Source organism: Paenibacillus sp. S150 (assembly GCF_019352175.1).
Classification (GTDB): domain Bacteria; phylum Bacillota; class Bacilli; order Paenibacillales; family Paenibacillaceae; genus Paenibacillus_AQ.
Genome location: NZ_JACBYI010000018.1, coordinates 1 through 57,671, shown reverse-complemented (window position 1 = coordinate 57,671; position 57,671 = coordinate 1). Strand labels below are relative to the sequence as shown.

44 protein-coding genes and 2 pseudogenes are annotated in these 57,671 nt (G+C 53.1%); 31 read left to right on the top strand and 15 right to left on the bottom strand.

Going from position 1 to position 57,671, the window contains the following annotated elements; all coding sequences use genetic code 11:
* Positions 1-694 precede the first annotated feature (694 nt).
* The 10 genes from HYD27_RS17110 to HYD27_RS17065 all read left to right on the top strand — a co-directional run bounded on the left by HYD27_RS17110 (position 695) and on the right by HYD27_RS17065 (position 12,283).
* A complete protein-coding gene (locus HYD27_RS17110; RefSeq protein WP_219217138.1) occupies positions 695-1,576 on the top strand; it encodes an HAD family hydrolase in 882 nt (293 codons plus the stop codon).
* A 461-nt stretch (positions 1,577-2,037) separates the two neighbouring features.
* A complete protein-coding gene (locus HYD27_RS17105; protein WP_219217137.1) occupies positions 2,038-5,880 on the top strand; it encodes a galactose-binding domain-containing protein in 3,843 nt (1,280 codons plus the stop codon).
* A 331-nt stretch (positions 5,881-6,211) separates the two neighbouring features.
* Positions 6,212-6,796, top strand: a complete 585-nt coding sequence (locus HYD27_RS17100; protein WP_219217136.1) for a TetR/AcrR family transcriptional regulator — start codon at positions 6,212-6,214, stop codon at positions 6,794-6,796.
* Positions 6,797-6,939: 143 nt separating this feature from the next.
* Positions 6,940-7,383, top strand: a complete 444-nt coding sequence (locus tag HYD27_RS17095) for a flavodoxin domain-containing protein (protein WP_219217135.1) — start codon at positions 6,940-6,942, stop codon at positions 7,381-7,383.
* A 51-nt stretch (positions 7,384-7,434) separates the two neighbouring features.
* On the top strand, positions 7,435-7,698 hold the full coding sequence (locus HYD27_RS17090; RefSeq protein WP_219217134.1) for a hypothetical protein: 264 nt from the start codon (positions 7,435-7,437) through the stop codon (positions 7,696-7,698).
* Positions 7,699-7,950: 252 nt separating this feature from the next.
* Positions 7,951-8,871, top strand: a complete 921-nt coding sequence (gene cysK, locus HYD27_RS17085; protein WP_219217133.1) for a cysteine synthase A — start codon at positions 7,951-7,953, stop codon at positions 8,869-8,871.
* A 189-nt stretch (positions 8,872-9,060) separates the two neighbouring features.
* Positions 9,061-9,918 carry a sensor histidine kinase gene (locus HYD27_RS17080; RefSeq protein WP_228745186.1) on the top strand — a complete coding sequence of 286 codons (858 nt, stop codon included), beginning with the start codon at positions 9,061-9,063 and terminating at the stop codon, positions 9,916-9,918.
* On the top strand, positions 9,915-10,580 hold the full coding sequence (locus HYD27_RS17075) for a response regulator (RefSeq protein ID WP_219217131.1): 666 nt from the start codon (positions 9,915-9,917) through the stop codon (positions 10,578-10,580). The genes HYD27_RS17080 and HYD27_RS17075 overlap by 4 nt, the downstream gene beginning before the upstream one ends.
* 40 nt (positions 10,581-10,620) lie before the next feature.
* Positions 10,621-11,292, top strand: coding sequence for a YcnI family copper-binding membrane protein (locus HYD27_RS17070; RefSeq protein WP_219217129.1), 672 nt, complete (start codon positions 10,621-10,623; stop codon positions 11,290-11,292).
* 406 nt (positions 11,293-11,698) lie between these two features.
* Positions 11,699-12,283, top strand: coding sequence for a hypothetical protein (locus HYD27_RS17065; protein WP_219217127.1), 585 nt, complete (start codon positions 11,699-11,701; stop codon positions 12,281-12,283).
* Positions 12,284-13,852: 1,569 nt separating this feature from the next.
* Here HYD27_RS17065 and HYD27_RS17060 read toward each other — a convergent pair.
* The 3 genes from HYD27_RS17060 to HYD27_RS17050 are packed head-to-tail and all read right to left on the bottom strand — an operon-like array spanning position 13,853 to position 17,267.
* The gene (locus HYD27_RS17060; RefSeq protein WP_219217125.1) at positions 13,853-15,787 is read right to left on the bottom strand and encodes a CotH kinase family protein; all 1,935 of its coding nucleotides are present in this window, start codon (positions 15,785-15,787) and stop codon (positions 13,853-13,855) included.
* A gap of 18 nt (positions 15,788-15,805) precedes the next feature.
* A complete protein-coding gene (locus HYD27_RS17055; RefSeq protein ID WP_220101656.1) occupies positions 15,806-16,552 on the bottom strand; it encodes a DUF4956 domain-containing protein in 747 nt (248 codons plus the stop codon).
* A 1-nt stretch (position 16,553) separates the two neighbouring features.
* The gene (locus HYD27_RS17050; protein ID WP_219217123.1) at positions 16,554-17,267 is read right to left on the bottom strand and encodes a polyphosphate polymerase domain-containing protein; all 714 of its coding nucleotides are present in this window, start codon (positions 17,265-17,267) and stop codon (positions 16,554-16,556) included.
* Positions 17,268-17,540: 273 nt separating this feature from the next.
* Here HYD27_RS17050 and HYD27_RS17045 point away from each other — a divergent pair, with 273 nt between their 5' ends.
* A complete protein-coding gene (locus tag HYD27_RS17045; protein ID WP_219217121.1) occupies positions 17,541-18,791 on the top strand; it encodes a purple acid phosphatase family protein in 1,251 nt (416 codons plus the stop codon).
* A 505-nt stretch (positions 18,792-19,296) separates the two neighbouring features.
* On the opposite strand, the gene HYD27_RS17040 is transcribed toward HYD27_RS17045, so the two are convergent.
* The gene (locus HYD27_RS17040; protein ID WP_219217119.1) at positions 19,297-20,052 is read right to left on the bottom strand and encodes a tetratricopeptide repeat protein; all 756 of its coding nucleotides are present in this window, start codon (positions 20,050-20,052) and stop codon (positions 19,297-19,299) included.
* A 1,002-nt stretch (positions 20,053-21,054) separates the two neighbouring features.
* Here HYD27_RS17040 and HYD27_RS17035 point away from each other — a divergent pair.
* Both HYD27_RS17035 and HYD27_RS17030 read left to right on the top strand, forming a co-directional pair.
* On the top strand, positions 21,055-21,678 hold the full coding sequence (locus HYD27_RS17035) for a hypothetical protein (protein WP_219217117.1): 624 nt from the start codon (positions 21,055-21,057) through the stop codon (positions 21,676-21,678).
* A gap of 204 nt (positions 21,679-21,882) precedes the next feature.
* Positions 21,883-24,072 carry an alpha-galactosidase gene (locus tag HYD27_RS17030; protein ID WP_219217116.1) on the top strand — a complete coding sequence of 730 codons (2,190 nt, stop codon included), beginning with the start codon at positions 21,883-21,885 and terminating at the stop codon, positions 24,070-24,072.
* A gap of 82 nt (positions 24,073-24,154) precedes the next feature.
* On the opposite strand, the gene HYD27_RS17025 is transcribed toward HYD27_RS17030, so the two are convergent.
* Entirely contained in the window at positions 24,155-24,772 is a 618-nt protein-coding gene (locus HYD27_RS17025; protein WP_219217115.1) for a nitroreductase family protein, read from the bottom strand.
* A gap of 242 nt (positions 24,773-25,014) precedes the next feature.
* Here HYD27_RS17025 and HYD27_RS17020 point away from each other — a divergent pair.
* The 12 genes and pseudogenes from HYD27_RS17020 (at position 25,015) to HYD27_RS16965 (ending at position 39,395) form a co-directional block, all read left to right on the top strand.
* Positions 25,015-25,379: pseudogene (locus HYD27_RS17020) on the top strand (helical membrane plugin domain-containing protein).
* Between the two features lie 15 nt (positions 25,380-25,394).
* Positions 25,395-26,572: pseudogene (locus tag HYD27_RS17015) on the top strand (NAD(P)/FAD-dependent oxidoreductase).
* Positions 26,573-27,740: 1,168 nt separating this feature from the next.
* On the top strand, positions 27,741-28,370 hold the full coding sequence (locus tag HYD27_RS17010) for an SGNH/GDSL hydrolase family protein (protein WP_219217113.1): 630 nt from the start codon (positions 27,741-27,743) through the stop codon (positions 28,368-28,370).
* 183 nt (positions 28,371-28,553) lie between these two features.
* Positions 28,554-29,546, top strand: coding sequence for a YhfM domain-containing protein (locus HYD27_RS17005; RefSeq protein ID WP_219217110.1), 993 nt, complete (start codon positions 28,554-28,556; stop codon positions 29,544-29,546).
* 171 nt (positions 29,547-29,717) lie between these two features.
* Positions 29,718-30,464, top strand: coding sequence for a type I methionyl aminopeptidase (gene map, locus HYD27_RS17000; protein WP_219217109.1), 747 nt, complete (start codon positions 29,718-29,720; stop codon positions 30,462-30,464).
* A gap of 34 nt (positions 30,465-30,498) precedes the next feature.
* On the top strand, positions 30,499-31,245 hold the full coding sequence (locus HYD27_RS16995) for a DJ-1/PfpI family protein (RefSeq protein ID WP_309242081.1): 747 nt from the start codon (positions 30,499-30,501) through the stop codon (positions 31,243-31,245).
* A gap of 306 nt (positions 31,246-31,551) precedes the next feature.
* Positions 31,552-31,974, top strand: coding sequence for an Rrf2 family transcriptional regulator (locus tag HYD27_RS16990; RefSeq protein WP_219217107.1), 423 nt, complete (start codon positions 31,552-31,554; stop codon positions 31,972-31,974).
* Between the two features lie 939 nt (positions 31,975-32,913).
* Positions 32,914-33,651 (top strand): metallophosphoesterase family protein, encoded by a 738-nt coding sequence (locus HYD27_RS16985; RefSeq protein ID WP_219217105.1) that lies wholly within the window; start codon positions 32,914-32,916, stop codon positions 33,649-33,651.
* A 1,419-nt stretch (positions 33,652-35,070) separates the two neighbouring features.
* Positions 35,071-35,937: a VOC family protein gene (locus tag HYD27_RS16980; protein ID WP_219217104.1), complete on the top strand. Its 867-nt coding sequence runs from the start codon at positions 35,071-35,073 to the stop codon at positions 35,935-35,937.
* A 76-nt stretch (positions 35,938-36,013) separates the two neighbouring features.
* Positions 36,014-36,889 carry a beta-1,6-N-acetylglucosaminyltransferase gene (locus HYD27_RS16975; RefSeq protein WP_219217102.1) on the top strand — a complete coding sequence of 292 codons (876 nt, stop codon included), beginning with the start codon at positions 36,014-36,016 and terminating at the stop codon, positions 36,887-36,889.
* 231 nt (positions 36,890-37,120) lie between these two features.
* Entirely contained in the window at positions 37,121-37,321 is a 201-nt protein-coding gene (locus HYD27_RS16970; RefSeq protein WP_219217100.1) for a helix-turn-helix transcriptional regulator, read from the top strand.
* Positions 37,322-37,373: 52 nt separating this feature from the next.
* The gene (locus HYD27_RS16965; RefSeq protein ID WP_219217099.1) at positions 37,374-39,395 is read left to right on the top strand and encodes a Na+/H+ antiporter; all 2,022 of its coding nucleotides are present in this window, start codon (positions 37,374-37,376) and stop codon (positions 39,393-39,395) included.
* Position 39,396: 1 nt separating this feature from the next.
* Here HYD27_RS16965 and HYD27_RS16960 read toward each other — a convergent pair whose 3' ends face one another.
* The 7 genes from HYD27_RS16960 to HYD27_RS16930 all read right to left on the bottom strand — a co-directional run bounded on the left by HYD27_RS16960 (position 39,397) and on the right by HYD27_RS16930 (position 44,349).
* On the bottom strand, positions 39,397-39,615 hold the full coding sequence (locus tag HYD27_RS16960) for a hypothetical protein (RefSeq protein WP_219217097.1): 219 nt from the start codon (positions 39,613-39,615) through the stop codon (positions 39,397-39,399).
* A 70-nt stretch (positions 39,616-39,685) separates the two neighbouring features.
* A complete protein-coding gene (locus tag HYD27_RS16955) occupies positions 39,686-40,117 on the bottom strand; it encodes a threonine/serine exporter family protein (protein ID WP_219217094.1) in 432 nt (143 codons plus the stop codon).
* A 28-nt stretch (positions 40,118-40,145) separates the two neighbouring features.
* Positions 40,146-40,913, bottom strand: a complete 768-nt coding sequence (locus HYD27_RS16950) for a threonine/serine exporter family protein (RefSeq protein ID WP_219217092.1) — start codon at positions 40,911-40,913, stop codon at positions 40,146-40,148.
* A gap of 173 nt (positions 40,914-41,086) precedes the next feature.
* Positions 41,087-41,587 carry a YhjD family protein gene (locus HYD27_RS16945; RefSeq protein WP_219217090.1) on the bottom strand — a complete coding sequence of 167 codons (501 nt, stop codon included), beginning with the start codon at positions 41,585-41,587 and terminating at the stop codon, positions 41,087-41,089.
* A complete protein-coding gene (locus HYD27_RS16940) occupies positions 41,584-42,837 on the bottom strand; it encodes a DNA polymerase IV (protein WP_219217088.1) in 1,254 nt (417 codons plus the stop codon). Before HYD27_RS16940 ends, HYD27_RS16945 begins: the two co-directional genes overlap by 4 nt.
* Before the next feature lie 298 nt (positions 42,838-43,135).
* On the bottom strand, positions 43,136-43,720 hold the full coding sequence (locus tag HYD27_RS16935; RefSeq protein ID WP_228745185.1) for a YitT family protein: 585 nt from the start codon (positions 43,718-43,720) through the stop codon (positions 43,136-43,138).
* 110 nt (positions 43,721-43,830) lie between these two features.
* Complete coding sequence (locus tag HYD27_RS16930) at positions 43,831-44,349, bottom strand: DUF3231 family protein (protein WP_219217086.1); 519 nt, start codon at positions 44,347-44,349, stop codon at positions 43,831-43,833.
* A gap of 130 nt (positions 44,350-44,479) precedes the next feature.
* Between HYD27_RS16930 and HYD27_RS16925 the strand changes: the two genes are divergently transcribed.
* Positions 44,480-44,692, top strand: a complete 213-nt coding sequence (locus HYD27_RS16925; RefSeq protein WP_219217084.1) for a hypothetical protein — start codon at positions 44,480-44,482, stop codon at positions 44,690-44,692.
* Positions 44,693-44,752: 60 nt separating this feature from the next.
* Here HYD27_RS16925 and HYD27_RS16920 read toward each other — a convergent pair whose 3' ends face one another.
* On the bottom strand, positions 44,753-45,625 hold the full coding sequence (locus HYD27_RS16920) for a helix-turn-helix transcriptional regulator (RefSeq protein WP_219217082.1): 873 nt from the start codon (positions 45,623-45,625) through the stop codon (positions 44,753-44,755).
* Positions 45,626-45,786: 161 nt separating this feature from the next.
* On the opposite strand from HYD27_RS16920, the gene HYD27_RS16915 reads away from it, so the two are divergent.
* Positions 45,787-47,754: a glycoside hydrolase family 127 protein gene (locus HYD27_RS16915; protein WP_219217080.1), complete on the top strand. Its 1,968-nt coding sequence runs from the start codon at positions 45,787-45,789 to the stop codon at positions 47,752-47,754.
* 145 nt (positions 47,755-47,899) lie between these two features.
* Here HYD27_RS16915 and HYD27_RS16910 read toward each other — a convergent pair whose 3' ends face one another.
* Together HYD27_RS16910 and HYD27_RS16905 are read right to left on the bottom strand one after the other, a co-directional pair.
* A complete protein-coding gene (locus tag HYD27_RS16910) occupies positions 47,900-50,335 on the bottom strand; it encodes a glycoside hydrolase family 94 protein (protein WP_219217079.1) in 2,436 nt (811 codons plus the stop codon).
* A 96-nt stretch (positions 50,336-50,431) separates the two neighbouring features.
* A complete protein-coding gene (locus tag HYD27_RS16905; RefSeq protein WP_219217078.1) occupies positions 50,432-51,493 on the bottom strand; it encodes a LacI family DNA-binding transcriptional regulator in 1,062 nt (353 codons plus the stop codon).
* A gap of 374 nt (positions 51,494-51,867) precedes the next feature.
* On the opposite strand from HYD27_RS16905, the gene HYD27_RS16900 reads away from it, so the two are divergent.
* The 4 genes from HYD27_RS16900 (at position 51,868) to HYD27_RS16885 (ending at position 56,995) form a co-directional block, all read left to right on the top strand.
* The gene (locus tag HYD27_RS16900) at positions 51,868-53,214 is read left to right on the top strand and encodes a citrate transporter (protein WP_219217077.1); all 1,347 of its coding nucleotides are present in this window, start codon (positions 51,868-51,870) and stop codon (positions 53,212-53,214) included.
* A gap of 220 nt (positions 53,215-53,434) precedes the next feature.
* Entirely contained in the window at positions 53,435-55,567 is a 2,133-nt protein-coding gene (locus HYD27_RS16895) for a hydantoinase/oxoprolinase family protein (RefSeq protein WP_219217076.1), read from the top strand.
* 68 nt (positions 55,568-55,635) lie between these two features.
* The gene (locus HYD27_RS16890; RefSeq protein ID WP_219217075.1) at positions 55,636-56,340 is read left to right on the top strand and encodes a hypothetical protein; all 705 of its coding nucleotides are present in this window, start codon (positions 55,636-55,638) and stop codon (positions 56,338-56,340) included.
* Complete coding sequence (locus HYD27_RS16885; RefSeq protein ID WP_228745184.1) at positions 56,327-56,995, top strand: GntR family transcriptional regulator; 669 nt, start codon at positions 56,327-56,329, stop codon at positions 56,993-56,995. The genes HYD27_RS16890 and HYD27_RS16885 overlap by 14 nt, the downstream gene beginning before the upstream one ends.
* Positions 56,996-57,671: the final 676 nt, after the last annotated feature.

Sequence of the window (57,671 nt, the reverse complement as noted above, 5' to 3'; positions counted from 1 at the left end):
TTGTACACTTAATAGAGGCACGCTCCCTCCAAATAGCTGATTTCAGCCGGATTAGTTGTACTTTTTCCCACTAGGGATGATCCGGAATCCGAATGCGTTACCTTAGTTATCCTTTTTACCACTAAACTGGCTGCCCTTTGGATTAAAGGTTCAAATTCATCTTAATGCAGGCGTTTTCCTCTGTAAGGGAGAGGATCAATTAGGTCTCCTTTTTCCCGCTAACGCAAGCGAGAAAGGGAATGTGGGGATTAAGTTTCCTTTTTCCACTTGGGCGTAGCCGCCGGGTCTCAGCAGGAAGGTCTGGAGGGATCGGGGAGGAAGAGCTTCAGCCGGCCAGGGGAACCGGAGAGCCAGGGAACCGCGGCCAGCCTTACACCTGAAATGCAAACAGCTGCGCTGCCCGGTCAAGGACGGCGTAGCCGTTTCCACTTGAAATATAATTTATATGCTCTGCACACTAAATTATCCTTCTATTTCTCGCTGAAACGCCCCGTCCCTTATATAAGGACGGCGGCCGTTTCTGCTTGTTGAAGTATAAGGATTATGCTTCACTTGATGAAGCATCCTATTGTTTCTGTCTGGGGCCCAAGGATTGCAGACTGGCGTGTTTCCGTGAAATAATGATTCATGAACTGCCGGAATAGATTAAGAGATGGGCGGGTCCATCATAGAGAGGACACAGGAGGAATGAAGCATGGAAGCGTGGAGATTGCAGACGGCAAAGGGGGATTATCCCCGCAAGCCCGGCTTTGGCTTGAACACACATCATCAAATGCCGCTGGATGCGGCCGGAGCTGATCCTGCGGTTGCGGGAAATCTGCTGGATCGCGAGGGCATCCGCAGTATTTTTTTCGATGTGGATGACACCCTGTACAGCCAGTTTGACTTAACCTGCAATGCGCTGCGGGCGGTGCTGGCATTTCCTGAGGGGTTTGCATTCCGCGACGCCTACCGCCGGATCGGTTACTACAGCGAGAAATTGTCGGCAGAGGGAAATCTGCTGCAGGCTTCACCGCAAGGGGAACGGGCGGCGCAGATGAGGGAAGAGCGCTTCATACGGGGCTTGGCCGACTTTGGCGTGCAGGCAAGCTGTGAGCAGGGAGCGCAAATTCAGAAGGAATATACCCGCCTTCAGGGTGAGATGCGTATTAATGAAGGGGCCGGTGAACTGCTGGCAAGCCTTATCGGATGCGGAATAATTGTCGGCATTATTACGAACGGCAATGAGGAGCATCAACGGAGCAAGCTGCAGACCCTCGGACTGAGCCGCTATGTCCCGGAGGAACGGACGGTTATTTCGGGTAAGGCGGGCTTCATGAAGCCGGACCCGCGTATTTTCCGTTTAGCAAATGAATGTACAGGAACGAAGGCTGAGGAATCTCTTTACATTGGAGACTCATGGTCCAAGGATATAGCCGGAGCAAGCGCGGCAGGCTGGCAGGCGATTTGGTTCAACCCTTTGCAGGATAAGCCGGGGACAGGAGATAAGCCTGCGGCTGTCGCCAGTACCTTTGCCGAACTCCGTGAGCTGCTGGGATTGCAGGAGGGTAATGGATGGCCCGGCACCCACGGTTGAATTCCCACCCCGAATGGCCCTGAATCCGGTGATCCGCCATCGGCAGGGCCTGTTTTTGCTGTATCGCGCCATAGGAAACACCTGTATAAACCCTGTGCTGCCGGACGCTGCAAAAGCACTGCAAAAAAAACCGCAAAGCGTAATATTGCACATACAATTCATAGAATCGGCCCTCGATCAAAACCTAGCGATATCTTATATTATTACCATAATTAGTTAGTTCACAGGGAAGTCCCCGGGTTCGGTCCGTGCATCTTGCGATTGCGGCCTGTTGTTCTGCAGGATTACGCAAGGGGATCGTTCTTTTTTTGCGCATTTTAGAGACGGGAGAACAGGCTAATTAGCAGAAAAGCCACAGCAGAGGAGGGAAGAACAAAATTCCGGAGGAGGGTGTGCCGAAGGGATTATTTTGAAAGCGCATACTTAAAGCGGCTCCAAACAATTATAGGAGGTGGTTGTCCATGTTCACAGGAAATAGAGCATCTGCTGCAAAAACATTTCTCACCTGCTGCCTGATCGCTGTGCTGTTCGCAGGCCAGCTCACGCTGTTCCCGGCGGTCAGCTCGGCGGCGGGAAATCTGGCGGCAGGCAAGGCAATTACGGCAAGCTCGGTCGGAGATGTGTACGTCGCGTCCAATGCGAATGACAGCAGCCAGGCAACGTACTGGGAGAGCTCCGGCAATGCTTTTCCCCAGTGGATCAGGGTGGATCTGGGGGCAAGCAGCAGTGTTAATCAAGTTGTGCTGAAGCTGCCGGCCTCCTGGGAGGCAAGAACACAAACGCTGTCGGTTCAAGGCAGCACCAATGATGCCTCTTACAGCAATCTGGCGGCCTCCGCCGGCTACACCTTTAGTCCTTCCGGCTCTAACACGGTAACTATCAATTTCACGGCTGCCACAGCCCGCTACATCAGAGTGAATTTCACGGCGAATACAGGCTGGCCGGCGGCACAGCTGTCAGAATTGGAGGTTTACGGCTCAACAACAGCTCCCGGCGGGATTTATGAAGCGGAGTCAGCCGCATTATCGGGCGGAGCCAAAACCAACACCGACCACAGCGGCTACACCGGCTCGGCTTTTGTCGACGGATATCTCGCACAGGGAGCAGCCACAACCTTTACGGTGACCGCCGCTTCTGCAGGCAGCTACGATGCCGCGCTGAGATACGCCAATGCCTCGGGCAGCACCAAGACGCTAAGTGTGTACGTCAACGGCACGAAGATCAAGCAAACCTCGTTCGCCAATCTGGCCAACTGGGACAACTGGTCAACCAAAACCGAAACACTCAGCTTGCTGTCCGGCTCCAACACAATTGCCTACAAGTATGATGCCACAGATTCCGGCAATGTAAATCTGGACAATCTGACCCTTACGCCGGGTGCTGCGCCGACAGCAACGCCAACGGCAGCACCAACCTCTACACCGGCACCTACGGCAACGCCAACAGCTGCTCCTACTGCTACACCTGCGCCCTCCGCCTCTCCTACAGCCACACCAAGCACAGGACCCGGGTCCAATCTGGCAATCGGCAAAAGCATTAACGCTTCTTCCTCCATCTACACGTTCGTGCCGGCCAACGCCAACGACGGCGATGTGACCACCTACTGGGAAGGGGCGGGCGGCAGCTATCCGAATACGCTGAGCGTCAATCTCGGCGCCAATGCCAGCGTGACCTCGGTCGTAGTGAAGCTGAACCCGGCTTCCGCCTGGGCTACCCGTACCCAAACAATCGAAGTGCTGGGACATAATCAGGCAACCTCGGCATTCACCAGTCTGGTTCCGGCAGCCAGCTATACTTTTAATCCGGCCAGCGGCAATTCCGTGACCATTCCGGTCACAGCCACTGTAAGCGAGCTTCAGCTGAAAATCACCGCCAATTCGGGTTCAAGCGCCGGACAGGTGGCTGAATTCCAGATTATCGGCACACCGGCAGCCAATCCGGATCTGACAATAACAGCAATGTCCTGGTCACCGGCGGCTCCGGTCGAGACAGATGCCATAACCTTAACCGCAGCAGTTAAAAACGCAGGAACCTCCGCCTCCGCCGCGACGAATGTGGGCTTCTACCTGGGCACAACCCTGGCGGGAACAGCGCCTGTCGGCGCTCTGGCTGCAGGAGCCGCAAGCAATGTGTCACTGAACATCGGGGCCAGGGATGCAGGGGCCTATGCGCTGAGCGCCAAGGTTGATGAGAGCAACCTGGTCATCGAGCTGAATGAGGGGAATAACAGCTATACGAATCCGTCTTCCCTTACAGTAAATCCGGTATCCAGCTCCGATCTGATCGCTTCCCCGGTAAGCTGGACGCCGGGCAATCCGGCGGGAGGCAATACCGTAACCTTCTCCATAGCCATTAAAAACCAGGGAACGGCCGCTTCAGCCGGCGGGGCGCATAACCTTACACTGACGGTAATTGATGCCGCAACAAATGCCGTGGTCAAAACGCTGACCGGCGTTTACAGCGGCGTCATTGCCAGCGGTGCCACGACCGCACCGGTTACACTCGGCACCTGGAATGCAGTGAACGGCAAATACACGGTGAAGAGTGAAATTGCCGCAGATGCCAATGAGCTTGAGGTAAAACGGGCCAACAACATCCAGACCCAGCCGCTGCATATCGGGCGGGGGGCCAACATGCCTTACGACATGTACGAAGCAGAGGATGGAGTGGTCGGCGGCGGAGCCGTCAAGCTTGCGCCGAACCGCAATATCGGCGATCTGGCCGGCGAAGCCTCGGGCAGAAGAGCCGTCACGCTGAACTCGACGGGCAGCTATGTGGAATTCACCACCAAAGCCAGCACCAATACGCTCGTTACGCGCTTTTCCATCCCGGATTCGGCCAGCGGAGGCGGAACCAATGCCACGCTGAACGTGTATGTCAACGGAGTGTTCACGAAGGCCATCAGCCTGACCTCCAAATACGCCTGGCTGTATGGCTCGGAAACCAGTCCGGGCAATTCGCCAAGCGCCGGCTCGCCGCGCCACATCTATGATGAAGCCAACATGATGTTCGACAGCACCATTCCGGCCGGAAGCACGATCCGCCTGCAAAAGGATGCCGCGAATACCTCGCAGTACGCAATTGACTTCATCAGCCTGGAGCAGGTGTCGCCGATCGCCAACCCGGACCCGGCCAAATACACCGTTCCGTCCGGATTTACGCATCAGGATGTGCAAAATGCGCTCGATAAAGTCCGTATGGATACCACCGGCAGCCTTGTAGGGGTATATCTTCCTGCCGGAACCTATCAGACTGCGAGCAAATTCCAGGTATACGGCAAGCCGGTAAAGGTAATCGGCGCCGGACCCTGGTATACCCGGTTTGTGGCTCCTGAAAGCCAGGACAACACCGATATCGGCTTCCGCGCCGAAGCTTCCGCGAACGGATCAACCTTTGCGAACTTTGCCTATTTCGGCAACTATACCTCACGGATTGACGGTCCCGGCAAGGTGTTCGACTTCTCCAATGTGGCGAACATCACCATTGACAACATCTGGACCGAACATCAGGTGTGCATGTACTGGGGCGCGAATACCGACTACATGGTGATCAAAAACTCGCGCATCCGCAACACCTTCGCCGACGGCATCAACATGACCAACGGCAGCACGAACAACCTGGTTTCCAACAACGAAGCCCGGGCCACCGGCGACGACAGCTTTGCACTGTTCTCGGCAATCGATTCCGGCGGCTCGGATATGAAGGACAATGTGTATGAGAACCTGACTTCGATCCTGACCTGGCGCGCAGCCGGAGTGGCGGTCTATGGCGGCTATGCCAACACCTTCCGCAACATTTACATTGCCGACACGCTCTGCTATTCCGGGATTACGATCAGCTCGCTGGATTTCGGGTATCCGATGAACGGCTTTGGCGCTTCGCCGACAACGAACCTCCAGAATATTTCGATTGTCCGGGCAGGCGGCCATTTCTGGGGCTCCCAGACCTTTCCGGCCATCTGGGTGTTCTCGGCTTCGAAGGTCTTCCAGGGCATCCGCGTCAGCGATGTGGACATTGTTGATCCGACTTACCACGGCATCATGTTCCAGACCAACTATGTCGGCTCTTCACCGCAGTTCCCGGTTGCCGATACCATCTTCACGAACATTACGATTTCCGGCGCGCAAAAGAGCGGAGACGCTTTTGACGCCAAGTCCGGTGTCGGCATCTGGGCCAACGAATCGGCTGAAGCCGGCCAGGGCCCGGCTGTAGGCTCGGTGGTCTTCAACAATCTGAAGATTACGGACACAGTGACGCCGATTAAAAATACCACGTCCACGTTCACAATCACCGTTAATCCGTAATCCGGTTTTCAGGCGGCGGCCTTTGGCTTGCTTGGATGCGACGCCCCCTGATTTGCAGCCCCGTCTTTACCGGACGGAACCGTCTCTTCAATTTATGAAGAGGCGGTTTTTGCTGATTGAACAGGAAGTGATGCATGGAATCTGGGTGCCGAGTGTCGGAATCAAGGATAAAAGTGCCTCTGATTTCGCCCGGAGCGTGCTGACTGCCGAAATGAAAGTACAAGTATCTTCATTTCGGCACGAGCGGTGCTCAGCTTGATAGCAGGAAAGTGCTGTGCTACAATTAGAATGAATATATTTATATTCATTCATGAATTCGGAGGTTTAGTCGATGGAAGACAAGAAAACGGAAATTTTCAACCGCGGAAAAGAGCTGTTCAGCTCCAAGGGCTTCAAGGACACCAATGTTTCCGGCATTACGAAGCTGGCCGGGGTCGCCGTGGGCACCTTTTACAATTATTACGCCTCGAAAGAGCAGCTTTTCATAGAGATTTATTTGAAGGAGAACGAGAAGCTGAAGCAGAGCATCATGGAGACAGTGAATCCGGACGATGAGCCTGTGAAGTTGCTTAAGGAAGTTATGGCGCTGAATTACAGCGGGATGATTTCAAATCCGATATTGAAGGAATGGTACAACCGCGAGCTGTTCACCAAGCTGGAGAAGGATTTTTATGAAAAGGGCGGCATCCAGAGCATTGATGAATTCATGAACAGCGGAACCACCCAGCTGATTCAGAAATGGAAGGCTGAAGGCAAGGTGAGGGCAGATCTGGATGATGATTTGATACTCGCGCTGCTCAGCTCCATTCCTTATATCGATATCCATAAAGAGGAGATTGGTATTCGGCATTTTCCGCATATATTAGATTATATGGCGGAGTTTGTGATGAAGGGCCTGACGGATGTGCCGAAATAAACGGAACGGAATGATGGTGCCAAACCGGAGAATGCGTATGGGATAGCCCAAAGCTTCATGCGTATTATTTTTTTCTAAAAATGAATGAATTTTTAAATGTTCATTCATATTATATAGTATAACTTGAAGAGAGAGGTGCACTTATGAAAACATTGATTATCTACAAATCGGTTCACAGAAAGAACACGGAAAAGCTGGCCAAGGTGATGGCACAGGCCATGAATGCAGATTTGGCGAAGGTGGAGGACATCCGGCCGGAGGTACTGGAAAGCTATGATCTAATCGGTTTTGGTTCAGGTATTTATGCCTCCAAGCTTCATAACAAGCTCTTTAAATTTATCCGGAAAATGCCTGACAGCGATAAGAAAGTTTTTATTTTTTGTACCTCCGGGTCGGGAGAATTCAAAAAGAAGCAGCTGATCATCGAACAGCTTGAGCGGAAGGGCTGCACTATCGTGGCAGAGTTCAACTGCTCGGGTGAGTTCAGTCCGTTTGGATTCAATATGGATAAAAAAGGCCATCCTGACGAAAACGATTTTGAAAAGGCCAGGCTGTTTGCCGCAGGGCTTGCGGGACTGCTGCCATGACGGACAGCTTTAGGGAGCGGGAGGAGCGGAATATGCATAAGGATATTAATGATGTACGGCACTTTTCTCTGGAAGGCGCCGCCGGACTGCATGATTGCGGACACGCAAAATATTCATTTCATAGTAGCTGCAGAGGGCAGCGAGGTGAAAATGGTTCTGCATGGGAAAGCGATGCAGGAGGTGAAGCCCGCACACGAGCTTGACCAGACCACACTTCTTGTGCGGACAGTGCGTAAATCCAAATTTAATCTCGGTAATGATGTTGTGCTGAGCATCCATCTTCCCGGGAGCTGCGCGGCCTATCTCTCAATATAATGCATCTACAGGCTCCGGCGGAATGAAGGCGGACCGCCCTGGAGTGTGCCGTCCTGCCGCTTCGGCGCTCTTCCGGGGAACTGGAAGCTGCCCATGTAAATGCAGGAAACATATTACCGGCACCTTCTCCGGAGCCATTGACATACAAAACCTTCAGGCGCCTTATAACGCTTTTCTCCAGGCAATCGACAAGGGCTGCTCCATAGCGCTACAATGGGTGATAAACAGCACAAGAAATGAGGAGGCCCGTTGATGTCATCTCGCGTAGTCAATAATATTACGGAACTGATCGGCCATACGCCGGTGGTACGCTTGAACCGTCTGACCGGGCCGCAGGATGCCGAGCTGTATGTGAAGCTGGAAATGTTCAACCCCAGCGGCAGCGTCAAGGACCGTGCAGCCTATAATCTGATTCTCCAGGCCGAAATTGCCGGACAGCTTAAGCCCGGCGGAACCATTATCGAGCCGACGAGCGGAAATACAGGCATCGGGCTGGCAATGAATGCGGCAGCCAAAGGCTATAAGGCCATTCTGGTTATGCCGGATAATATGACGAAGGAACGGATTAATATTTTGAAGGCATACGGCGCTGAGGTTGTGCTGACGCCGGCAGCGTCAAGGATGCCGGGTGCCATCGCCAAGGCGCTGGAGCTGGGCAGGGAAATCGCGGACAGCTTCATTCCGCAGCAGTTCGAGAACAAGGCCAATCCCGATATCCACCGGATTACAACGGCGCCCGAAATTCTGGAGCAAATGGACGGCAGGCTGGATGTGTTCGTAGCTACCTCGGGAACCGGCGGCACCATTACGGGAACCGGAGAGGTGCTGCGCCGGCGGCTGCCGGAGATCCGCATTGTAGTCGTGGAGCCGCAGGGCTCCCCGGTGCTGTCGGGCGGCCAGCCTGGTCCGCATAAGCTGGTGGGAACCAGCCCGGGGTTTGTGCCCGCCATTCTGAATACGGAGGTCTATGATGAAATTATCCAGGTCTCCGATGACAATGCGCTGGAGATGGTCAGAATCCTGGCCGGCACGGAGGGAATCCTGATCGGGCCTTCCGGCGGTGCGGCAGTATGGACGGCGCTGCAGGAAGCGCGGCGGCTGGGCAGCGGCAAGCGGGTGCTCTGCATCGCTCCCGATACGGGTGAACGTTACTTGAGCATGGGGATATTCTAATGGATTGTTCCTGTCAGGAAGGACAGAGTACAGGCTTTTAAGGAAATGTAAATCCGGTATGGCGTGCCGGAAGCCCGCACAATTGCACAGCGAATTTTAAATACTTATTTTTGTAACATTTACAGCTTCCTTATAGCCCGAAAGAGTCATGCCGGGGTTCAAAAGGAATGTTATTGTAATCCTTAAGATTTGGAGGGGACCGCAACGTATACGAGAATTAAACTGCTTATTCTGCTGCTGCCAACCGTCATGGTCGGCCTATGGGAGATTGTGCGCCATCAGCTCTTGATGCCTTATCTTTCCATGGATATGGGCAATTATCTAACGCCTGTGCTCGTATTCCTGTTCAGCATTGTGCTGCTGGTGCCGCTGTTCTCCCTTATGGAAAGGAACGCCCGGGAGCTGGAGAGGGAACGGATGCTTAAGACGGCCATGGAGGCAAGGGAGGCGCTGGCGAAAGAGCTGCATGACGGGATGGCGCAGTCTTTATTTTTGCTGTCGGTACGGATTGACCGTCTGGAGCAGAAGCGGGAGCGGAGGGAGATTGACAGCGAAGATATCGACCAGCTGAAGAAAACCGTGCACGAGGTCAACCGCTATGTCCGTCAGTCCATCTCCAATCTGAAGGTTCCGGTTACCGGTCCGCAGACCTCCCTGCTTGAGCTGTCGGTCCAGGAGCAGCTTGCGCAAATTGCCCGCGAGGTCTCGGTGGAAGCGCAGCTTGATTGGAGGCTGGAAGCACGGGTCTTAAGTCCCGCTGAACAAGCAGAGCTGCTCTCCTGCATACGCGAAGCGGTCATTAACGTGCGCAAGCATACCCGGGCGGCCAGGGTCACGATTTCCGGTGAAGGCAATGAGCAGCGCTGGCGGGTTGCGGTCTCCGACGACGGGGGCGGGATCGGGCATGAGGACCCTTTTGCGGTGAGCGGCAGCTATGGGCTGCGGATCATGAGGGAACGTGCAGCAGGCATGGGCTGGACACTTATGCTCAGGTCCGGCTCTGACGGAACAATGGTCGAGATTGTGAAAGGGGGACCTCCGGCATGAACACCTGCAGGGTGCTTGTTGTGGATGATCATGCCCATGCCCGTGAGGCGATGTGCGAGATCCTGTCGCTGGCTGAACGCTTTGAGGTGATCGGTGCGGTGGGGAGCGGAGCGGAGGCCATAGCGTGGACCGGGCAGTGGATGCCGGATCTGATTCTGATCGACATTCAGATGCCGGAAATGGACGGACTGGAAACCACGCGGCGGATCAAACAGGAATATCCCTATGTCAAAATCGTCATCGTAACCGTTTCCGACGAAATCTCCTATCTATTCGAAGCGCTGAAGCAGGGAGCCCAGGGTTATCTGCTGAAAAATCTGGCCCCCTCCACCTGGATCAAATATCTGCTGGCGATTGTCAGTGAGGAGGTTCCGCTCAGCCGGGAGCTGGCTTTTCAGATTCTGAAGGAGTTTGCGGTCACCGCTGTCAAGGAAGAACGGGAAGCATTAACGGTACGGGAGAAGGAAATACTGGGCTGTGTATCCTCCGGCTCCACCAATAAGGAAATTGCGGCAACACTGGGAATCTCGGAGCATACCGTCAAAAACCATCTCAAAAACATCCTCCAGAAGCTGCAGCTTCAGAACCGCACACAGCTTACAAGGTATGCGCTGGAGCAGGGGCTCGTTTCGCGGGAGCGGGATTTTCCGGGGAGAAAATAAAAATAGACAACACTATCCGGTTAGTGGAAAGAGGGGTAACATGAACAATCTGCTTCGTAAAATAATGGCCTTGGCCGCTCCGGCGGCTGCGCTTCTGCTGGCGTTCGCCGCAGCAGCAAGCGCGCATGTGTCGGTCAGTCCGGCACAGTCAGCTGCCGGCGCATGGGAGACCTATACCCTCCAAGTGCCTTCAGAGAAAGACGCTGCCACCGTGCAGGTCGATCTGCGCATCCCGGAAGGGGCGGCATTCAAGCAATACGAGGCTGCGCCGGGCTGGGAGGTTACCGTAGAGGGCAATAAGGTGAGCTGGAAAACAACCGGGGCAGGAATCCAGGCGGGACAATTCCAGCGGTTTTATTTCACAGCACAGAACCCGGGTACGGCAGGCGAGATTGCCTGGAATGCCTATCAGCATTATGCCGACGGCAGCGCAGTGGAATGGTCCGGTGAAGCGGGCTCGGAAACACCGCATTCCATCACAGAGATTGTGCAGGCGGCAGCCGGCGGCGACAGCCATTCCGGCATGGCGATGGAAGATCACGGTTCGATGAATATGGGAGGCCAGGATTCCATGAGCATGGACGAGCACAATGCAATCATGGAGGACCTCGATCAATCGTCCGGCGTTTCCCCGCTGCTGTATATTACGCTGGGCATTTCCCTGCTGTCTTTTTTGCTGGCGGCGATAGCGCTGCTGCGGGGGCGCCAGTAGAACATTCTTTCAGAGATTAAAACAAGTAGAAACGGCTTCGCCGTCCTTATAAAGACGGTATCCGTTTCAGCGAGAAAGATAAGGCTAATTTTTAGCGTGAAACATATAAATTCTTATCTTTCAAAAAAGCCGGCATCGGCAGTCTCATCATTGAGAACAATTTGGGCGGGCAGACGGTATGAATTCGAAATATAAAAGTCAGGATAGCGGGACCTTGGAAAATGGACAAGCTGATCAATCCGTCCATGAGGACCTTTTGACAAATGCGGCAAAAGAGCTTTTTCCATTGATTCCGGTGCGTTCGCTAGATTAAATTGGATTATTATGGAGGATTATGGTGATCCTTCGCGAATATAACTCCTTATGAAGTCAGGTGCGTATTACAAGCTCTTAAGGGGGATGAACCATGGCGCTTCAAGCGGAAACACTGGTGGAAGAATGGTTGAACAAGAAGGGGTACTTTACCATCCGGGGCATAAAAGAGAAGCTGAATGAGATTGACTTCCTTGCCGTCCGCAATAACGGAGATGAGGGCTGGGAGTACATTCATTGCGAGGTGCAGGTCAGTGTCCGGCCTGTGGCGTACATCAGCAAGCTGACAAAATCGCAGATGGAGAAGCTGGGAGTAAAGTCGAAGACAAGCACCAAAGCCCGCAACCAGGAGAGCATCAAGGACAGTGTGAAGGCCTGGGCAGAGCTCAAATATACCTCGGACAAAAAGAAGAAATTGAGAGATGCAGTAGTGGGCGGCGCGAATTGGCAGTATTGGTTCGTTCATGGCAAAGTGAAGGATACGAATGAGTTGGACTGCATCCGCGCAGAAGGTGTGAAGCTGATAGCGATCAAGGAGGTTCTTCAGGAGCTCACGGAAAACCATACCGAGCACAGCTTCTCTTCAGCTTCGGCCGGCAGCCTGGTTGAGCTGCTTAATCTTCTGAATACGGAGGAGCCGCTTGCAGAGCAGCAGGCACTTGCAGAGCAGCAGGCATGATCTCAATCGCATCATAACCATTGCCGGCTGCCGAAAAGCCATTATTCCTTCAGACCAGCCTCAGGCGAGATGACGGTTGCGAACACATCTGCTGATACGGACTGCAGATACGCTATTTTGCTCCAAACCTCTGTATTGTAGAAATTGCGGGCTCAGTTGACGTTATTTGAGCTGAATTCGTGCGTAGGGGATAGACGGCAATAACGGCTTCTCTGTCCGAAACGAATGGGAAATATTCAGTGAATCTTCCGGAAAAGCAACAAGGGACTGCCCCAAGCGCCATTTTTCATGGCCTGGAGCAGTCCCGTTTTTTTGAAAGATAAGAATTTATCCTGAATTTCGAAAGTAAGTATCCACAAATCATCTAAAAAGCTCTACACGAAGGGATGTCTTGCTACAAACAGCTTGCACCCAATGGGCGAAGGAAAAAGAGGGTTTATCCCTTGTCCGATCTGGATGGGTTCAATTCACTTTCGAAATTCAGGTTTATATGTTTTACGCTATACATTAGCCTTATCTTTCTCGCTGAAACGGATACCGTCCTTATCAGGACGGCGCAGCCGTTTCCACTTGAAAGATAAGAATTTATATGTTTCACGCAATCAATTATCCTTCTATTTTTGGAGAAACGGATACCGCCTCTTTCAGAGGACGGCGAAGCCGTTTCTTCTTAAAAGATCAGAATTTATATGTTTTGGGGTCCCCGCAAAGTACCTGAGTCATCATCGAAGCCAAGGCCCCACTTTGTGGGGTTATTTTGCGTAGGAGATACGCAGGCTTTTGGAGTGGACGCTCCGCGAACGGAGCGTTGTCCGGGTCGCTGCGCTCTCCAGATTTATTTCATTCCCCTTAGGAGCTGCGAGGAAATGAGTACCCGCTTTTGTTGACAAAAGCTCCACGGTTTTGGGAGTTTTGTCAACAATGCAGCGGTACTTTATTTCGTCGCAGTCTCTTAGCGGAGAAAATCCGGAGACCCAGGCGGCCGCTGCCGCTGTTCCGCGGGTCCGCTGTTTAAGCGGGAGGCGGTTCTGTAATCTTTAAAAAACACAATAAAGAAACTTAATGTATAGGAATGGAACCGGAGAACCTGAACAAGCTGATGGAAGGCAAGGAAGAGATTCATAGAGAACGGAAGCGAAGTGGAAAAAGTAACACTAATGGGCTGGAATTCTGGCTTGAACGGGCTTTAGTGGGATTTTGTACACTTAATAGAGGCCTGCTCCCCCCATACGGGTGATTTCAGCCGGATTAGTTGTACTTTTTCCCACTAGGGATGATCCAGGATCAGAATGCGGTGGATTAGTGATCCTTTTTACCACTAAAATGGCTGACCTTTGGATAAATGGTTCAAGTTCATCTTAATGTAAGCGTATTCCTCTGTAAGGGGGCGAAACGGATCGATTAGGGTTCCTATTTCCCGCTAACGCTTGCGAAAAAGCGGCTGGGGGAATATGAAGTGACCGTTTCCACTTGGCTTCCCGCCTGGCTTCAGCAGCCAGCCTTACACCTGAAATGCAAACAGCTGCGCTGCCCGGTCAAGGACGGCGCAGCCGTTTCCACTCAGAGGTGTCAGAGACGTCTGCGTTTATAGAAGGTGATGAATGCTGCGGTAAGCATGAGGACAACAACCGCCACGCCGGTGGCAATGGCTTCGCTGGTGCTGCCTTGCTGCTGCGTACCTCCGGCTCCGCCGAAGTCGCCGCCCGGCATACCGCCGCCGAACCCGCCGCCCGCCATGCCGCCGCCCGGGCCATTCCCGCCTTCGGGAATGGCTGGCCCGCCCATGGCGCCCGGCTCACCCGCGGGGGCGTCTGCCTGCGCGCCGCCCTGCGCCTGCGCGCCGTCAGCGCCTTGCCCCGCGCCGCCCTGCGCCTGCGCGCCGGTTGCGCCTTGCCCCGCGCCGCCCTGCGCCTGCGCGCCGTCAGCGCCTTGCCCCGCGCCGCCCTGCGCCTGCGCGCCGGTTGCGCCTTGCCCCGCGCCGCCTTGCGCCTGCGCGCCGTCAGCGCCTTGCCCCGCGCCGCCTTGCGCCTGCGCGCCGGTTGCGCCTTGGTCCGCGCCGCCCTGCGCCTGCGCGCCGGTTGCGCCTTGGTCCGCGCCGCCCTGCGCGGCAACGCCATTGTTGCCCGGCGCCGCCTGACCATAGCCGGCGGCGCCGTTTGCACCCCTGCCGCCGCCTTGACCGCCCGGCATGCCGCCGCCCATACCGCCGCCGCTTCCACTGCCATCGCCCGAAGAGGCGATGGTGCCATCAAGCTGCAGGGAGACGCTCGATGCCATGGCTGACATGAAGGTCTTCACGGACGTAATTCCGCTCTCGTACTGTTCAAAGGTATAGAAGGCAGACGGATCGGCCTTCACATAGCCGGATATCATCGTATCCAGCTCGTCCATCCGGGCCTGGAACGTTTCATCCTTGAGATAGCCGTCGATCATTTGGCGGATGATCTCGTGGTACTTCGCTTTGTATTCCCCGTTCGCCAGCAGCTTGGCGATCAGCGGCCGCTCGGCAACTGCGCCTTGAGTAGGCTCGTCAATCAGCACATCCGAGCTGCCCATACCGCCAAAAGCCATATTGTAATCCCACGGCAGGATCGAGAACACGCCGTCATCCTCATACAGATAATAATTCTGTTTGTTGCTGCCGAGATAGCTGTCCATATTGCCGGTTACGGCATTCAGCGCGATATAGCCCAGGGCTTCATCGACGTTGATGTATTTTTCATAATCGGTACCGTTGTTCAGCTCATTCAGCATATCGACAACAATATCATCGCTCGACTTGTCCGACTTCATCTCAAGCCCTGTATAGAGCGAGGCATCATCCCCGAGCCAGGTCAAATCGCTGCCTTGGCCTGTCATCACACCTTTATACAGCGCGCCGTAGGCATTGCCGAAGTTGCGCTCCAGATAAGCGTCTCCGATCTGCTCTACTGCGAGGTAGAAGCCCTTCAGCTCATCGTTCACATAGATGTTGACGAACGAGTATTTGGGCGTGGGAAGCCCCATGCTCTCCGCCAGCTCGTAGGTCAGAAATTCCCGCATATAGGATGCGTCGCTATAGTTGTTGTTGAGATTGATTTTGGTGATGCCGAATAAATTTTGGTTCACATACTCATCAAAAGAAATTTTGAAGCTGTAGCGGTCGGAATCGCTCATCTGCACGACACTGCGCAGGCTCAGGTTGCCTTTGGTCCGCACCGCCACATTGTCCATTTTGATCCCGCCATACTCCACAGAGGCTGTTTTGTATTCCTCGGCGCTGGCATTGTCCAGCATGTCCTGAAAGTCATCCGGGTCGATGGTGATTTTCACATCCACAACCTTATCCTTTGGAAAAACCTTTGTATCAAGATTTTGCTCATCACTCGAAACCGCTTTTTCCTGCGTATCCGTAGCCGTGCTGTTGTTATCAGCGGCAGGGCTTGCAATCTGACAGCCGGCTATGAATATAACCAGCAGCAGGCAGCCAAGAAGCGGCAGGAACGGCTTACCTCGTGCTTTCATCCTCAGCACCGCCCTTCATCAGGATACATAGTCGCCGCTATAGCTGATCAGCAGAGCGTTCTTCACGCCGGCAATATCGGATACGGTATTGACGAAGCCGCCTTCCCTGTCATCCAGACGCAGCTCCAGCGTAAGCTCGATGTTGCCTGAAGTTACGGTTTTTTGCTTCACATTGTAGCGTTTGACCGATTTGTTCAGATGGCTGTGCACCGCCCGTTCGCTGTCGTCGCCCTCACAGTTGATAACCAGCAGGTAGGGGGTTTCCACCGAGGAATTTTTGATGAACAGGAACAGGATCAGTCCGATAATGATGGAGCCGACGATAGCGAGCGTGAAGAAGCCCGCACCGGTAACGATACCGGCAACGGCTGCCCAGAACAGGAAGATCAGATCGGTTGGATCTTTGATCGGAGTTCTGAAACGGACGATGGAGAGCGCGCCGACCATACCGAGCGACAGCACCAGGTTGGAGTTGATCGCAATGATTACCGTTGCGGTGATCATGGTCATGCCCATCAGGGAGACGTTGAAGCTTTTGGAGTAAAGTACACCGCTGAAGACCCGTTTGTAGAGCAAATAGATGAAGAAGCCGATCAGAAAAGCGACCGCAAGTGTGATAAGCATCTTCGGGATGCTGATGTCAGAGACGAAATTGTCGATTACGGAATTTTTGATAATGTCGGAAAAAGTGTTCGTCGTCTCTGTGGTCCCGGCCGCCGCAGTGTTTCCCGCCGCGGCTGCGGCCTGTGCTAATAAACTGCTCATTTCAATAATCCTCCCAAATGTTCGTTTTTAGAAATTTCCGGCAAATCACGTATTTTGAAGCGGACTGCCTGTTCAGCCCGTTCAGCTGGAGCGCAATCTTGATGTACTCCGGAATGTATTCGTCGAATTTGACCTCGAAAATAATGAAATTCTCGTCCAGCGCCCGCACCGGCTGCAGCTCCCTGCTGAAAATATCCGTGGAATGCAGCCCGGTGCGCAGCTCCTTGTCAAACGTAATCCGCACATTGCCGTTATGGCAGACATAAGGCTCACGGACATAATCGACTATAACCTTCGGACGCAGCAGATTGTGGCGCATCTGGTTGTAAAGCTCCATGAACAGCGGGCTGCCGGGGATATTCAGCACCTCGTGGTTGCCGGCCATAATTTGGTCGTACATTTCCCTTGTCAGCGGTTCTTTAATTTTGGCGATATAATCATCCATTTTGATTTTTTTCTCGAAGTGGATCACATTGTCCTGGACGTTATAGATCCGTATCCGGTATTTGGCGCGTTCCCGCAGGCCGCCGAGCTTATCCGACAATGCCGTATTGCTGATATCGTCAAAATACAGGCTCCGGATATGATATTCCCCGCTGTCGTCAGCATTCTGGTCGGTATCAATCAGGCCTTTCAGGCGCTGGCGCAGGATAAGGTATTGATGATGGTTAATGAAAAATTTCAGTTCATGGCGGAATTGCAGCTTCTTGTTCATCTCACACCTCATTTCTCTTTGATTGCTGTCTTTAATTTCTATTTCTGTCACGTGCCAGAACCAATGTTAAGCGAAGGACCTTATTATTTTCTTAAAATCACCTGAACGTTAACTGAAAGTTTTTTACATTGCGTTAACAAATAACGCCTAATGTCAGATTGTTGCAGGTGTGATTTGACTTCTGAGTTCATAAGAGATTATCTTAATAAAACGCAGACGGAACACAGGCGGTCCTGCATTAGAGAATCTGCATCAGCCTGGGAAAGGAGCAGCATGAAGGATTTCAAGACACTGGTCATCGCAGGAATTATAGTTATCGTATTAATCCTGCTGGCGCTGGGCGTGGAATGGCTCAAGTCGGATAAGGCTGCGGTCGCCGTGGCTTCCGGTTCGCCTTATGACCTGGTCACGACCCTTAAGGGGGATGCGGCAACCAGCCGCGCGTTCACATGGTACACCGAGGCACCCGGCGTTGACGGATGGCTTGAGGTCGTCCAGGGCGATGCGGCAGCTTTTTCGGCGGGGACTCCGATCAAGGTGCAGGCGGCCAGTACCGTGATCCAAACGGACCTCGGCAAGCGAGGCGTACACAAAGCGGAGATTAGCGGCCTTCTACCGGGAACCTTGTATGCCTACAGGGTGGGGAGCGGCAGCGAAGGGGAATGGAGCACAGTGGCCGAGTTCAGCACGGCGGCAGATGACGGCGGCAGCGTAACTTTTATTAATGTCACCGATTCACAGGGAGTCACTGCGGCTGATTTCAAGCTGTGGGGCAAGACCGTGGACAAGGCGTTTCAGACCTTCCCGGCTGCGCAGTTTATCGTGCATAACGGTGATTTTACGGAGGAACCGGAGGATTCTGCAGCTTGGGACAGCTTTTTTGCGAATGTGCAGAGCTGGGTTGCGGCTGTGCCGCTGATGCCGGTGACGGGGAATCATGATGAGGTGGAGGGGGAGGCAGCCAGCTTTACCTCGCATTTCAATCTGCCGGACAACGGCGCCAAAGGGTCTATAGCCGGAACCTCTTATTCTTTTGACTATGGTCCGGTTCATGTGACCGTGCTGAATACGGAGAGCAATCTGAAGAAGCAGGCGGACTGGCTGGAGAAGGATCTCGCAGGCACGGACAAGCCGTGGACAATCGTGGCGATGCACCGGCCGGCCTTTGGCGGCAACACCTACAAGAAGGTGGAGGAATGGACGGAGATTTTTGACAAATATCAGGTTGATCTTGTGCTTCAGGGCCATAATCATGAATACTCCAGATCTTATCCGCTGTATGGCGGTTCAATCGTGCCCGAAGGGGAGAATTCAGTCAGTGACCCTAGGGGGACCGTCTATGTGGTGACTAACGCCTCCGGCGCAAAGTTCAATGAGAAGAAGGAGGACCAGTTCTACCACAAGGTTCATTTTCAGAATGGCAAGCAGATGTTCGCGGGCATTACAGTGAGCGGGAACACGCTGATGTATCAGGCTTACGATATAGACGGCAGCAAGCTGGATGAATTCGTGCTTCAGCATTAATTCGTGGCAAGACGCTTCTGATAAAAAATTCAGCGGAGTCTTTTTTTTATATAAGACCCCCAGCCGCTGCGCGGCACCACTGAGGAATGAAATATCGCTGCGGCCGCGTGATTAGAGGGCAGAATTTATATGCTTGGCACACTAAGAGCCTATCCCGGAATAAATAAGTAAGAAATATGGGTAAGAAAAAAAGTAAGAGGTGATGAGAGTTGGCCAGCTTGGCCTCAACAACGGCAATTCTGCCGTTATTCCGAGGCACGCGGGCCAGCTTGGCCTCAACAACGGCAATTCTGCCGTTATTTCGAGGCACCCGGGCCAGCTTGGCCTCAACAACGGCAATTCTGCCGTTATTTCGAGGCACGCGGGCCAGCTCGTCCTCAACAACGGCAATTCTGCCGTTATTTCAAGGCACCCGGGCCAGCTCGTCCTCAACAACGGCAATTCTGCCGTTATTTCGAGGCACCCGGGCCAGCTCGTCCTCAACAACGGCAATTCTGCCGTTATTTCAAGGCACCCGGGCCAGCTCGTCCTCAACAACGGCAATTCTGCCGTTATTTCGGTGCACGCGGGCCAGCTCTGCCTCAACAACGGCAATTCTGCCGTTATTCCGAGGCACGCGGGCCAGCTCTGCCTCAACAACGGCAATTCTGCCGTTATTTCGAGGCACGCGGGCCAGCTTGGCCTCAACAACGGCAATTCTGCCGTTATTCCGAGGCACGCGGGCCAGCTTGGCCTCAACAACGGCAATTCTGCCGTTATTTCGGTGCACGCGGGCCAGCTCTGCCTCAACAACGGCAATTCTGCCGTTATTTCGGTGCACGCGGGCCAGCTTGGCCTCAACAACGGCAATTCTGCCGTTATTCCGAGGCACGCGGGCCAGCTCTGCCTCAACAACGGCAATTCTGCCGTTATTTCGAGGCACCCGGGCCAGCTCTGCCTCAACAACGGCAATTCTGCCGTTATTTCGGTGCATCCGGGCCAGCTCTGCCTCAACAACGGCAATTCTGCCGTTATTCCGAGGCACCCGGGCCAGCTTGGCCTCAACAACGGCAATTCTGCCGTTATTTCGGTGCATCCGGGCCAGCTCTGCCTCAACAACGGCAATTCTGCCGTTATTTCGGTGCACGCGGGCCAGCTCTGCCTCAACAACGGCAATTCTGCCGTTATTTCGGTGCACGCGGGCCAGCTCTGCCTCAACAACGGCAATTCTGCCGTTATTTCGGTGCATCCGGGCCAGTAATCTTGCGAATAAGCTCGCCACTTCACCTTTCGGCTTATAGGTCCGCTCTCTGCGGAAAAAAATTCTCGTGCGGGGAGGTCTCCCTAGTTCCAAGCACAACTTTCACAGCATGCCGATCCCCTTGCGCCGGAGAGTTCTTCCGCGCTGCACCTCCAAGGACTTCACGCGTTCATGGTCTTCTCCCAAAAGCACAAGGCCCGAATGAGTGTGGAAGTAAGCGTTGGGGAGGGAGCTGCCGGCACGGGACTATGAAGCCTTGCTTCATTTCGCCTGCGTATGGATCGTTTGGAAAAGCGTACGATCCGTTCATTCCGGCAACTTATTTTGGGACAGGTTCTAAATGATCCTTCTATTTCTTGATGAAACACCCCGTCCCTTAGAAGGACGGCGCAGCCGTTTCCGCTTACCCTTTTTTCGGGTGAAGATCAAGCCGGGACTCGTCCGCTGGGCTGAAGGAGCCACGGGAACAAACGCACATAAGCCTCTATTATTGATTTTCATCAACAATAAAGGCTTATGCTGTAAATACTATACCCATGTTCTTCTCAGACTCCTTATCCTATCCTTGTACTCAGCCGGGTAGAAATCGTCCGAGGCGGCAGTGAATTTGCCTATCCTGCTTGTGAGTCTTCTCTAATTCATCCGCTGGTTAACGATTGGCTTCGTGGTTCAATGTTTGAGCTTTAAGAAGCTCATACCCTTTCGCTCCGGGATGGACTGAAAGCTTCAGCAACAGGATCAAAGATATAGTCTCAAGCTCAGGGAGTACATCCGCCAAAGATTCCTTACGGGGAGTTTTTACCTGCCCGCCGATTTCCTTTCAGCAGTGTAGGGTTCCTTGAGTTGATACCTGAATTATACCGCCTTTCTGCAGCCCGGTAAAAAGGCGAATGCTTTAAATTGGGGGAGGTTTTCAAATCCATTCTTTTGTAAGCGCTATTATTCGCCTGTATCCTTAGTTTTTTAGTGTATACTTTATTTACATTTATGCTCAAGGCAGTCCAAATGGAGGGATGACAGGACATGAAGCTGTTTCAGATCCGGACACAGCCGCTCGGCGTGGAACGGATTAAGGAGTTTGTAGAGGACAATTACATATGTATCGGATATACAGGTGTAGGCGATCTGGAAAATGCGGGCAGGGAGGACATCCGGGAGCGGCTGGCACTTGCCCGTGCTGCCGGGGGGCCGGAGCTTGAAGCTGTGCTGGACAATCTGGATATCTTTATCCATGGCATGCATGACGGTGACTACGTGCTGATAGCCGATGAGGAATGGGCCTATCTGGGGGATCTGGGCGATTATTTCTATGTTGAGGCCTTCGACTCGCCAGAGGACGGACGCTGCCATAGGAGGGGGGTAACCTGGCTGAGGAGCGTACCTCTTTCGGAGCTTAATCCCCTGCTTGCCAGCTGGATGTCTGCGGGGGCTGTTATCTCGCAATATACAGGTGCGCTGCCCGGAGCAAGGCTGGAGTTGTGGCTAACCGGCTCTGCTGCGGAAGGCCGCAGTACCGGGCATAGGGCTGCACAAGTGGATGAACAGACACTGGCTGAAGCGCTCGCTGTGCTAAAAGCCGCTCTGTACAGCGGCGACGCCGAACGGCGGGAGCGTGCGGCGATAGCGATTCTGCAATATGCCAAATAGCACTCTTGCCCTGGTGAAATTGAAACGATTTCATTGTATACTAAGCATGCGCTAACAAAATTTAAGCATAGGCTGTCAAACCAAGCGTTATGCGAAGCTGTTCAATGACGCAATGCTAACAAAAAACTAAGCAGACGCTTCAGAATTCAATTTTGTCCGAAAAATTGCAAAGAAGGCTCACTTACAACATTTTAGGAGGATCACATGGGAATTCAATTTCATCCAGAGGAACGCATATTTCATATCCGGAGCCGAGCAACCAGTTATGTTCTCCAGCTGCTGCCCACCGGCGTTCCGGCTCATGTCTATTGGGGCAGAGCTATCCGTCCAACCGCCTTGCCGTCTATTCTGCAGCGGACGGAGCGCTGTTCTTTCTCGCCCAGCCCCTATCCTGAGGATATGTCGATATCCTACGATACGATTTCACTGGAATATCCCTCCTATGGTGCGGGGGATTTCCGGCATCCGGCCTATCAGATCCAGGCGGCTGACGGAACGACAGCCTCTGAGGCGGTGTACAGCACCCATCGTATCCATAAAGGCAAGCCTGTGCTTGCAGGCCTTCCGGCTACCTATGCCGAGCATGGGGATGAAGCGGAGACACTGGAGCTGGAGCTGCTTGATGCGGTTGCGGGTCTTCGGATTATCCTCAGCTACACGGTCTTTGACGGATTGAATGCGATTGCGCGCTCTGTGCGCTTTGTGAACGAAGGTACGGGTCCGCTGAAGCTGCTGCGCGGACTCAGCATGAGTGTGGACCTGCGCGATTCCGGCTATGACCTGCTGCACCTGTCAGGCTCGTGGGCGCGGGAGCGCTATGTGGAGCGCAGACCGCTTGCGTCCGGCATGCAGGGAGTGGAGAGCCGCCGGGGCGCAAGCAGCCATGCCCATAATCCGTTCATTGCCCTGCTCTCCCGGGGAGCGGATGAGGATCATGGCGAGGTGTACGGCGTCAGCCTGGTCTACAGCGGCAGCTTTACCGCTCAGGCTGAGGTTGAGCCGTATCGAACGACCCGCTTGTCCATCGGGATGAATCCTTTTGATTTCACCTGGCTGCTTGAGCCGGGCGAGTCTTTCCAGACCCCGGAAGCGGTGCTGGTCTTCTCGGCGGAGGGCCTTGGCGCAATGTCCAGAGCCTATCACAAGCTGTACCGGACGCGTCTGGCCCGCGGAACCTTCCGTGACCGCACGCGACCCGTGCTTGTGAACAATTGGGAAGCTACGTATTTTGATTTCACTGCCGACAAGATTGAAGCTATCGCCCGCGCGGGCAGCGAGCTGGGCATGGAGCTGTTCGTCCTGGATGACGGCTGGTTCGGCCACCGCGACGATGACCGCAGCTCTCTTGGAGACTGGGTGGTAGATCCGGACAAGCTGCCCGAGGGACTGGAGAATCTGGCCCGGCGGGTGAATAAGCTGGATATGCAGTTCGGCCTGTGGTTCGAGCCGGAGATGATTTCGCCGGACAGCGAGCTGTACCGCCAGCATCCGGACTGGTGTCTGCATGTGCAAGGCCGCCGCAGAACGCTGGCCCGCACGCAGCTGGTGCTGGACTTCTCACGCGAGGATGTCTGCCAGGCGATCGGCGACCGGATTGCTGCAGTGCTGCGGTCAGCGCCGATCACCTATGTCAAATGGGATATGAACCGCAACATGACCGAGATCGGGTCTGCACAGCTGCCGCCGGAGAGACAACGGGAAACGGCGCACCGTTACATGCTTGGTCTCTACAGTGTGCTTGAGCGGATCACCTCGGAATTCCCGGAGGTGCTGTTCGAGAGCTGTTCTGGCGGCGGCGGCCGCTTTGATCCCGGCATGCTGTATTACATGCCGCAGACCTGGACGAGCGACAACACCGATGCGGTCAGCCGGCTCAAAATCCAGTATGGCACAAGCATCGTTTATCCGCTAAGCGCCATGGGCAGCCATGTGTCGGCGGTGCCGAACCATCAGGTTCAGCGCAATACTTCGCTTGAGCTGCGCGGACATGTGGCCATGTCGGGCAATTTCGGCTACGAGCTGGATTTGACGAAGTTCACGGAGGAAGAGAAGGCAGCGGTGCAAGCTCAGGTCGCGCTGTACAAAGAGCTGCGCCCGCTTGTGCAGTTCGGGGAGCAGTACCGGCTCCTGAGCCCCTTTGAGGGGAACGAAACCGCGTGGCTGATTGCCGCCGAGGATAAATCCGAGGCGGTGGCCGTATATGTGCGCACTCTGGCTGAGCCTAATGATGCATTGCACCATTTGCGGCTTAAAGGTCTTGATCCGCAAGCGGATTATGAATGGCTTGAAGGCGGCGGCGTATACGGGGGAGATCATCTGATGTATGCGGGATTGCCGCTGCCTGCGCTGCACGGTGATTTTCAAAGCATCCTTTGGCGTTTCCGCAGAGTGTAGCGCTTGCATCCAATTGTTCTGTATAGCGCAAAGAGCCTTTTCGGCATTATGGCCGGAAGGCTTTTTGCGCTGCATGCATTACTCACAAAAACTCGACAAATTCATTCACCGGCTTGCGGTAGCCGCGGGGTCTGATCTTGTGCTTGTTGTCTTTGCCGATGGTAATCAGCATGACCGGCACCATATTGTCCGGCAGATTCAGCACGGTCTTGACCGCTTCAGGATCAAAACCGATCATCGGGCAGGTATCCCAGCCCTTGTCCTTGGCAATGAGCATGAACTGCATGGCTGACAGAGAGGCGTTGCGGATCGCATCATCGCGCTGGAAAGCGTCATTTCCGATGTAGGAGCTGTTGATGGATTCAATCATTTGGTCAAAATCATCCTCGCTCATCGCTCCCAGCATTTTCAGACCGCTATAGATTTCAGGTGCCTGGAGATAGGCTTCCTTGTCTCCGAGTACGGCGATGACCGCTGAAGCAGTATGGATTTTGTATTGGCCATAGGCGGCTTCGCGGATTTTTTCCTTCAGGCCTTCATCAGCGATGACCTTGTAGCGGGCATGCTGCAAATTAAATGCCGAGGGGGCAAGGCGGGCCAGCGAGAACATCTCCTCCAGCTCACTCTGTGAAATCTTGATGCCCTCTACAAAGTTATTTGCCGATCTCCGTGCCTGAACCAATTCTGCAATAGTACTCATGTTCATTCCTCCATTGAATATGTAGTGGCTAATTATTAATAGCTATTTTTAATAAATAAACTTACTATTAGTTACTTGCTGAATATATCACGGCAGTTGTCCTCCGTCAATAACCAAATACACTGCAAAGCAAAATTTTCTTTTGAAAACGAGGGATGCAAAGGATTGCTGAAAAAAGAAGTGATTTTAATCACAAAATAAGGATATTCAGGCAAAAGGATTGTGACATTTAAGAGAGGCTTCTGGACCAGCTTTTAAAGCCCGAGGTCCGGGAATCATTAACGACGCTGGTGGAGCAGCTCCCCCAAATTACACAGCTTGTTGGCGCATTAACGAAATCCCTTGATTTCGTGCAGTCCGTTGCCTCTGACGAGGTGCTGAAGAATGACACCGTGGGAGCGATCAAAGAACTTGCCGAACCTGTGGTGGATTCCGTCAAAACGGTGGCCGCTACAGTGATCGAAGCCAGGGACCTTGCGAATGAAAGCAGTGAAACCATCAGCCTGTTCGGCATGATGCGCATGATCAAGGACCCGCAGGTACAGAAAATGCTCCGCTCATGAACGCATACCTGCAAATCAGCGGCGAACGAAATTTACAGAAATAGGACGGAGGAAATATCATGTCAAAGCATATCGTTATTCTGGGCGCAGGCTACGGCGGCCTTCTCAGTGCCATTAACGTGCGCAAATATATGAGTAAATCCGAAGCCGAAATCACAGTCGTCAATCAGTTTCCGACACACCAGATTATTACCGAGCTGCACCGTCTGGCCGCAGGCAGTGTTGCGGAACAAGCTGTAGCCATGCCTCTGTCCAAGCTGTTTGCCGGGAAAGACATTAATTTAAAAGTTGCCAGGGTGAGCTCATTCTCCGTAGAGAGCAAGCAGGTGCAGCTGTCGGACGGCACCTCGCTTTCGTATGATGCGCTTGTTGTTGCGCTAGGTTCTACTACCGCTTATTTCGGCATTCCGGGTCTGGAAGAGCACAGTATGGTGCTTAAATCCGCTGCTGACGCCAAGAAAATCCATGCACACATTGAAGGCCGTATCCGTGAATACTCCAAAACACATCATCCTGCCGATGCTGCAATTCTGATTGGCGGGGGCGGTCTGACCGGCGTGGAGCTGGTGGGCGAAATTGCCGATGTGCTGCCGAAGCTGACCAGACGCTATGGCGTGAATCCTCATGAGATCGAGCTGGTGCTCGTGGAAGCCGGCCCCTAAATCCTGCCGGTGCTGCCGGATCACCTGATCGAGCGTGCGGTGACCAGCCTGACTGCCCGCGGTGTAACTTTTCTTACAGGCCTTCCTGTTACAAATGTTGCCGGCAATGTGATCGAGCTGAAGGATGGCCGGCAGATTGCAGCCAATACCTTCGTGTGGACCGGCGGGTCCAGGGGAATCCGCTGGTCGGAGAATCCGGTCTGGAAGAAAACCGCGGCCGCGCCACCGTCAATGACTTCCTGCAATCCACCTCGCACCCGGAGGTTTTCGTGGCGGGAGACAGTGCGGTTGTGTTCGCCGCGGATGGACGTCCATATCCGCCGACAGCGCAAATAGCCTGGCAGATGGGCGAGCTGATCGGCTACAATCTGTATGCTTATTTGAATCACACCGCCTCCGAGGCCTTCAGTCCGATCAACTCGGGTACGCTTGCCAGCCTGGGACGCAAGGACGGGGTGGCCATTATCGGCGCGAGCAATACCCCGCTGAAGGGCTTGCCCGCAACCCTCATGAAGGAAGCGAGCAATATCCGTTATCTGTCCCACATCAAAGGCCTGTTCAGCTTGGCGTACTAATCCGTATTTATAAATTCTACAGCCTTCAAGCCGATACCCGGTTCCTTATGCCGTATAAGGAGCGGGACTGCTTGAAGGTTTTTTGGAAAATATAAGAACTTATATGCTCAGCACCCTAAATGATCCTTCTGTTTCCCGCTGAAACACGCCGTCCTTTACAAGGACGGCGCAGCCGTTTCTGCTTGCGCAGGATATACGCAGGCTTTTGGAGTGGACGCTCCGCGAACGGAGCGTTGTCTAGGTCGCTGTGCTCTCCAGATTAATTTCATTCCCCTTAGGTGCTGCGAGGAAATGAGTACCCGCTTTGTTGACAAAATCTCCACGGTTTTGGGAGTTTTGTCAGCAATGTAGCGGCACTTTATTTCGTCGCAGTCTCTTAGCGGTGAAAATCCGGAGACCCGGGCGGCCGCTGCCGCTGTTCTGCGGGTCCGTCCGACCGCTCCGCTGTTTAAGCGGGGGGCGGTTCTGTCATCTTTAAAAAACACAATAAAGAAACTTAATGTATAGGAATGGTACCGGCTTATATGAAATGAACCGGAGAACCTGAACAAGCGGATGGAACGCAAGGGAGAGATTCGTAGGGGGCTGAAGCGAAGTGTAAAAAGTAACACTAATGGGCTGAAATTCTGGCTTGAACGGGCTTTAGTGGGATTTTGTACACTTCATGGAGGCCCGCTCCCCCCATACGGCTGATTTCAGCCGGATTAGTTGTACTTTTTCCCACTAGGGACGATCCAGTATCCGAATGCGGTGGATTAGTTACCCTTTTTACCACTAAAACGGCTGCCCTTTGGATGAATGGTTCAAGTTCATCATAATGTAGGCGTATTCCTCTGCAAGGGAGAGAAACGGATCGATAGGGACCCTTTTTCCCGCTAACCCTTGCGGAAAAGCTGCTGGGGGAATATGAAGTGACCTTATCCGCTTGGCTCCCCGCCTGGCTTCAGCAGCCAGCCTTACACCTGAAATGCAAACAGCTGCGCTGCCCGGTCAAGGACGGCGCAGCCGTTTCCACTTGTGTGGGAGGGATGCGGTGCTGACCAGTTGAAATTGAATGAATTCACAGGCGGCAGGCACTGATGCTGTATAATAGGTGCTCCGCAAAAATCTATTTGCTATAATAAGTTTGTTTATACTATAACTGATGTTTCATAGGAGGATATCCAGTATGGAATTTCAAGAAAACGATATCATTTTGTTCCAGGGCGACAGCATTACCGATTGCGGCCGAAACTATGAAGATCCGTCTTCGCTCGGCGTGGGCTACGCGCTGATGACAGCCGCCCGGCTTGGGCTGCAATATCCCGAGAAGAAGCTGACCTTTATCAACCGTGGAATCAGCGGCAACCGTGCGGCTGATCTGCAGCAGCGCTGGAACAAGGACTGCCTGGAGCTGAAGCCGACTGTGGTTTCGATCTACATCGGCATTAACGACACCTGGCGGCGTTTTGATTCCGGTGAGGAAACTACGGCTGCACAGTTCGAGGCTTCATACCGTGATCTGATTGAACGCACGCAGGAAGCCGCCGGTGCGAAGCTGATCCTGATCGAGCCCTTTGTGCTCCCGGTCCCCGAAGACCGCAAGGGCTGGCGCCGGGATCTGGACCCCAAAATTCATGTAGTGCGCGGGCTGGCCCGCGAGTACGGCGCTGCGCTGGTCCCGCTCGACGGTCTGTTCGCTGCAGCCTCCGTCAAGACGGCCCCTGCCTTCTGGGCGCCGGATGGCGTGCATCCTTCCCCGGCCGGACATGCACTTATTGCCGAGGCCTGGCTGAGAACAGCAGGAGCCATCGGCTAATCCATTATACAGGCTGCACTCCTTTACATAGCTTGCCTGTCCCTAAAGACCAAGTCCGTGATTTATAGCGGGCTGGTCTTTTTACTAATCAGCAGGGCAATGTTATTTGCTTCACAAGGCTGCTATAATTGTAGAATACATATGGATTTGGAGGTGGGCCCCATTAGGAGGCTGCTGCTGATTGTGTCAATTCTGCTGGCTGTTCTGCTAAGCGGCTGCCAGAATGCTTTTGGCTTCATCAACGCGAAATGGATTTCGGAGATTACCCTGGACTATGAGCCTCTTGACGGCAAACAGGCTGCCGGCCCGTTCGAGAGCCGGACGTTTACCGATCCCGCATTTATCAAAGTGATGGCAGATGCTATGAACGGCAGCAAGCGGATACAGGGTAAGCTGGATTATGGTGTAGAGTTCAGAATGAAGCTGACCTACGGGGATGGCTATACGGAGGGCTATATTCTGAATCTTGGAGAGGACAGGGGAAACCGGGGACTGCTGGTTCCGGAGGATAACAGCGGCAAAGGATATTCGGTCTCCGTTAAAAACGCTGATAAGCTGAGAAAGCTGGTATATGATGAAGAAAGCTCCGGCGCTGACGCCGGCGGGTTAGAGGCTGCGCAGGCTTCGGTCACAGTCAATGGACCGGTAACGGTATCGCGGAATGATCTGCTCCCGGTAACGGGGATGCATAGATATCTGAATCTGCAGCTGCTGCAGGGGCAGTACAGCGAAGATTGGACAACGCCTTCGGCGCTTGGAGGAAGGAGCTGGAGCGGCACATTCCGGCTGGCGGTGTCGGATGAGCAGGGGGAGGCGATAAGCAGCTTTGCGCTGAGCCGGTATTTTACGGAGGAGCTGAGCTTTGGGGAGCTGTTTCAAATCCGGTTCGGCGATTACAACGGGGACGGCAATCCGGATTTCACCATTGGACAGTATGGCTCAAGCAACGGATCATTCTTCAAGCTGTTTACCTTGAACATGGATAATTACTCCATTCGGGAGTTGAATATACAAGGGGCGACGGAGCTGTTCATCAGCAGTGAGGACAGGCACTCCGTCAAGCTCGGGCAAGTGGACGGAGGCTTCAAGGCCGGCCGCTATGACAATGCTCTGGGCAAGCAGGTGGAAGATCTTTACCGCTGGGACGGGAATGCTTCCAAGTTCATTAAACAGTGAACGGCCCGGCACTGAAGGAACGGAACAGCGGGAATGCCTAATATTATTGCTGCGGTCCGCAATGGCGGGATGACCCCGCAGGTACAGTAATGAAATACAAATGTACGGCAGAATAGATGTAGATGTATAGGATACCAGGGCGTTGACTTGAACCGAGGGGAACGTGGACAAATGACGAGCGATACAGCACAGGATTTGCAAGGTCTGAAGGCAGTCGGGCAATTAGTAGGCTATACCATTGCGGAAATGAGAAAAAATGTGGTGCCGGGCATGACAACCGCTGAGCTGGACGGTATGGGAACGGCGATTCTCGAACGGTTCGGTGCGAAATCTGCTCCGAAGGTCACTTATAATTTTCCGGGGAGCACCTGCATCAGTATCAATGAAGAGGTGGCCCACGGAATTCCCGGCCCCAGGGTCATACAAGCCGGAGATTTGATTAACATTGACGTTTCCGCCGTGTTGAACGGCTATTACGGGGATGCAGGGGTTTCTTTTCAGCTGCCGCCGCACAATGAGAAGCTTGTCCATCTGTGCCGCAGCGCCGAAGAGACGATGATGAGTGTGATCAATCATCTGAGGGCAGGCATGAAGGTGAACGAAATCGGCAGAGTGATGGAGCTGGAGGCCCGCAAGCGCGGCTACAAAATTGTACGCAATCTGTGCAGCCACGGCATTGGGAGATCGCTGCATGAGAAGCCGTACGAGATCCTTCCGTTCTATAATCCGCGTGAGAGGACTGTGCTTAATGAAGGGCAGGTCATTACGGTCGAGCCGTTTCTGTCGACAGGAGCGGATTTCGTGGAGCAGCAGTCCGATGGCTGGACACTCAGTGTGGAGGACAGCAGCCGGGTGGCCCAATATGAGCATACGATTATAGTTACCAAGGGGAAGCCGGTTATCCTGACAATCGCCTGACTCTACAAGGCGTATTGGCGGACCGCCCTTTCATATGAAGCATGTGAAGGTGTTCGGAGCCTCGCGGGAAGAGCGTATCAGTGCGGTTCTGCGGGGGAGTTCCTGCGGTGGGTTGCACGGTGATTCAGGCTTTCACGTAATGCTGGAGGCATATGGCAGCGAATGGGTTACGGATACCCGGGAGGTGAGAACAAAGATGCGTATGGCTTTTGTGCTTTTTGACGGAATCACTTTTCTGGATTTTGCCGGCTTTTATGATGTGATTCGCCGTTTGGGGGCATTTGAAGCAGGACAAGGGCTGGAAATGGATATCTGCGGCTTCAGCGGAGAGGTGGCGGACGAGCAGGGACTGATCGTCAAGACCGGTCAGATTCAGCCGGATTTGGCGCAATATGATCTGGTCTTTGTGCCGGGAGGAATGGGGACCAGGAAGCTGCGTGATGACGGGCCGTTCATTTCCTGGCTGCAGAGCGCCAAGGATGTTCCCTATAAAGTATCGGTGTGCACCGGCTCATTGCTGCTGGGTGCAGCCGGATTTCTACAGGACTGCTGGGCCACAACCCATCCCTCCGCTTACGAATTGCTGGAGCCTTACTGCGCGCAAACAGTGAAAACGCGGATTGTGCAGGACGGGCAGGTCATTACAGGGGGAGGAGTCTCCACTTCCATTGATTTAGGGCTGTACCTGATGTCGCTCCTGGCCGGGGAAGAAGCCATGCTTGCTGTGAAGAAGCAGATTGATTATCCTTATGAAGTGCAGGGGATTATCCGCAGACAGTAGACTGCTGGGAAATGGGGCTGCAGTCCGTAGGGGAATACGGTTTTGAGCTGCAGCAGAGCTGGGCGGATGGCGTGAGAAGGCTTTGCTGCCGGGCGCAAGCGCGCTTTTGTGGCGGCGCCCGCCCGCCTCTCCTCAAGCTGAGGCGGTGGCTCGGATGGTTAAGGTTGTAAAGGGCAGTCTTGGGCAAACCGGGCTCTCCAGGAAATACCCAAGCCAGGCAGCCTGACTCCTGCACATATTGACAACTCGCTAGAATGTAACTATTATTGTTGCATCTATGGGCTAACGCACTAAGGAGAGATTTCCATGAACATCAGCACCCGCTTTGCGGTGGCTATTCATATTTTGACGCTGATCGACAGCAACAAGGAAGGCAAAAGCACCTCGGAATGGATCGCAGGCAGTGTCAACACCAATCCGGTGGTGATCCGGCGGCTTACAGGCATGCTGCATAAGGCCGGACTGGTAGAAGTACGCCCCGGTGTAGCGGGAGCTAGGCTTACGCGAAGCGGGGCGGAAATTACCCTGCTGCAAATTTATAAGGCTGTGAATGCGGTGGAGGCGGACTCCTTGTTCTCCGTTCACGAGCATCCAAATCCCAGATGCCCGGTCGGCCGCAACATCGCCGGAGCCATCGTCCCTGTCTTTTCCCTCGCCCAGCAGGCGATGGAGAATGTGCTGGAGGGAGTCACACTGGACCAGATCGTGAATCAGATTCCCGTATCCTGAAGTAGAATGCGCATTGTCTTTGCAAGGGGGTCCCCATAGTCATCCCATGGCTATGGCTGTGGGATGCCCCTTTATCTTGGTTTGCATTGCTTGTGCCGGACATGCCTGGAACTCCGGGAGCTGAAGCGGAAGAAGTACACCTGAAACAAGACAAATCCCTCCCGTAACCACGCTAGTGGGAAAAAGTGGACCTAATTTGATCCAAAAGGCATACTTGTACCGGATTATGCCCGGATTAGGTGTAGAAAATCCCGCTAAACACTTCTGCAAACGCGGATTCCGGCAGTTTAGGGGTACAAATTCCACTTAACAGATGTAATGCGCAGAGAGAGGGCTGTTTGCGGGAAATGAGCTATACAAGCGGAGCTTTGGAAAAAACAGTGAAATTTAAGTTAACTTTCAGCCTGGATTTATGTGATTTTAAGGTTCAGGGAGTATAGTAAAGATCTCCACCCCCCAGTGGATAGATTTTTGCTTAGATCCTGTCGTGCCTCGGCGGGATCTTTTCCATTTTCCGAGGCAAGATTCCGACAATTTCAGCAAAGCTTTATTTCATTTTCATACGCTTTTAAGCTTCAGGGTTTATAGTCATCCTATGACCCCCTTATAAATAGACCTTGGCCCTGCCGGACGTTGGCGGGGTCACTTTTTTATACAAAAGAATACAAAAACCGATGCAGAGAGCCGCCCGCATCCGCTCTTGTTTTATTGGCTGCACAGGCCGGAAGTCTTTACACAATATTCCATATACAGTAGACTGAACACCATGCATGCTCTGGAAGGATAGGGTTGAAATAGCTTATATATTATTGATAAACGGATGTAACAGAAATGGTTAATTGATGGAAGAGAGACTAAGGTGAATATGGGCTGTGCTTGAAAAAAACTGGCATAAGGGTTGAAGTTCAGCTTATCCGGTACAGCAACGGGGGGACATACGTGGAGAGAATCGCAATTATTTCGGATATTCATGGGAATGCAACGGCGCTGGAGGCTGTTTTGGCAGATATTCGGCAGCGTGGGATCAGCCGGATTTATTGTCTCGGAGATCTGGTGGGCAAAGGGCCTGACTCCGGCCGGGCGGTTGACCTGATTCAAGAGCATTGTGAGAAAGTGGTCAGAGGCAACTGGGATGAATTCATTGCAGGCGAAAGCGCGCTTGAGCTTGAGGTGGTGAAGTGGCATCGTGCTCTGCTGGGACCGGAGCGGCTTGCCTATTTGAGCGGTCTGCCGTTCTCTATTGAATTCCGGATGAGCGGCAAATATATCCGCCTTTTTCATGCCTCGCCGCGGAGTGTGAATGAGCGAATCCAGCCTTGGGACGATCCGGAGCTGCGCCTGTCGATGTTTGAACCATCCGAGCAGTGTGCCGAACAGCTGACTGCGGATGTAGCGGGCTACGGGGATATTCATGGGGCATACCTTCAGCATCCGGCCGGGAAGACGTTATTCAATGCGGGAAGTGTCGGCAATCCGCTGGATTTGACGCAGGCCTCGTATGTCATTATGGAGGGGGAATACGGGGGCGAAGCTCCGGCGCCGCTGAATATTCAGTTTGCAAGAGTGCCTTATGATATCGAGCAGGCTGTGCAGCAGGCCGCAGATTCGCAAATGCCCCAGTTGGAGCCGTATATTAGAGAGCTTAGGACTGCGGATTACAGAGGCAAGGGCCGATAACTTCAAGCTGTACATCTCCCGAGATCCGGTTTCAGTCATGTTCGATGAAGTTTCATGAAGGCCTGGCCATGATTTGGCCGGCTTTTTCTAAATATAGAATTTATATGCTTGGCACACTAAATGATCCTTCTATTTCTCGCTGAAACGCCCCGTCTCTTATAAGGACGGCGTAACCGTTACCACTTGCGTAGGAATACGCAGGCTTTTGGAGTGGACGCTCCGCGAACGGGGCGTTGTCCGGGTTTCGCTGTGCTCTCCAGATTTATTTCATTCCTCTTAGGAGCTGCGGGGAAATGAGTACCCGCTTTTGTTGACAAAAGCTCCACGGTTTTGGGAGTTTTGTCAACAATGTAGCGGTACTTTATTTCGTCGCAGTCTCTTGGCGGTGAAAATCCGGAGACCCAGGCGGCCGCTGCCGCTGTTCCGCGGGTCCGTCCGCTCCGCTGTTTAAGCGGAAGGCGGTGCTGTAATCTTTAAAAAACACAATACAGAAACTTAATGTATATGAAATGAACCGGAGAACCTGAACAAGCGGATGGAACGCAAGGAAGAGATTCATAGGGGACGAAGCGAAGTGTAAAAAGTAACACTAATGGGCTGGAATTCTGGATTAAACGGGCTTTAGTGGGATTTTGTATACTTAATGGAGGCCCGCTCCCCCCATACGGCTGATTTCAGCCGGATTAGTTGTACTTTTTCCCACTAGGGATGATCCAGTCTCCGAAGGCGGTGGATTAGTGATCCTTTTTACCACTAAAATGGCTGCCCTTTGGATGAATGGTTCAGGTTCATCTTAATTTAGGCGTATTCCTCTGCAGGGGAGAGAAACGGATCAATTAGGGTTCCTTTTTCCACTAAGACCTTGCGGAAAAGCGGCTGTGGGAGTATGAAGTGACCTTTTCCACTTGGCTCTCCGCCTGGCTTCAGCAGCCAGCCTTACACCTGGAATGCAAACAGCTGCGCTGCCCGGTTAAGGACGGCGCAGCCGTTTCTGCTTGAAAGATAAGAATTTATCCTGAATTTCGAAAGTAAGTATCCACAAATCATCTAAAAAGCTCTACACGAAGGGATGTCTTGCTACAAACAGCTTGCACCAAATGGGTGAAGGAAAAAGAGGGGTTATCCCTTGTCCGATCTGGATTTGTTCATTTCACTTTCGAAATTCAGGTTTATATGTTCCACGCTCTCAATTAGCCTTATCTTTCTCGCTGAAACGGATACCGTCTTTATAAGGACGGCGCAGCCGTTTCTGCTTGTTTTGGAGAAGTAATTGACAAACTTATGGAATGCTACTATAATAAAGTAAGTTAATTTGTAACGGAATTGGTTACAGGGTGCACTGGCAGTACCGGCACTGTTGAGACTAACCGGGACAAAAGGAATTATCCGAGAACCATCTATACTCAGGAGGGGTTAATTATGACAACAGCCGCAACCTTGCCGCAAACCTTGGAAATTGGACTTGTGCAGCTTCGGGTAAGCAATTTGGAGCGCTCGCTCGCCTTTTATCAGAATGTAGTGGGACTGAAGCTGCTGCGCCAGAACGGGCGTGAGGCGGACATGACGGCCGACGGCAAGCGGGTGCTTTTGACGCTGCGCGAGATCGGGAATGCACGGGTGCTCCGCCGCAATTCGGCCGCGGGATTATATCATTTTGCCATTCTGGTGCCGGACCGTCCCAGCCTTGGACTGGTGCTGCGCAATCTCATGGATTCGGGAATTCACATCGGACAGGGGGATCATCTGGTCAGTGAGGCGCTGTATATTCAGGACCCGGACAATAACGGAATTGAGCTGTACCGTGACCGGCCGCGGGATACCTGGAAGCATGAGGCTAACGGCAATGTTGTCATGACTACAGATCCGGTGGATGCGGAGGGACTGCTGGCAGCTTCCGAAGGTCTGGCGTGGACCGGATTGCCTGCGGGTACTGTGATCGGGCATGTTCATTTTCATGTTGGCGATCTTGGCGAGGCCCGCAGGTTCTATGTCGATACGCTGGGCTTTGAGCCGATGGCACAATACGGTGATGCAGCGCTGTTCATCTCGGCTGGAGGATATCACCACCATATGGGGCTGAATATTTGGGCGGGTCAAGGGGCTCCGGCAGCGCCGGCGGATGCGGCGGGCATTGATTATTTCACCCTGCTGCTGCCAAGCCTCCGGGAACGCGATGCAGTGGCTGGGAGGGTGCGTTCCGCCGGATACAGAGTGGACGAAACAAATGGCATTGTGACGGTCACCGATCCATGGAATATCGGCATCAAGCTGCTGGTGAAGGCTTAAGTTCCGCTGCGGGCTTGTTCATCTTTGCTCATTCCCCTATAATATGTGGGAATAACTGAGTGAAAGGGTGAATGTCTTGACAAATTTCAAAATGGCATATGTAGTCCTTTGTCATAAAAATCCGGAGCAGATCAACCTGCTGCTGGAAACGTTAACGGATGAGCATGTGGAGTTTTTTCTCCATGTGGATCAGAAGAGCGGGATTGAGGCGCAGATTATCCATCGAGAAGACATTCATTTCGTGAAGCGGCCTGTGGATGTGCAGTGGGGCCATTACGGACAGATCGAATGCATCCTGAAATGCTTTGAGCTGATCAAAGAGCAGGGGCACTTCAATTATATTCATATTATAAGCGGGCAGGATCTGCCGCTGGTTCCGAACGATACGATCGTCGGCTTCTTTAAGGAGCATCAGGGAAAAGAGTTCGTCAAGCATCTGCAGCTCCCGAATGACGCGGAGATGTGGGGCTGCATGTACAGAGTGTCTGTATACTATCCGAAGTTTCTGGTCTCGCGGGCCAAAGCGGTTTCGGAGATCCGCAACCGCTACATGAATCTGGTCATGTCGGTGCCGATGCTGAAGCGCAGCCTGAAGCACCTGCCGGATGATTTGTACAAGGGCTCGAACTGGATGTCCATTACCGGAGAGTGCATGGAGTATATTTTGGAATATATCCATAGGAATCCGGGGTACGTCCGTTTATTCAAGAATTCCTTTTGCGGAGACGAAATCTTCTTTCATTCCATTATCTTGAACAGCAGCTACAAGCATAGGGTTGTCAATGAAATCAAACGCTATACCGATTGGGACACCGGACCGGAATTTCCGAGAACGCTGCGGGCGGAGGATTACGAACGAATCCGGGAGAGGGGAGCGGGATGCTTCTGGGGCCGCAAGTTTGACCTGGATGTGGACCGGGAGATCGTGCAGAATATCCTGCAGCTGGCCTGATACACTAATAAATTCCCGGGCGGTTCACCGCAATGCGGGAGTGCTGATTGACGACAGACAGCTGTTAAAATATAAAGCAGGAGCCGAACCGGCCTGATCCGGTCCGGCTCCTGCTTGTCTGTGAGCAGTGCTTTATGGAGGGCTGTAGCGTTTTGTAAAGCCAGCTTTACATTTTGCTGAGGGAATGATATTGTTTGTGTAAAGCGAGCTTTACATATTGGAGGTTTCATGATGAAAAATAAGCTTGAAGCAATCCGGAAGCAGCATGGCATCAAGCAGGAGGAGCTTGCGGAAGCCTTGGAGGTGTCGCGGCAGACAATCTGCTCCTTGGAGAACGGGAGGTATAATCCGTCGATCATTCTGGCGTTTAAGCTGGCGAGATACTTCAAGCTGAGAATTGAGGATATTTTTCAATACGAGGAGGAAGAGTAGAGGGAGATTGTGGCTGCAAAATGTAATTAATCATACCTGGGGGCTGATGGGCGTGGAGACATTTCTTGCTGTGCTTTTAATGCTGGGACTGATCGCGGTGTCCAATATCGTGAACCGGTTCATCCCGTTTGTGCCGATTCCCCTGATTCAGATTGGACTGGGTGTTATTGCAGCCGTAGTCCCGACGGGAATACATATGTCTTTTGAGCCGGAGCTGTTTTTTGTGCTGTTCATTGCTCCGCTGCTGTTCAATGACGGAAGGCGGACACCGCGCGACGAGCTGTGGAATCTCAGAGCTCCCATCCTGCTGCTGGCGCTGGGGCTGGTCTTTGCAACGGTATTTGTGGCCGGGTACGCCATTCACTGGATGATTCCGTCGATACCGCTCGCCGCTTCATTTGCGCTGGCGGCGATTCTGTCGCCGACAGATGCTGTTGCGGTCAGCTCGCTGGCCGGAAAGGTCCATCTGCCGAAGAGCATCCACCGTATTCTTGAGGGCGAATCGCTGATGAATGATGCTTCGGGTCTGGTTGCCTTCAAGTTTGCCATAGCGGCGGCGGTAACCGGAATGTTCTCTCTGCCCAAGGCGGCGCTCAGCTTTGTGCTGATCGCGGCAGGAGGGCTGCTGGTCGGAGCGCTGCTGTCATTTCTGCTGATCCGGCTAAGCGTGTTCATCCGCAGATTCGGCATGGAGGATGTCACCATTCATGTGCTGCTGCAGATTCTGACGCCTTTTATTATTTATCTGGTCAGTGAAGAGCTTGGCGTGTCGGGCATCCTGGCCGTGGTGGCCGGAGGCGTAATGTATGCCATCGAGAAGGACCGGGCGGTATCTCCGCAATACAAGCTGCAGCTGGTTTCGGCAAGCACCTGGTCCGTGCTGCTGCTAATCCTGAACGGGCTGGTCTTTCTCATCCTGGGGGTTTCGGTTCCGGATGTCGTGGAGGTGATCTACCGCGACACCACCTTGAACAACTTTATGGTAGCCGGTTATGTGCTGGCGGTTACGGCGCTGCTTATTGTGCTGCGGTTTGTGTGGGTGTATGCGTACTCCATCTTTGAGAGCCGGAGGCTGAGGACCCGGAGAGCGCCGCTGAAGTCGCAGCTGATTACTTCGATTTCCGGTGTGCGGGGAGCGGTAACGCTGGCCGGGGCCTTCTCGATTCCGCTGGTGCTGGGAGACGGTTCGCCCTTCCCGCAGCGGGATTTGATTATCGCCCTTGCGGCAGGTGTTATTCTGATGTCGCTGGTGATTGCCAGCATCTTCCTGCCGCTGCTCGCTGACGAGAAAGAAACGGTTGTGGTGGAGAGCTATTCAGTCAAGTCGGAGCTGACGGCAAGATCGGTGGTGATTGACGCGGGCATGAGCATGCTGCGGAGCCTGGTCTCGGAGAATCCCCAGCCCACGAACCAGCCTGCATTGCTGGAATTTACAGACAAAATTGACAAGCTGTGCGCTCCGGAAATAAGCGGCGATCCCGAAGCGGAACGGCTCCGGCAGCTTGGGGTCCAGGCCAAGCGAAGCGCTATTGCCGCCGAGCGTTCAGAGCTGCGGCGAATGCTGGAGAATGGCTCCATCGCTGCTCCCATAGCCTCAAAGATGGAAGAGCTGCTGGATCACAAGGAAGCCTTGATGTGCAAGCGGCTCGACACGCAGCTCAAATTTTCGCTTACGGAGATTCAGCGTCTCTTCTCGGGATTATTCTCCGGCCGTCTGAACGGCGATGAAGGGCGGCTGGCAGCGCAGAATGCCGAGAGCGCCCGGATTGCGAAGATTTCCATGTGCCAGGCGGCTGTCTCGGCCGTCAGCGCAGAAATGAGCGAAGAGAACCGGCTGGCTTCCCAGAAGGTCATCGACAAGTATGAGCAGATGGAATCCCGGCTTATCGAGGGGGACGGCTGGATTAAGGATGGAGTCGTCGATGACCAGAAGCTTGAGCTGAAGCTGCAGGCCATCCAGGAACAGCGCAATACCGTGCAGCAAATGTATCAGGACGGGGCGATTAATCTGAAAATCGCCGGCAAGCTGCGCAAATTTGTCGATCAACTGGAAACGGCGATCTGGGAGGATTGAATTATGGTGGAAGCACCGGCAAGCAGCCGGGCTTGATTTCCATGTGCCCGCGGCAACGGTGTGCGCGGACAATGAGCCGGGCCGCAGGCTGTTCATCAGATACGGATAGGAGCAAAGCGCGCTGTTCAGAGAAATCTGCCATAAATTCGGCCGGCGGCTGGATATAGCGGGCTGTCAAAAGATTGCCGTGCAACTCCTTAAAAGCAAAAAGCTGCCCCATTTAAGTCATCTTCATGACCAGCGGGGCAGCTTTTGTATGTTTTGGCGGAGCGCTTTAGGCCGGAGTTAGATTATGTGCTTCGGCTATTCTTCCGCCGGAACATCTGACCCAGCACTTCGCTGAGCACAAGCCCTGTGGCGATAGCACCGGAGAGCAGCAAGGCCTGGACGGCAAACTGGATAGCCAGATTGTTGTCGTTCTCGACGAACTTGCGCATGGCATCATAAGCCAGGCCCCCCGGAACCAGCGGAATAATGCCGCCGACGCTGAAGATAATAACCGGCATTTTGAAGGAGCGGGCAAAGATCTGGCTGATTACCCCGACTACCACGGTGGCCGCGAAGGTGGCAACCACGGTGTCCCATTTTTCATCGAGCTGCAGATACAGCATCCAGCCCACCATCCCTGCAAGCCCGCACTGCAGCAAGGCGCGCGCCGGTGCATTGAATAGAATGCAGAAGGTGGAAGCGGCAATAAAGCTGGTTATCAATTGCAAAATCATGAACGTTTAACCTCTTTCACATGGGGGATCAAAAAAGCGACAGCACAAGCCCGATGCCTGTCCCGATTGCAAACGCCGTCAGGAATGCATCGGCTCCCTTGGAGAGGCCGGAGACCAGATGGCCGGCCATCAGATCGCGGACCGCATTGGTAATGAGCAGTCCCGGCACGAGCGGCATCACCGAGCCGATAATAATCTTGTCCATTTCCCGGCCGAGGCCGAGCTTGACGGAGAAGAAGGCGAGCAGCCCGATCAGGAACGAGGCGGTGAATTCAGCGAAGAAGCGGATTTGTACGAGCCGGTGCAGGTAAGTTGCTGCGGCGAACCCCAGTCCGGACACCAGGATTGCCGGAAGGGCGTCCCACAAACTGCCTTTGAACATCACCGTGAAGCAAGCGCCCGTCAGCGCAGCGGCTGCAATCTGCAGCCAGGCCGGATAGGCATGGGCGGCATCATCCACAACGTCCAGGCGCTCCCGGGCTTCATTTGCGGTGAGCTGGCGTTCGCTCAGCCGCCGCGAAATGTCGTTGACCTCGGAGACCTTTTGCAGATCGGTCGTCCGCTCGGCAATCCGGAACAGCTTCACCGGCTCCGTCCGGCTGGTAGTGAACATAATGACTGTCGGTGTGACGTAGCTGTGCGCGCCCGGGAAGCCGAGCGATGCCGCCATGCGGCTCATGGTGTCCTCCACGCGGTAGGTTTCCGCGCCGCTTTGCAGCATGATTTTACCGGCCAGCAGGCACAGATCGATAATGTCATGCGTGGAAGTATTGCTGTTGTTGCTTGTGCTGTCCAACTTCGTCGATCCTCCCCTGGAATGTTATATATTCGATTGTCGCCGCAATTTCGCAAAAGATCAACCTTTATTCCTGTTATTCATTGAAAAAATATGAGTTGAACCGGAGAACCTGAACAAGCTGATGGAACGAAGGAGGTTCATATAGGCTGGCTGCCCTTTTGATTATTGTTTCAAGTTCCGCTTATATAGCTTCCCGTTTCTTTGGAACGTTCTTTCAGCAATGCAGCCAGGTCCGACGTATACTTTGTCAGCTGGAGGCTTATTTCTGCCCGCATCACATCACGGGTCATGCCGAAGCGTTCCTCATATCCCCGGCAATAGTAATGGTGATAGACCACCAGATCCGCCTGCTCCTCGGTGAGGACTCTGATATTGCGCTGCTTAAGCTCCCGCCGCAGACGATACAGGTCTTTCGTGATCTGATCCAGAATGTGCTGGCCGGCCATGAGATACAGGCGCTTCAGAATGTTGGTGGAATGCTCCACGTCGGTTATGCTCTTCTGAACCATCTTGTCCATATATGGCAGCAGGATATAGTCCCGGAGCATGAGGCGTTCCTCGGCGGTGATGATCTTGCTTTCACTTGAGCTATGCTTTTGCTCATATTGTTCAACATGCTCGGTCAATAGCATTTTGGATTTCCAGCGTTCGTTGCCGTCAAGCTTGCTCATTTATAGTGCCCCCCAATTTGTTCGGCTCTTTCACGTGCGACGCCCGCTTCCATCAAAGAAGAGGCATGCATAATGGCATCGCTCCCGTACCGGTTTTTGATGTCATCAATTGCATGTTCTTTATCATAGGCAAGCGAACGATTATCAAAAAGTGTGAGTTGAAGAATGCTGTCATCTGTCAGTTGTGACAAGGAGACGCTCAGGTTGCTGAGCGGCAGTCCGCTCCAGTGGCCGGTAAAGAGCTTATGTGCAGCGGCAGCCACTTCATGGGTCAGGGCAGAGGGCTCAGGCAGCGTCATCTGCCGGCTGAAGAATGTGGAGCGCTCACCATCCGTTTCCGCAGCGGAGACGGTAACCACTGAGCCCATATAATTATGGCGTCTTGTGCGGCGGCAGACCTCAACGACCAGCTCAAGCAGGACGATTTCGATATCTTTTAGCGTACGGTACAGACTCCAGCGGAGTGCTTTGCCATGGCTGATTGATTTTAATTGATGGCGTATTCCGGCGACAACGGGGCTTGGATCCATTCCCCGCGCAGTTTGCCAGTAATACTCCGCCTGGATGTCGCTCTGCCTGCCCATTTCCCGCCGCAGCCGCAGCTTGAACTCATGAAGCTCCATACGTGCAATATCTCCGATGCAGTGCAGCCCCATCCGGGTGAAATGGCAGGACATAGCGGAGGCTACCATGAACATGTGCCGCACTGGGAGCTTCCATAGCGTGGACTCCAGGTTCTCAAAGGTGAGCTCGAATATGCCTTCGGGCATCCGCTTCGCATAGTTGTCGGTCGCCATTTTGGCCAGAATCTTTGTAGGGCCGATGCCGACCCTTGTCCAGATCCCCGTAGATAAAAAGACATGATTTTGAATCATCCGGGCCATTTCACAGGGAGAGCCGAAATAGGCGAGCGAGCCTGTAACATCCAGGAATTGCTCGTCAATGCTGTAAGGCTCTACAAGATCGGTATAGGACTCGAAGATTTCTGTAATCAGGAGCGAAATTTGAATATAGGTGTGCATTCTGGGGCGGATCACAACCAGCTCCGGGCATTTGGCCAACGCTTCTCCGATGCGTGATGCTGTTGTCACACCATGTGATTTGGCGATGGGACATGCGGCCAGTACAATGCCGTTCCGCCGTTCAGGGTCCCCCACAGCAATGGGCATATCGCGATACTCGGGGTGAGCCGCTTTCTCCACCGAGGCATAAAAGGACTGTCCATCGATTAAAAAAATATGTCTCGGCATGTAAAGCGCCTCCATTGAATGCTGTCATGCGTTTAGTAATTTCTATTGGCGGGAAGAACGGATGCCCCTCTTTACAGAGGTGGGCGGGCACGTTTCTTTCTAAGGTGCGCATTTGCGAAGGCACAGCTATGTAATTGTGCAAGCGGTGCCTCATATGACGGGCTCAAGGCATTTCGCCGGCAAGCCTTCAAAGGGATCTTCGGCGGTAAGCCCGGGATTTTGGCTGCAGAGCAGGGACGATTGTGATGTTATTATAGTACGAACGTATGATCGTGTATATGCATAGTATTTTCCATTTTCATTGTTCAAGGGTACATAGCCCTGTTGCCACTCCGCCGGAGAGAATGGTCAGGGTGGAATGGAAGAAGGTCTCCTTGGAGATCAGCAGGCCGCCGGCTCCGATAATCAGGGCATCTGTCAGAAAAATAATGACTCCCACATTGAGCGGAATGTAGCGTTTAATGAACTTGGCCAGCAGATCCGTCCCGCCCGTGCTCGCCTTGAACCGCAGCATAAGCCCAAGGCCGCTGCCCATCAGGAAACCGCCGATAACCGCGCTGGAAATGGAACCGAGCTCTACATAATACAGGAAATGGTATTGAAGCGGTCCCAGAAGCTCGATCAGAAGGGAGGAAACCATGAGGCCCAGCACACTGCTGTAAAAAATATCCCGCTCCTTAAGCCAGGCGAGCAGAAAGACGGGAAGACTGCACAGGATGATAGCCAGTCCGATTTTTACTCCGGACATATAATTAATAATGAGGGCGATGCCGATAATTCCCCCATCGAGTATTTTATAAGGAACCAGAAAGAAGTTCGTGCCTGCGGCGATCAGCAAGCTTGCGAGTACGATAATGGAATACTTTTTCGGATAAAAAGGCATATTCAACATCTCCAGATTGTAAAGCATGTCTTAATGAATATGCGTTTGATTGGAAAAAAATAGCTAAAATGCAAAAAATCCCGCTTGCGCAGGATTCAATAGCCTGGTGCTCAGGCATGGACGGGTTCCGGCTTTTTGAGCTGCAGCGGCGGAGGAATGAGCCAGCCCTTCTGCTTGTTCAGCTTCAGCAGGGCCGTGCCCAGTGCGGCCATTTGCGCGTGAATCTTCAGGAACATCATCCCGAGATCCTCACGGATGGACGTGCCCATGATTTGGCTGCACACGACGAGGCCAAGGGAGACCGCGTTTGACAGGGCGGCGGCGATTTCCTGATCGGAGAACCGGGCTCCGGCCGGGATATCCTCAAGCTTGACAGAGGGGCGGTCGGGCAAAGAAGGAGAAGGCGTGAACCCGTTGCTCTTCAGCAGCTTGTCACAGTCCTTGATTTCCCGCTGCGCCTGGTCCATAAGGTCATCAATGATCTTCTTCAGATCCTGGTCCCCTGCGTGGTACAGATAAGCCTGATAGGTGGACAGGGCCATTTTGGCCGCAGCCGAGAACTCCCACAGGTTGAAGATTTCGCCATAGTGCAGCGGTTCGTCTTTAGGATTTCCACTAAGAACTCCCATTGTTACATACCCCTCTACAATAAGATTAGGAACGTAGTTTAGCATGTCCGGCGGCAGAGGTTTTATTCGGGTGACGAAGCCTTATGACAAGCATACTTGAAATTTCACACACAGGGCAGGAGTGATACGAATGAGCTTTACCTATAAAGTGCTGGTGAGCGATATGGAACTGCTGGCAGCTGCGCTGTCGGAGATTAATGTAACTGTAGCTGTAAAGAGCGGAGCGGGAATTGTTGAGCCCGGGGGGCCAATCAGAGCCTATACGCCTAATTCGGTCCGTATCCGGGGATTATCCTATAACCGGGAGCTTCATGAATTCCGGGTGAACGGGGAGCGGAATTAATGCAGACAATGCTGCATATGCTCCCGGCCCTCTGCTGGACGGAAATTCCGCGGCGGAGGGTTAACGGGAATAACGTTTGCGGAAGCGCAGGGGGGAGATGCCGACCTTGCAGGCAAACCGCCGCGAGAAATATGCCGTGCTCTCAAACCCTGTGCGTTCGGCAACTGCCGAGATGGGGATTTCTGTCTTAAGCAGCAGCAGCTTGGCCTGCTCCAGCCGGTAATCCGTCAAATATTCCATCGGGGTCAGCCCGTAGACGCGCTTCATGCAGCGGGCCAGATAGTTGTAGTGGAAGTGCAGCGCGTCCGCCAGAGTGCCGTTGGTCAGCGGCCCGGCATAGTGATTGCGCAGATACGCTTCCGTCAATTCGGCAATCTCTGCGGCCGCGCCTCCTCCGGCATCCTGCTGGGCGAGATCCAGCATCCGCAGCATGTCCTCGAAGATCCGCTGCTGCTGCCATACCGCGCCGGAACGTCTTCCCCGGGCCAGCTGCAGCAGGAGCCCGGCCTGTACGCTGCGCTCAAAGGGGGCAGGCAGCGGACTGAACTGCGGCACGCGAATCGTGTAGGGGTAGGTGAGGAACTCCCGGAAATGCTCTTCCCGGCTGGCATATACGGGATCGCCCTCGGCCTCAATCCATTCGCCGACGGTGTGAAAATGCAGCCATATGAAGGAGGTTGTCTCCTCGCAGGGCTTGACCGAGTAATGGTAGCGGTCCGGCAGCAGGAGCAGGGTATGGCCGGCGGGCACTGCCCACTGTTTATGCTCCTCGCCAATGAACAGGCAGCCCTGCTCAACAATCAGCAGATCGAATTTCCCCATGCTGCTGCGGTTTGGATGCTGATCACCCGCCTGATAGACGGTGCGGTCGCCTTCGAGGAAATACGGAAACGGCGGTGCTGCCAGATGGATGCAGGATGGATTAAATGACATGTTACACCCCTCCCGGTTATATTTTATGCAAATATTCTACGATCATATATAAGTGTGAAATAGTACAAAAACAGGGTTGCTTCTGATTCTGTTTTTTATTTATTTTACCCTCTATAATGGCAATTAGCGAGAAGGAAATAAACGATGAGGAGAAGTGGAGAATGAACAAAATAACCGAAATTCAGCCGGCAGCCGGCCAGCTGTCCGTCAAGCTCCAAGATGAATTCTGGGGAAGCTGTATCAAGCTGGTGCAGGATGTGGTCATTCCGTATCAATATGAGGCACTGCATGACCGGGTTGCGGGAGCGGAGCCAAGCTATGCCATTGCCAATTTCGAGATTGCCGCCGGCAGACGGGAGGGGGAATTCGGCGGCATGGTTTTTCAGGACAGCGATATCGCCAAATGGCTGGAGGCAGTAGGCTACTCCCTGAGCATCAGCCGCGACCCGGGGCTGGAAGCACAGGCGGATGCGGTCATCGATCTGATCGGAGAAGCGCAACAGCCGGACGGGTACCTGAACACTTATTTTACGATCAAGGAGCCCGGCAAGCGCTGGACCAATCTGCATGAGTGTCATGAGCTGTATTGCGCCGGGCATTTCATCGAAGCTGCGGTAGCCTACTATGAAGCTACAGGCAAAGCCAAGCTGCTGAACATCATGCGCCGGATGGCCGATCATATCGATTCCGTATTTGGACCGGAGGAAGGCAAACTGAAGGGCTATGACGGGCATCAGGAAATCGAGCTTGCGCTGATTAAGCTGTACCGGCTGACCGGTGAGAAGAAATACCTGGAGCTGAGCAGCTTCTTCATCGATCAGCGGGGACAGGAGCCGAATTTCCTGCGGCAGGAGTGGGAAGCGCGCGGCCGGCTCTCTTATTGGACCGGAACCCGGAGCAGCAGTCTGGATCTGAGCTACAATCAGGCCCATCTCCCGGTGAGGGAGCAGAGTGTGGCGGTGGGGCATTCCGTCCGCGCAGTCTACATGTATGCGGCAATGGCAGACCTTGCGGCCCTGACCGGAGATGAAGCTCTGAGCGATGCGTGCGTGAGGCTATGGGAGAATATGACCGGCAAGCAGATGTATATTACCGGCGGGATCGGTTCCACCCATCACGGAGAAGCATTCACCTTTGATTATGATCTGCCCAACGATACGGTGTATGCGGAGACCTGTGCTTCGGTCGGCCTGATCTTTTTTGCCCGGCGGATGCTGGAGCTGGCTCCGGATGCGCGCTACGCGGACGTGCTGGAGCGGGCGCTGTATAACAACGTGCTTGGCTCCATGGCCCAGGACGGCAAGCACTATTTCTACGTGAATCCGCTTGAAGTATGGCCGCAGGCCTGCAGCTGCAATCCCGGCAAGCATCATGTGAAGTCCGAGCGGCAGGGCTGGTTCGGCTGCGCCTGCTGCCCGCCTAATGTGGCGCGGCTGCTGACCTCGCTGAACCAGTACATCTATACGGTTCACGGCGACACGCTGTATGCCAACCTGTATATCGGCAGTACCTTGAACCTGAAGCTGGGCGGAACCGGCGTTGCTGTGAGCCAGCAGAGCAATTACCCGTGGGAAGGTACTGTCACGCTGACGGTGAATCCGGCCGCCGCCGGAGAATTTGGCATCGCGCTGCGGATTCCTTCCTGGAGCAGCGGTGCGGAGATCCGTGTGAACGGTGTACAACTGCAGCCGGGCGGAGCACTGGAGCAAGGCTACTGTGTGATCCGCAGAGTATGGAGTGCCGGGGACATCATCGAGCTGCAGCTGCCTATGGAAGCGCACCGCGTCTACGCCCACCCTGAGCTGCGTGCAGATGCCGGAAGGACCGCCATCCAGCGCGGGCCGCTGGTCTATTGCCTGGAGAGCGCCGACAATGGCGCACCGCTGAGCTCGATTGCATTAAGTGAGTCCGCGCCCTTTTCGGAAGGATTTCAGGATTCGCTGCCGGGAGGCGCAGTAGTGGTCAAGGGCAAAGGCTGGCGATCAGGGCGGGAAGGCTGGAGCGGAGGCTTGTACAGCAGAGCGAAGGCACCGGCGGCGCCAGTTGAGGTGACAGCCATTCCGTATTATCTGTGGGGCAACCGCGGCAGCGGCGAGATGCAGGTGTGGATAGCGGAAGGAGGCGCTTAAGCCGCAGGAGGACTTTTCCCCAAGCGAGATGGGGCGGATAAATTGCAGGTAATGTAAAAAGGACGGGCCTTCCCTTTATCCAAAAGGTGAGGCCCGTCCTTAATTAGCAGCTCAATCTAGTGCACTGTGCCCGCACAGCAGCTTCTCAGCCCAGCTCAACAACGACATGGTGCACGGCGCCGTCGCCTACAGGAGCGATGATGTTGCCTTGGGCGGCAGTGCCGTCCAGGGTGAGGCTGGCTACGCCTTTGGAGACATGCTCCGGATTCTTGATCTGAATCACGTAAGTATCTCCACGGAAGACACGGGTGATTTCGAAGCCGTCCCACTCTGCAGGGATACAAGGATCTACCTTCAGACCGGCGAAATCAGCCTGAATACCGAGAATGGACTGTGTAATCGCTACATAATTCCAGGCAGCGGTACCTGTCAGCCAGGAATTCTTGGCTTCCCCGTGGCGAACGGCATCTTTACCGGCGATCATTTGCGAGTACACGTACGGTTCCATACGGTGAACTTCGCTGATGTCCTCCAGGTAAGCCGGAGCGATTTTCTTATAAATATCAAAAGCTCTGTCGCCATGGCCCAGCACGGTTTCGGCAATCATGATCCATGGGTTGTTGTGGCAGAAAATACCCGCATTTTCCTTGTAGCCCGGAGGGTACGTAGAAATTTCACCCAGGTTCAGATAGTACTTGGAATACGGAGGCTGCTGCAGCACGATGCCGTATTTAGTATCCAGTCGTTCCTGAACGGAAGTCAGCGCTTTGGCGGCCTGGCCGTCTTCTACACCGATGCCGGCCATTACGCAAATGCCCTGCGGCTCGATGAAGATTTGGCCTTCTTCGTTTTCCTTGCTGCCGATCTTGTCGCCGTAGTGGTCATAAGCGCGCAGGAACCAGTCGCCGTCGAAGCCGTGGGTCAGGGTGATTTCACGCATGTTGCCGATCTTCGCAACCGCATCCGCAGCCACATCGTCAAGTCCGCGCATGCGGCAGATTTCCGCATAGTCCGGTCCGACGAAAACGAACAGTCCGGCAATGAACACGGATTCCGCTACGCGGCCTTCAATGTTGGCCGTTGTCTGGAACGATTCGCCGGGTTCGGTGGAGAAGCAGTTCAGGTTCAGGCAGTCATTCCAGTCCGCGCGTCCGATCAGCGGCAGGCCGTGAGGTCCGAGGTTGTTCGTTACATGCTCGAAGGAGCGCTTCAAGTGCTCGAACAGGGTAGCCGTGTTGTCCGGATTGCTGTCGAACGGAACCTGCTCATCCAGAATGGAGTAGTCGCCGGTTTCCTTGATGTAGGCTGCGGTTCCCGAGATCAGCCAGAGCGGATCATCGTTGAAGCCGGAGCCGACTTCGTTGTTGCCTTTTTTGGTGAGCGGCTGGTACTGGTGATATGCGCTGCCGTCCTCGAACTGGGTAGCGGCGATATCCAGAATGCGTTCTCTGGCACGCTCAGGAATCTGATGCACGAAGCCAAGCAAGTCCTGGTTGGAGTCCCGGAAGCCCATGCCGCGGCCAATCCCGGATTCGAAATAGGAGGCGGAACGGGACATGTTGAAGGTAACCATGCATTGATACGGATTCCAGATGTTAACCATGCGGTTCAGCTTGTCGTCGCCGCTCTGGATCTGATATTTGGACAGCAGACTTTCCCAGTGCGCAGCCAGAACAGCCAGGGCAGCATCCACCTGAGCGTCTGTAGCAAATTGTTCGATTACAGCCAGGGCCGGTTTTTTGTTGATGACATTCAGCGCTTCCCATTTCTCTTCTTCCGGATTCTCGATATAGCCGAGCACAAAGATGAAGCTTTGCTCTTCGCCCGGTTCAAGCGTGATGTCCAGCGCATGGGAGCCGATGGGGGACCAGCCGCTGGCTACGGAATTGGCAGCTTCCCCGGCAGCAACCGCCTGAGGGGCGTCCAGGCCATTGTACATGCCTACGAAGGCTTCCCGGTCGGTATCAAAGCCGGCGATTTCTTTATTTACAGAATAGAAGGCATAGTGGTTTCTGCGCTCGCGGTACTCGGTTTTGTGATAGATAACGGAATCCTTCACTTCCACCTCGCCGGTGCTGAGGTTGCGCTGGAAGTTGGTCATATCATCCTGGGCATTCCACAGGCAGAACTCGGCAAAAGAGAACAGCTTCACGGTTTTTCTAGCGGTGCCGGTGTTCTTAACGATCAGCCGGTGCACTTCGGCATTGTGGCCCATCGGTACAAAAGCGAGCTGGTTAACGGAAATGCCGCCCCGTTCGCCTGTAATGGAGGTGTAGCCCAGGCCGTGGCGGCACTCGTAGAAATCGAGGTCGCGCTTAACCGGCATCCAGCCCGGAGTCCAGAAGTCACCGTCATCATACAGATAATAGTAACGTCCGCCTGTATCCAGCGGAATATTGTTATACCGGTAACGGGTAAGCCTTCTCATCCGGGCATCCCGGTAGAAGGTGTAACCTCCGGCAGTATTGGAAATCAGGCCGAAAAACTGCTCGTTGCCGAGGTAGTTGATCCATGGGTAAGGCGTTTTGGGAGTGTTGATTACATACTCTTTTCGGGTGTCGTCAAAGGTTCCGAATTTCATTAGAGAATAGTCTCCTTTCAATTGTGAACGCGCGTTTACAGAGCTGGGAAAAAATCCCCCGGGGGAAAGGGAGTCTTTCGCATAATAAATAATTGCCTACTTCTTCAGCTTCGGCGGCTGGCAGGAATCTCTTTCGACCAGACGGGCCGGGAAGCTGATGGTACTGAAGGTCGGCTGGCGGGAATCGCACAGCTCGATCACTTTCTCAACCGCAGCCTTGGACATTTCATAAATCGGCAGGCGCACGGAGGTCAGCTTGGGATGAATGCGTGAAGCGAGCTGCACATCATCGAAGCCTGCAATGGATATATCCTCAGGCACGGAAATCCCATGTTCCGAGAACGCTTCCATTGCAGAGATAGCCATGTCATCGTTGGAAGAGAAGAAGGCGGTCGGCCAAGCGCCGCCGGAGGCGAGCAGCTTTTTGACCTCTTTATAGGCGGTTTCTTTGAGGAAATCACCCTGCAGGACGAAGCGCTCATTGATCTCCAGCCCATGCTTCTTCAGCGTATCCACGTATGCCATGTAGCGTTCCCGCCCGGAGTACGTATTCATGCGCCCGCAGATCATGCCAATTTCTTCATGGCCCAGACGGATCAGGTACTCGACCGCTTCGACGGTTCCCTCATAGTCCTTGGAATTCACAATGGCCAGATGATTGCGGTCCAGATGCTCTGACATAATCTCCGAAATGTCGTAATCGATCAGCACAAGCGGAAATTCGAGACTGACCATTTCCCGCACGATATCAATATCCTTCTGGGTGCCGACGATAATGCCGCCGTCAATCCGTTTCTGCAGGAAGGCCTGCTTCACCTTCAGGAAATCGTCCGGAGAATACACGGTGTGTATCAGCACATAACAGCCGCGGGCATTCGAGGTGTCGACAACGGCATCAACGAAAGGCGCGAAGTAATTGTTCTGGTAGATCCGGGTCGTGTTCTCTTTCTCGTTCATACTGATAGCGAAAAGCCCGATAGTATCGGTTTTCTTGCCGGCCAGAGCCCGGGCGAAGCTGTTCGGCTCGTACTGATGCTGTTCAATGACCTTCAGCACCTTGGCCCGGGTCTCCTCAGGGACGTTGGAATAGTTGTTGATCACGCGGGATACCGTGCTTCGGGATACCCCGGCGAGCTTGGCTATATCTTCGCTGCGCATAGTGTCCCCCTTTGTGTAAACGCGCGTTTATGAACCCATTGTAAGATAAATTTCTGCAGAAATCAATCACCCGGACCAAGAAATTTGCTTGCCCGATCCGCTGGTCTGCGTTACAAATGAATGCAGCAGTGCAATGAGAGGCAGAAAGTGATATACAAGCTTTTTTCAGAAAAGGTTCACTTGAGGCGGTGCTTCAGATAAGAGGTTTTGCTTAAATATTTAAGCATAAAAGCGGATGGAAGCGGAGTACATATTTGTATTGACTCCTGCGCAACTGGCATGTTAATATTTTCACGAGACAACTAACATGTTAGTAAGGCTATATAGCATGCTAGCATGTTATATCATTTATCCTATTACAGGAGGTTAATTTTGTGGATGTGACTAATGTTGTAATCGGTTTCATTATGGTTTTATCATTCTTTGGACTGGTGTGGTATTGCGTCAAGGGGTATAACCTCATGGTGGGCTTTTTTGTCATGTCGGTACTTTGGACATCAATTGCCCTGATTGGCAACTCGATTTCTCCAACCTCTGTTATGGAGGGCCAGTCGTTTATTGATGTTCTGACGAATGTGTTCCAGACGGGGCCGGAAAACTACGGCAAAGCGATTCTGGTTAACATTTTCTTCGGTGCATTTTTCGGAAGAGTCTTGATTGACACAGGCATAGCAGCCACTTTGATCCGTAAGGTGGTAGAACTCGGGGGAGACAAACCAAGAATCACCATGTCACTCTTATGTATAGTCACAGCCGTTATTTTTACATCCATGACAGGGATCGGCCCGGTCATTTCCATTGCCGTGATTGTGCTGCCTATCATGCTTTCGCTGGGAATTCCTTCACCGGTTGCCCTGTTCTCCTTCATGGGCTCAATTATGGCCGGTATCTTCGGGAATATCGTCAACTTCAAGCAATATCAAGCCATTTTTGCTACTGCCAATGAAAGCTATGCCGGCTATGATTACAATACATATTTCAAATTCGGCATGATTGCGATGGCTGTTTCACTGCTCGTTGTTCTGATTGTGGCCAACCTGACGATGAACAGGAAGCTCTCCCGTGCCTGGGCGGCGACGCCTGATGCGGGAAATACGGTAGATGCGCCTGCAATCTCCTGGATATCAATCATTCTGCCGGTCATTGGAGTGGTTGTGTTCAAGGTTCCGATTATTTTCGGATTTATCTTTGCAGCCTTGTTCGCCTTAGTGACATGCGGTAAATTAAAGGGTGGTTTTGCAAACGTTTGCAGAATGCTGTCGAAGCAGTTTTCGGACGGAGCTATCGATGTGGCGCCCATGATCGGATTCTTGCTGACCCTGTCCATGTTCAATAATGCCGCAACTTATGCTTCTCCATATTTCAAAACCCTGCTTGATGGAGCGATGCCTCAGACTGCGTTGCTGCTGTGTATTGTATTTGCTGTTCTGACACCGCTGGGCTTTTTCCGCGGACCGATGAACCTGGTGGGGTCCGGTTCGGCAATTCTGGCAGTCGTTGTAGCCACAGCGGCTTGGCCCGTACAATTTTTGTATCCTTTATTTGCAATTACCACTGTAGCGCCGCAGCATCTGGACGTTACCCAGTCCTGGGTTGCCTGGGGCTTTGGATACACGAAGGTTCCTGCCAAGGAATACATGAAGATGTCGATACCCACAGGCTGGATCATCGGGATTATTCTCTGTGCCGTCGTGTTTATCATGTACGGCAATTTGGTCTAGCTCCTTTAAAAGCGTGTGAAAAAGCGGCGGGAGAGCGGATAAGGAGCCCAAACAGCGTTAGCGGTCGCCTTTGTAGCCGGATTTTCCCCTATAGGGAGATACAAAATCAAAAAATCCGGCTGCAACAGCGAGTGGAAACCCCTCCCCGGCCTTAGGCCACGACAAAATCACCACTCTTTTAAACAATTAACAATTAAATGAAGAGAAACGGAGAAAAACTATGGGCAAAATGGTTAGAATGGGTATTGATGTGGGGGGAACACATACAAAAGCAGTCGCAATTGACAACGAAACCCATGAGATTATCGGGAAATCGTCCGTAAAAACTACGCATGACCATGAGAGAGGCGTAGCCGCCGGCGTTGTGAAGTGTTTCCAGAACTGTCTGAAGGAGAATAATATCAGGCCGGAAGATGTTGTATTCGTTGCACACAGCACAACCCAAGCAACAAATGCGCTGATTGAAGGCGATATCGCACAGGTTGGCATCATCGGCATGGCCAAGGGGGGCCTGGAAGGCTGGCTCGCCAAAAGGCAAACCAAATTGCAGAATATTGACCTGGGCAACAGCAAGGAGATCAAAATTTATAACAGCTTCATTAATGTTAAGAAAATGTCCGGAGAATCCGTGCTGCAGGTCATCGATGATCTCAAGCATCAGGGAGCACAGGTCATTGTGCCTTCCATGGCTTTTGGCGTAGATAATGGCAGACCCGAGGAAATCGTATATAAAGAAGCTGAGAAAAAAGGCATTCCGACCACGATGGCGTCCGATATTACGAAATTGTACGGGCTGACCCGGAGAACAAGAACGGCAGCGATCAATGCAAGCATTCTTCCCAAGATGCTGGATACAGCGAATTCAACGGAACAGTCTGTAAGAGAAGCCGGGGTCAATGTTCCACTGATGATTATGAGAGGCGACGGCGGGGTTATGGAAATCACCGAGATGAAAAAACGCCCTGTGCTTACTATGCTTTCCGGTCCGGCCGCTTCAGTTATGGGATCTTTGATGTATCTGAGAGCCTCTAACGGTGTGTATTTCGAGGTTGGGGGAACCACTACCAACATTGGTGTTATTAAAAACGGCCGGCCGGCCATTGACTATTCCATCGTTGGCGGTCATCCGACCTATGTCAATTCACTGGATGTGCGGGTGCTCGGTGTCGCCGGAGGTTCTATGATCCGTGCGAACAAAAGCGGGGTTGTTGATGTCGGACCCAGATCTGCGCATATCGGCGGATTGGATTATTCGGTATTTACGGACCCGGACACAATCAGGGGAGCCAAGGTCGAATTCTTCTCGCCAAAGCCGGGCGATCCGGCAGATTATGTTGCTATCCGCCTGGAGAACGGGGAGCGCGTGACGATTACGAATTCCTGTGCGGCCAACGTGCTGGGCCTCGTGAAGCCGGAGCATTTTTCCTATGGCAATGTGGAAGCGGCCGGAAGAGCTATGCAGGCATTGGCCGATTATTGCGGAACGACCGCCGAAGATATTGCCAGGCAGATTATGGAAAAAGCATACGCAAAGATTGAACCGATCATTCTCTCCCTTGCCGAAAAATACAAATTGGAGAAAGACCAGATATCCCTGGTGGGGGTCGGCGGCGGAGCGGCTTCGCTCATCGTGTATTTCTCGGAAAAAATGGGCCTCAAGTACAGCATTCCCGAAAATGCCGAGGTCATCTCTTCGATTGGTGTGGCCCTGTCCATGGTAAGGGATGTTGTGGAGCGCATTATTCCTTCACCTTCCAAGGAAGTGATCAGCGCCCTGAAAATGGAGGCTATGAACAAAGCCATTCAGAGCGGGGCCACACCGGAAAGCATCGAAATCCATATTGACATCGATCCGCAAACCTCCAAGGTTACAGCGATAGCCACCGGCTCCACGGAAGTCAAAACCACCGAGCTGTTAAAGGAATGCAGTGAAGAGGAGCTTCGGGAGCTGGCAGCGAAGGATATGCGTATTTCCACAGACCGGACGAAGCTTTTGGAAAAGACCAGATATGTCTATATTTTTGGTGAAAAGGTTGAAAAAGAAGGAGAAGCCGGGGCCATACGCATACTGGATACCAAAGGCTTCATTAAGGTTCAAAGAGGGCGTGCCATGGCCATCAAGACAGCAGCCGGAGAATATCTGGAGGCAGTCAAAAAGCTGTGGGAGTCGATGGCGGTCTATCAGACAGAACTCATTGCCAGACCGGATTATTATCTGTGCATCGGTGCCCGTGTCATGGACTTTACCGCATCCGATTTTGAACAGCTGGAGCTGTTGATGGACATCGAGATTTCAACGTTTGAGCCTGATACGGAGGTTATCGTTGTAGCAGCCAATATCAAGCAGAGCTGACGGGAAATAGGGATGAAGGCAATTTTTGATCTCATTTATAGGATAAGGATTGCAGATTGGAGGCAGTTATGCAGGGACCGATAAAGCTGGGAGAGATGATGAACAATTTGCTGCAGGCAGACGATGAAGCTTGGGGCTTGTACGCCTTCTCAAGGGATATTCTGAACCGGCGCATTCTGCCTGAAAGAAAGGCAGAGATGATTGCCAAAGCCATAGCCTGCGGTAAAGAATATGCACAGCGGATCATCCGTGAGCATGGATCTGATGATGCCCGCATAATCGCCCAAAAGCTGAAGCTGAAACTTGAATTTCAGGATGCGCCCATGACGGGGCCGCGAGTGCTGTTCGCCTGCTATACTCCGCCGGATAAAATCGGAATTATGGAAGAACCCATGCGCAGGGCGGCGGAGCTGGTCCGGGGGGAGGACCCCGCCATAGTTGAACTTTTTCAGCAAGCTGGTATAATGAATATTATCTTGGGCCATGAAATTTTTCATTTTGTAGAAGACCGGATTGAACAGGAAATATATACGCGGACTGAGAAAATTCTATTATGGAATGTGCTCGGTTATAGAAATTATTCTACAATACGCACCCTGAGTGAAATCGGAGCCATGGCATTTACACAGGAATTGAACAGACTGAGCTATTCGCCGTTTATTCTGGACGTCCTGCTGTATTATAGCTACGATTCTTCCAGCGCGGAGAAAATATATCGTGATGTACTAGGAGTGAGTTCAGGAAGGTGTAGGGAACCCGTTGAAGATTATTAATAACAGTAATTCATTAAATGATGTAACTTACAATAAAATAAGAGAAGACATCATGAATATGACCTTGGAGCCGGGAATGGATGTCAGCGTACAGAAGCTCTCCGAACGCTATGGCGTAAGCAGAACTCCGGTACGGGAGGCAGTGGTCCGCCTTCAACAGTCAGGACTGGTGGAAATATATCCTCAGCGAAAAACGGTAGTATCCAAAATTGATCTGCAGAGAGTCCGCGAGGAATGGTTTATCCGGACATCCCTTGAATCTGCCGTGGTGGATGGATTTATCCGCAAGTGCAGCGAACTTGTAGCGGATACCATGCAGGAATTGATCAACAAACAGAAGAAATATATGGATAAGAAATATTTCAGGGAATTTTACCTGAAGGACAACCGGTTTCATCAGCTTATTTTTGAGACGGCCGGAGAAGAGCTTTCCTGGTATACTATTGAAGAGGTAGCCTCCCATTATAATCGTATCCGCTTGCTGTACGGCAAGATGGAAGGTGTGCAGCAAGCCGATATAGACAAGCATGTGAAGATGGTGGCGGCAACCCGCAAGCGCGATGTGGAAGGAATGCGCAAGGTTGTTATGGAGCACTCTAATACTTTGCTGGCTCGGGTGCAAGGCTTGTCCAAGCAATATCCGCATTTTTTCTGAGCTAAACAAACACTCCTTTAATAATTATCCGTTATAGTAAAAGCAACACCTGTTGTATGCACTTGGCCTTGCCGGATTCCGGCAGGTCTTTTTTTGAAAGATAAGAATTTATAGGTTTTTGGGGTCCCCGCAAAGTACCTGAGTCATCATCGAAGCCAAGTCCCCGCTTTGTGGGGTTATTTTGCGCAGGATAGACGCAGGCTTTTGGAGCGGCCGCTCCGCGAACGGAGCGTTGTCCGGGTCGCAGTGCTCTCCAGATTTATTTCATTCCCCTTAGGAGCTGCGAGGAAATGAGTACCCGCCTTTGTTGACAAAATCTCCACGGTTTTGGGAGTTTTGTCAACAATGTAGCGGTACTTTATTTCATCGCAGTCTCTTGGCGGTGAAAATCCGGAGACCCAGGCGGCCGCTGCCGCTGTTCCGCGGGTCCGCTGTTTAAGCGGGAGGCGGTTCTGAAATCTTTAAAAACCACAATAAAGAAACTTAATGTATATGAAATGAACTGGCTTATATGAAATGAATCGGAGAACCTGGAAAATGCTGATGGAACGCAAGGAGGTTCATAGGGAACGGAAGCGAAGTGTAAAAAGTAACACTAATGGGCTGGAATTCTGGCTTGAACGGGCTTTAGTGGGATTTTGTACACCTAATGGAGGCCCGCTCCCCCCAAATGCCT

Coding starts and splice junctions, on each gene's coding strand:
- HYD27_RS17110 (WP_219217138.1), top strand. CDS start 695: ATGGAAGCGTGGAGATTGCAGACGGCAAAGGGGGATTATCCCCGCAAG.
- HYD27_RS17105 (WP_219217137.1), top strand. CDS start 2,038: ATGTTCACAGGAAATAGAGCATCTGCTGCAAAAACATTTCTCACCTGC.
- HYD27_RS17100 (WP_219217136.1), top strand. CDS start 6,212: ATGGAAGACAAGAAAACGGAAATTTTCAACCGCGGAAAAGAGCTGTTC.
- HYD27_RS17095 (WP_219217135.1), top strand. CDS start 6,940: ATGAAAACATTGATTATCTACAAATCGGTTCACAGAAAGAACACGGAA.
- HYD27_RS17090 (WP_219217134.1), top strand. CDS start 7,435: ATGTACGGCACTTTTCTCTGGAAGGCGCCGCCGGACTGCATGATTGCG.
- cysK (WP_219217133.1), top strand. CDS start 7,951: ATGTCATCTCGCGTAGTCAATAATATTACGGAACTGATCGGCCATACG.
- HYD27_RS17075 (WP_219217131.1), top strand. CDS start 9,915: ATGAACACCTGCAGGGTGCTTGTTGTGGATGATCATGCCCATGCCCGT.
- HYD27_RS17070 (WP_219217129.1), top strand. CDS start 10,621: ATGAACAATCTGCTTCGTAAAATAATGGCCTTGGCCGCTCCGGCGGCT.
- HYD27_RS17065 (WP_219217127.1), top strand. CDS start 11,699: ATGGCGCTTCAAGCGGAAACACTGGTGGAAGAATGGTTGAACAAGAAG.
- HYD27_RS17060 (WP_219217125.1), bottom strand. CDS start 15,787: ATGAAAGCACGAGGTAAGCCGTTCCTGCCGCTTCTTGGCTGCCTGCTG.
- HYD27_RS17055 (WP_220101656.1), bottom strand. CDS start 16,552: ATGAGCAGTTTATTAGCACAGGCCGCAGCCGCGGCGGGAAACACTGCG.
- HYD27_RS17050 (WP_219217123.1), bottom strand. CDS start 17,267: ATGAACAAGAAGCTGCAATTCCGCCATGAACTGAAATTTTTCATTAAC.
- HYD27_RS17045 (WP_219217121.1), top strand. CDS start 17,541: ATGAAGGATTTCAAGACACTGGTCATCGCAGGAATTATAGTTATCGTA.
- HYD27_RS17035 (WP_219217117.1), top strand. CDS start 21,055: ATGAAGCTGTTTCAGATCCGGACACAGCCGCTCGGCGTGGAACGGATT.
- HYD27_RS17030 (WP_219217116.1), top strand. CDS start 21,883: ATGGGAATTCAATTTCATCCAGAGGAACGCATATTTCATATCCGGAGC.
- HYD27_RS17025 (WP_219217115.1), bottom strand. CDS start 24,772: ATGAGTACTATTGCAGAATTGGTTCAGGCACGGAGATCGGCAAATAAC.
- HYD27_RS17010 (WP_219217113.1), top strand. CDS start 27,741: ATGGAATTTCAAGAAAACGATATCATTTTGTTCCAGGGCGACAGCATT.
- map (WP_219217109.1), top strand. CDS start 29,718: ATGACGAGCGATACAGCACAGGATTTGCAAGGTCTGAAGGCAGTCGGG.
- HYD27_RS16995 (WP_309242081.1), top strand. CDS start 30,499: ATGAAGCATGTGAAGGTGTTCGGAGCCTCGCGGGAAGAGCGTATCAGT.
- HYD27_RS16990 (WP_219217107.1), top strand. CDS start 31,552: ATGAACATCAGCACCCGCTTTGCGGTGGCTATTCATATTTTGACGCTG.
- HYD27_RS16980 (WP_219217104.1), top strand. CDS start 35,071: ATGACAACAGCCGCAACCTTGCCGCAAACCTTGGAAATTGGACTTGTG.
- HYD27_RS16970 (WP_219217100.1), top strand. CDS start 37,121: ATGAAAAATAAGCTTGAAGCAATCCGGAAGCAGCATGGCATCAAGCAG.
- HYD27_RS16960 (WP_219217097.1), bottom strand. CDS start 39,615: ATGGGGCAGCTTTTTGCTTTTAAGGAGTTGCACGGCAATCTTTTGACA.
- HYD27_RS16955 (WP_219217094.1), bottom strand. CDS start 40,117: ATGATTTTGCAATTGATAACCAGCTTTATTGCCGCTTCCACCTTCTGC.
- HYD27_RS16945 (WP_219217090.1), bottom strand. CDS start 41,587: ATGAGCAAGCTTGACGGCAACGAACGCTGGAAATCCAAAATGCTATTG.
- HYD27_RS16940 (WP_219217088.1), bottom strand. CDS start 42,837: ATGCCGAGACATATTTTTTTAATCGATGGACAGTCCTTTTATGCCTCG.
- HYD27_RS16935 (WP_228745185.1), bottom strand. CDS start 43,720: ATGCCTTTTTATCCGAAAAAGTATTCCATTATCGTACTCGCAAGCTTG.
- HYD27_RS16930 (WP_219217086.1), bottom strand. CDS start 44,349: ATGGGAGTTCTTAGTGGAAATCCTAAAGACGAACCGCTGCACTATGGC.
- HYD27_RS16925 (WP_219217084.1), top strand. CDS start 44,480: ATGAGCTTTACCTATAAAGTGCTGGTGAGCGATATGGAACTGCTGGCA.
- HYD27_RS16920 (WP_219217082.1), bottom strand. CDS start 45,625: ATGTCATTTAATCCATCCTGCATCCATCTGGCAGCACCGCCGTTTCCG.
- HYD27_RS16915 (WP_219217080.1), top strand. CDS start 45,787: ATGAACAAAATAACCGAAATTCAGCCGGCAGCCGGCCAGCTGTCCGTC.
- HYD27_RS16910 (WP_219217079.1), bottom strand. CDS start 50,335: ATGAAATTCGGAACCTTTGACGACACCCGAAAAGAGTATGTAATCAAC.
- HYD27_RS16905 (WP_219217078.1), bottom strand. CDS start 51,493: ATGCGCAGCGAAGATATAGCCAAGCTCGCCGGGGTATCCCGAAGCACG.
- HYD27_RS16895 (WP_219217076.1), top strand. CDS start 53,435: ATGGGCAAAATGGTTAGAATGGGTATTGATGTGGGGGGAACACATACA.
- HYD27_RS16890 (WP_219217075.1), top strand. CDS start 55,636: ATGCAGGGACCGATAAAGCTGGGAGAGATGATGAACAATTTGCTGCAG.